General features: G+C 29.8%; 32 protein-coding genes and 2 pseudogenes. 7 read left to right on the top strand and 27 right to left on the bottom strand.

The window, feature by feature from the left end:
• Positions 1–499: 499 nt before the first annotated feature.
• Both CLRAG_RS03660 and pckA read right to left on the bottom strand, forming a co-directional pair.
• Positions 500–1,333 (bottom strand): undecaprenyl-diphosphate phosphatase, encoded by an 834-nt coding sequence (locus CLRAG_RS03660; RefSeq protein WP_065077133.1) that lies wholly within the window; start codon positions 1,331–1,333, stop codon positions 500–502.
• A gap of 607 nt (positions 1,334–1,940) precedes the next feature.
• Positions 1,941–3,509 (bottom strand): phosphoenolpyruvate carboxykinase (ATP), encoded by a 1,569-nt coding sequence (gene pckA / locus CLRAG_RS03655; RefSeq protein ID WP_065077132.1) that lies wholly within the window; start codon positions 3,507–3,509, stop codon positions 1,941–1,943.
• 723 nt (positions 3,510–4,232) lie between these two features.
• Here pckA and CLRAG_RS03650 point away from each other — a divergent pair.
• Both CLRAG_RS03650 and CLRAG_RS03645 read left to right on the top strand, forming a co-directional pair.
• Positions 4,233–5,591 (top strand): Mur ligase family protein, encoded by a 1,359-nt coding sequence (locus CLRAG_RS03650; RefSeq protein WP_154104932.1) that lies wholly within the window; start codon positions 4,233–4,235, stop codon positions 5,589–5,591.
• Positions 5,592–5,621: 30 nt separating this feature from the next.
• Positions 5,622–6,356 (top strand): type 1 glutamine amidotransferase, encoded by a 735-nt coding sequence (locus tag CLRAG_RS03645; RefSeq protein ID WP_065077131.1) that lies wholly within the window; start codon positions 5,622–5,624, stop codon positions 6,354–6,356.
• 579 nt (positions 6,357–6,935) lie between these two features.
• On the opposite strand, the gene CLRAG_RS03640 is transcribed toward CLRAG_RS03645, so the two are convergent.
• From CLRAG_RS03640 to CLRAG_RS03615, 7 genes and pseudogenes are all read right to left on the bottom strand, one after another.
• Positions 6,936–7,742: a polysaccharide deacetylase family protein gene (locus tag CLRAG_RS03640; protein WP_065077130.1), complete on the bottom strand. Its 807-nt coding sequence runs from the start codon at positions 7,740–7,742 to the stop codon at positions 6,936–6,938.
• Positions 7,743–7,802: 60 nt separating this feature from the next.
• Entirely contained in the window at positions 7,803–10,400 is a 2,598-nt protein-coding gene (gene clpB / locus CLRAG_RS03635; RefSeq protein WP_065077129.1) for an ATP-dependent chaperone ClpB, read from the bottom strand.
• 300 nt (positions 10,401–10,700) lie between these two features.
• Positions 10,701–11,963, bottom strand: coding sequence for a helix-turn-helix domain-containing protein (locus tag CLRAG_RS03630; protein WP_065077128.1), 1,263 nt, complete (start codon positions 11,961–11,963; stop codon positions 10,701–10,703).
• Between the two features lie 18 nt (positions 11,964–11,981).
• Positions 11,982–13,286, bottom strand: coding sequence for a helix-turn-helix transcriptional regulator (locus CLRAG_RS03625; protein WP_065077127.1), 1,305 nt, complete (start codon positions 13,284–13,286; stop codon positions 11,982–11,984).
• 370 nt (positions 13,287–13,656) lie between these two features.
• Complete coding sequence (locus CLRAG_RS20415; RefSeq protein WP_154104931.1) at positions 13,657–13,821, bottom strand: YtxH domain-containing protein; 165 nt, start codon at positions 13,819–13,821, stop codon at positions 13,657–13,659.
• Between the two features lie 102 nt (positions 13,822–13,923).
• Positions 13,924–14,673 (bottom strand): annotated as a pseudogene (locus CLRAG_RS03620) (ribonuclease H family protein); the annotation flags it as partial.
• Positions 14,674–14,699: 26 nt separating this feature from the next.
• Positions 14,700–15,656, bottom strand: a complete 957-nt coding sequence (locus tag CLRAG_RS03615; RefSeq protein ID WP_065077125.1) for a YkvA family protein — start codon at positions 15,654–15,656, stop codon at positions 14,700–14,702.
• A 409-nt stretch (positions 15,657–16,065) separates the two neighbouring features.
• On the opposite strand from CLRAG_RS03615, the gene CLRAG_RS03610 reads away from it, so the two are divergent.
• On the top strand, positions 16,066–17,811 hold the full coding sequence (locus CLRAG_RS03610) for an ATP-dependent metallopeptidase FtsH/Yme1/Tma family protein (protein WP_065077124.1): 1,746 nt from the start codon (positions 16,066–16,068) through the stop codon (positions 17,809–17,811).
• A 304-nt stretch (positions 17,812–18,115) separates the two neighbouring features.
• On the opposite strand, the gene CLRAG_RS03605 is transcribed toward CLRAG_RS03610, so the two are convergent.
• Positions 18,116–19,129: a rhomboid family intramembrane serine protease gene (locus CLRAG_RS03605; protein ID WP_065077123.1), complete on the bottom strand. Its 1,014-nt coding sequence runs from the start codon at positions 19,127–19,129 to the stop codon at positions 18,116–18,118.
• Between the two features lie 379 nt (positions 19,130–19,508).
• Positions 19,509–20,566: pseudogene (locus CLRAG_RS03600) on the bottom strand (HD-GYP domain-containing protein).
• 222 nt (positions 20,567–20,788) lie between these two features.
• On the opposite strand from CLRAG_RS03600, the gene CLRAG_RS03595 reads away from it, so the two are divergent.
• Entirely contained in the window at positions 20,789–21,112 is a 324-nt protein-coding gene (locus CLRAG_RS03595) for a hypothetical protein (protein WP_065077122.1), read from the top strand.
• Positions 21,113–21,118: 6 nt separating this feature from the next.
• On the opposite strand, the gene CLRAG_RS03590 is transcribed toward CLRAG_RS03595, so the two are convergent.
• From CLRAG_RS03590 to CLRAG_RS03560, 7 genes are all read right to left on the bottom strand, one after another.
• Positions 21,119–21,550: a Fur family transcriptional regulator gene (locus CLRAG_RS03590; protein ID WP_065077121.1), complete on the bottom strand. Its 432-nt coding sequence runs from the start codon at positions 21,548–21,550 to the stop codon at positions 21,119–21,121.
• Between the two features lie 17 nt (positions 21,551–21,567).
• Positions 21,568–22,122 carry a manganese efflux pump MntP gene (locus tag CLRAG_RS03585; RefSeq protein ID WP_065077120.1) on the bottom strand — a complete coding sequence of 185 codons (555 nt, stop codon included), beginning with the start codon at positions 22,120–22,122 and terminating at the stop codon, positions 21,568–21,570.
• Positions 22,123–22,212: 90 nt separating this feature from the next.
• Complete coding sequence (locus CLRAG_RS03580; protein ID WP_065077119.1) at positions 22,213–22,941, bottom strand: M48 family metallopeptidase; 729 nt, start codon at positions 22,939–22,941, stop codon at positions 22,213–22,215.
• 13 nt (positions 22,942–22,954) lie between these two features.
• Positions 22,955–24,559: a S41 family peptidase gene (locus CLRAG_RS03575; protein ID WP_065077118.1), complete on the bottom strand. Its 1,605-nt coding sequence runs from the start codon at positions 24,557–24,559 to the stop codon at positions 22,955–22,957.
• A gap of 235 nt (positions 24,560–24,794) precedes the next feature.
• Complete coding sequence (locus CLRAG_RS03570; protein ID WP_065077117.1) at positions 24,795–26,879, bottom strand: leucine-rich repeat domain-containing protein; 2,085 nt, start codon at positions 26,877–26,879, stop codon at positions 24,795–24,797.
• Positions 26,880–26,967: 88 nt separating this feature from the next.
• A complete protein-coding gene (locus CLRAG_RS03565; protein WP_065077116.1) occupies positions 26,968–29,037 on the bottom strand; it encodes a leucine-rich repeat domain-containing protein in 2,070 nt (689 codons plus the stop codon).
• 51 nt (positions 29,038–29,088) lie between these two features.
• Positions 29,089–31,770 (bottom strand): YhgE/Pip domain-containing protein, encoded by a 2,682-nt coding sequence (locus tag CLRAG_RS03560; protein WP_065077115.1) that lies wholly within the window; start codon positions 31,768–31,770, stop codon positions 29,089–29,091.
• Between the two features lie 323 nt (positions 31,771–32,093).
• Between CLRAG_RS03560 and CLRAG_RS21215 the strand changes: the two genes are divergently transcribed.
• Complete coding sequence (locus CLRAG_RS21215; protein WP_275507568.1) at positions 32,094–32,216, top strand: hypothetical protein; 123 nt, start codon at positions 32,094–32,096, stop codon at positions 32,214–32,216.
• 78 nt (positions 32,217–32,294) lie between these two features.
• Here the strand turns inward: CLRAG_RS21215 and CLRAG_RS03555 are convergent, their stop codons facing one another.
• The 6 genes from CLRAG_RS03555 to lepB all read right to left on the bottom strand — a co-directional run bounded on the left by CLRAG_RS03555 (position 32,295) and on the right by lepB (position 39,595).
• The gene (locus tag CLRAG_RS03555) at positions 32,295–33,998 is read right to left on the bottom strand and encodes a methyl-accepting chemotaxis protein (protein WP_065077114.1); all 1,704 of its coding nucleotides are present in this window, start codon (positions 33,996–33,998) and stop codon (positions 32,295–32,297) included.
• Between the two features lie 276 nt (positions 33,999–34,274).
• A complete protein-coding gene (locus CLRAG_RS03550) occupies positions 34,275–36,290 on the bottom strand; it encodes a penicillin-binding transpeptidase domain-containing protein (protein ID WP_065077113.1) in 2,016 nt (671 codons plus the stop codon).
• Between the two features lie 12 nt (positions 36,291–36,302).
• Positions 36,303–36,527: a YdbC family protein gene (locus tag CLRAG_RS03545; protein WP_063555361.1), complete on the bottom strand. Its 225-nt coding sequence runs from the start codon at positions 36,525–36,527 to the stop codon at positions 36,303–36,305.
• A 143-nt stretch (positions 36,528–36,670) separates the two neighbouring features.
• Positions 36,671–37,927, bottom strand: coding sequence for a glutamate-5-semialdehyde dehydrogenase (locus CLRAG_RS03540; RefSeq protein WP_065077112.1), 1,257 nt, complete (start codon positions 37,925–37,927; stop codon positions 36,671–36,673).
• A 16-nt stretch (positions 37,928–37,943) separates the two neighbouring features.
• Positions 37,944–38,744 (bottom strand): glutamate 5-kinase, encoded by an 801-nt coding sequence (gene proB, locus CLRAG_RS03535; protein WP_065077111.1) that lies wholly within the window; start codon positions 38,742–38,744, stop codon positions 37,944–37,946.
• A gap of 320 nt (positions 38,745–39,064) precedes the next feature.
• Positions 39,065–39,595: a signal peptidase I gene (gene lepB, locus CLRAG_RS03530; RefSeq protein WP_065077110.1), complete on the bottom strand. Its 531-nt coding sequence runs from the start codon at positions 39,593–39,595 to the stop codon at positions 39,065–39,067.
• A gap of 156 nt (positions 39,596–39,751) precedes the next feature.
• Between lepB and CLRAG_RS03525 the strand changes: the two genes are divergently transcribed.
• The gene (locus tag CLRAG_RS03525) at positions 39,752–41,416 is read left to right on the top strand and encodes a purple acid phosphatase family protein (RefSeq protein ID WP_065077109.1); all 1,665 of its coding nucleotides are present in this window, start codon (positions 39,752–39,754) and stop codon (positions 41,414–41,416) included.
• Between the two features lie 331 nt (positions 41,417–41,747).
• Here the strand turns inward: CLRAG_RS03525 and CLRAG_RS03520 are convergent, their stop codons facing one another.
• Both CLRAG_RS03520 and CLRAG_RS03515 read right to left on the bottom strand, forming a co-directional pair.
• Positions 41,748–42,419, bottom strand: coding sequence for an HlyD family secretion protein (locus CLRAG_RS03520; RefSeq protein ID WP_242872084.1), 672 nt, complete (start codon positions 42,417–42,419; stop codon positions 41,748–41,750).
• A 19-nt stretch (positions 42,420–42,438) separates the two neighbouring features.
• Positions 42,439–43,233 carry an efflux RND transporter periplasmic adaptor subunit gene (locus CLRAG_RS03515; protein WP_065077108.1) on the bottom strand — a complete coding sequence of 265 codons (795 nt, stop codon included), beginning with the start codon at positions 43,231–43,233 and terminating at the stop codon, positions 42,439–42,441.
• Positions 43,234–43,526: 293 nt separating this feature from the next.
• Between CLRAG_RS03515 and CLRAG_RS03510 the strand changes: the two genes are divergently transcribed.
• Positions 43,527–44,069 (top strand): macro domain-containing protein, encoded by a 543-nt coding sequence (locus CLRAG_RS03510; protein ID WP_065077107.1) that lies wholly within the window; start codon positions 43,527–43,529, stop codon positions 44,067–44,069.
• Here CLRAG_RS03510 and CLRAG_RS03505 read toward each other — a convergent pair.
• On the bottom strand, positions 44,058–44,618 hold the full coding sequence (locus CLRAG_RS03505) for a VanZ family protein (RefSeq protein WP_065077139.1): 561 nt from the start codon (positions 44,616–44,618) through the stop codon (positions 44,058–44,060). The genes CLRAG_RS03510 and CLRAG_RS03505 overlap by 12 nt on opposite strands.
• Positions 44,619–44,654: the final 36 nt, after the last annotated feature.

The following is a 44,654-nucleotide window of genomic DNA, read 5'->3' as shown; positions in this document are numbered from 1 at the left end:
TGATTTTAGAAAATTGCTATTAGCTTCGCAATACTGCGTCAAAGTTTTCATTGCGGTGCTCATTTACTTAAGTAAACTCCGCTCCTCATTCAAACTTTTCCTTGTCTTGCTCGCTACTACCAATTTTTAATATATTACATTTCAGCTTGTTAGCAAAATATAATACATTATTCTTACGAAATTACTTTTTTAGCTGCTCTCGCAGCTCAAAAGAATTGCTGGTTTATTCTAAATAAGTTGTACTTATATCTTCCTCTGTTTAATTTTCAAGGATCATTTTGCCGCCTCATCTCGACGACTTTTTTAGTTTATCACGTATTTCTAACTCTGTCAACACTATTTTAAAAAATATATTCTAAACTACAATTAACAATGGACAATCAATGAAGATTTTTTCGATAACATAGAAAAATCTTCATTGATTGTCCATTATAGATCATAAATAGTAACTCATTTATATGTATATATTGAGTCAAGCCTTACATCTTCATAGATAGTATTAAATATTTATAACTTTAGTAAAATATAATATAAGTATTATTACTCCTACAAATATTCTATACACAGCAAAAACTCTCATTGGTTTTCTCTTTAAAAAATTCATAAACTTCTCTACTACAACTAATGCTACTATAAATGAAACTATAAATCCAACTGCCAGAGCAATAACTTGAGAAATGTCCATAGCTACCTTTACTTTTATAAGTGACCATCCTGATGCTGCTATCATCGTAGGTATAGCAAGAAAAAAAGAAAACTCTGCTGCAGCTACATTTGTAAGTCCACTTATCCATCCACCCATTATTGTAGACGCAGATCTAGACATCCCCGGCCAAAGTGAAAGGCATTGAAAACACCCTATCTTAATTGCTTGTATAAGATTTACATCTTCAATTCTATTTGTACTATTTCCTCTCCTGTATTTGTTTTCCATGTATATCATAAGAAATCCACCAAATACTAATGCACAGGCAACAGTAATTGGGTTAAACAGCTTGCTTTTAATAATATCATTGAAACGTAATCCTACAATAGCAGCAGGTATAAATGCAACCAAAATAGTAAACCAAAGTTTAAATCCCCATTTGCCAGGTTTAAGATTTTTAAGCGAATTAAAAATTTTATCCCAATAAAGCACTACTATAGCAAGTATGGCACCTAGCTGAATTACTACTTCAAACATATCTATATAAGCACCATTATACGTTGGTGCTTTGAAGTTTATCAGATTTCCTACTATTATCATATGACCTGTTGAAGATATTGGCAGGAACTCTGTTATTCCCTCGACTACTCCAATAGCAGCAGCTTTAATAATAAATAATAATTCCATTAACTTCACTCCCTATTAAATTTATAAACAAGTATTATTATACTATTACCGTAAGCTTTTTCACAGCATATATATTATTAATAATTTGTTACATAAGTAAAATTATCTTTTATTTCATATATAAACAGACTTCTAAGCATCAGATGGAGTTTTGACTCCATCTGATGCTTAGAAATCGTTATCCAGGGACACAGCTGCTCGCAACGTACACTTGGAGAAGTGGGAGTATTAGAGCAGGTAGTCATCGGATAAATAAAGGATTTAGTGATGAAAATAAAATCACCTCATCACCAAATCCTATTTTTTGTACTATTAAATAAATATTTCTATATAAATTTCACTTAGATTATCTATAACTCAACTTTAGCAATTTTAAAAAATTGCTAAACAAAGCTTTTGAAAATAGCAAAGTTGAAATAACAAAGAACAGATAAAGATGATTTCCATCGTACCTCAAGAAATCTATAATTTTAATATTTTCTGACGTTAGGAAGAAAATTATCCTTATTTGATATTTGAACTTTATTCTTTAAAAAATTACGGTCGTAATTTTTTTATATTAAGTCAAAATTTTATATGTGCGAAAGTTTATTCTACAATAAATAATTTAAACTTCAGGTCCAGCTTTTGCTATATCTTCGGAAACATCTTTAAACTTCTCAAAGTTTTTACTAAACTTCATTGCCAGCTTTCTCGCTGTCTCATCATACGCTTCTTTATCTTGCCATGTATTTCTAGGGTTTAATATTTCATCAGGTACACCTGGACATCTTGTAGGCATCATTACTTTAAACACAGGATGTTCCACAAAATCAACATCTTTGAATTTTCCTTTCAAAGCTTCTCTAATCATAGTTCTTGTATAGGAAAGTTTTATTCTATCTCCATTTCCATATCCTCCAGATAGCCATCCAGTATTCACTAAATATACCTGGGTGTTATACTTGTCTATTCTTTCGCCTAACAGCTTTGCATAGACAGCAGGATTCATTAACATAAAAGGTTCACCAAAGCAAGAGGAAAAAGTAGCTTGAGGTTCAATTATTCCTCTTTCAGTTCCAGCTATCTTGCTGGTATATCCAGACATAAAGTGATACATTGCTGCTTCTTTAGAAAGTCTTGATATAGGTGGCATTACACCAAAAGCATCTGCAGTTAAAAATATTATAGTCTCTGGATTTCCTCCTACACCGCTTTCTTCTATATTATCTATATAATTTATAGGATATGCTGCCCTTGTATTTTCAGTATACCTACCATCATTATAATCAGGTACCCTATTCTCATCTGCCACTACATTTTCAACTACAGTTCCAAATTTTATGGCATTGTATATCTGGCTTTCCTTTTCCTTATCAAGCCTTATAGTTTTAGCATAACATCCACCCTCAAAATTAAATACACCTTCATTAGACCATCCATGTTCGTCATCACCAATTAATCTTCTTTCACCATCTGCTGATAAAGTGGTTTTTCCTGTTCCTGACAACCCAAAAAATAAGCAAGTTTTATTGTCTTGTCCTATATTAGCAGAACAGTGCATAGGCATGACCCCTTTTTGTGGAAGCAAAAAGTTCATTACTGAAAATACTGATTTTTTTATTTCTCCCGAGTAACTGGTTCCCCCTATTAATATAATTTTTTTATCAAAATTTACTAAAATAAAGGCATCTGAATTTAAACCGTCCTCTTTCCCCTTAGCTTTAAATCCAGGTACCGATATAATATTAAATTCAGGAGTAAAACACTTTAAATCCTCCTCCGTTGGCCTTCTAAACAATTGATTTGCAAACAACGCCTGGGATGCTCTTTCGCATATTACTCTTATAGGAAGGGTATATTTTTTTAAAGCTCCAACAAATCCATCAAACACAAAAATGTCTTTATCACTTATATAATTTAAAATCTTATCATACATTTTATTAAAAATATCTTCTTCTATAGAAAGATTTACATTTCCCCAGTTTATTTTGTTCCTAATGCTTTCTTGATTAACTATAAATCTATCTTTAGGAGATCTTCCTGTATACTTTCCAGTATTAATCATAAGAGCTCCCTTATTTGATAAAAATCCTTCTCCCCTTTTAATTGAAAATTCCGTTAATTCCGATGGTGATAAATTTTTATACATATTTCTATATTTATTAATATTCAAATATGATAAGTCAATGTTCATGATGTTTCCCCCTAAATTAGTTTATATTTATATATTACACCATTTATAGAAAAATGCAATAAAAAAATTATTTTAAATTTAATTATAAAGTATTTTATATATTATACCTGTAATAATACATTATATACTTTGTGTATTTTTATATGTACTATATTAATTCTATGTATTTTTCAATATAAGCTATACTTTTTATTTATAAGTTAGGTTCATAATGAATTTTTACTTGTTTAAACTTGCAAAACTACTTGGTAAACTGTTTCCATATTATAACTTATTTAACTATGCCTTTATATTATAATTTTAACAGTATTCTTAGTGTCTTTAGCACTAGAATACATTATACTTTAGGGTAAGAACTTATCCAGGTGCGTAGCAGTACTTATCCCCCACTTTGAAGAAAAGCAGATATTCCAAATCTTTGATTCGGTGATAGTCGCTTTCGCTGTGTGCGATGGGGGTGTTAGCAATGGTAGCAATCGGATAAACCATACATTGCTTTGAATGTTTATTCCCACATTCTATTATTCAGTCTAAGAAATGCAGTAAATTTACAACTTTTTAATGTAAAAATTATAATATTGTATTATAATATTAAGAGTTATTTACTTGCTCGTGTATTTGTTGTGTACTATAATAGACTTTAATCTTAAATTTAGAGCCTATAGACTTATGACAAACAATATGTAAAGTAAATAAACAAACGCTTTACTTAAGTTGAAGGTGGTGTTAAAAATTAACATAAAATCTTTTTTTAGTATTATTATTTCCAAGATCGTAATAAAATTATCAAAATTTTTATTTAAAGGAGGAAGTAATTTTCCTGGAAAAGTTGCTTTAAAATTAGATAAGAATATTCTTAAAACCATATGTAAGGATTATAAAATTATACTTATAACAGGTACAAATGGTAAAACTACAACTACAAGTATGGTCTACAACATGCTAAAGGATGGGAAAAAACGTGTAATTACGAACAATACAGGTGCAAATATGCTGACAGGTATAGTTTCATGTTTTATAGAAAATTATTCGTTTAAAAAATGTAGTGAGACAAACTATGCAGTTATAGAGTGTGATGAAGCAAATGTTCCTTTATTTACAGATTATATAACTCCAGAAATTATAACTGTAACAAACTTATTTAGAGATCAACTTGACAGATATGGAGAAGTTTACACTACATTAAACAAAATCCTAAAAGGTATCAAAAAAGTACCTCTTTCAAATTTAATACTCAATGGAGATGAATCTCTTCTTGGAGATCTAAATTTACCAAATAGAACTATTTATTATGGATTTAACTGTTCTCCAACAAATAGAAAAAAAGTAGATACTAATGCAGACGCTAAGTTCTGTAAGAAATGCAAAAATCCATACAAATATAATTTTCTTACATATAATCATTTGGGCGATTACTACTGTGAAAAATGTGGATATAAAAGACCTGAATTGGATTATACTTTAGATGAAATAAAAGATCAAACTCCAGATGGATCATTAGTAGTAATTAATGAGAAGGAATATTATATAAATCAACCAGGTACATATAATATGTATAATGCCCTATGTGCTTATTCTATAGCAATGGTTTGTGGAATATCTACTTCCTGTATATATGATTCTCTAAAAAAGCAGAAGAGTAGTTTTGGAAGACAGGAAGTCATAAATATAGAAGGTAAAGAAGTTAAAATCATCTTAGTAAAAAATCCTGCTGGTTATGATCAAGCTATAAATACTTTAAGCCTTGACAATAGGACCTTTAACCTAGCTGTACTTCTAAATGACAATTATGCAGATGGAAGGGATGTATCCTGGATATGGGACGTAAATTTTGAAAAGCTTTCTTCACTGGATATAGATAAAATAATGATTTCAGGTATAAGGCTTTATGACATGGCTGTAAGATTGAAGGTAGCAGGATTACCTCAAGATAACTTTATAATTTGTAAGCACTATGAAAATCTAATTGATGAAGTAAAAAGTTGTAAATCAAATACAGTATATGTATTAGCCACTTATACTGCCATGATAACTTTCAGGAAATTTCTCAATTTCAAGGGATATATCAAAAAGCTGTGGTAAAATATTGGAGTAATAGGGAGTGTATCTAAAATGGAATTAAACATATGTCACTTATATCCTGATTTATTAAATGTATACGGAGATTTAGGAAATATACTCATATTAAAATATAGAGCACAGCAGCGGGGTATAGATATAAATGTATTTAATATATCTCTTGGAGATCCCTTTGACAGCTCTAAATATGACATAACTCTTTTTGGTGGTGGTCAGGACTATGAACAGTCCATAGTATCGGAGGACCTTGTCAAAAATAAAAGAGAAGGCATCGTAAGTTACATTGAAGAGGGTAAAGTATTTTTATCAATTTGTGGAGGCTATCAGCTTCTTGGAAAATACTATTCTACACCCGATGGCCAAAAGTTGCCAGGTCTTGATGTACTTAATATATATACAGAAGGCGGCAGCAATAGGTTTATAGGAAATACAGTTATATATAATGAAAAATTTAAAGAAACTTATGTAGGCTTTGAAAATCATTCCGGAAGAACTTATATAGGAGATTTAGAACCTCTTGGAAAAGTAATTGTAGGTTATGGTAATAACGGAGAAGATGGATACGAAGGCTGCATATACAAAAATTGTTTTTGCACCTATTTTCACGGTTCTCTCCTTTCTAAAAATCCTGAATTAGCAGATAGATTTATATCTACAGCTATTTCTAAAAAATATGGTGATACAAAACTTGACCCTTTAGATGATACCTTAGAATTAAATGCTAAAAAATTTATAATGGAAAGAGAAACCAAAACTAAATCTAATTAATTTACATCTTCATGTAGAGTTTCTAAACGGAAAATCAACTTATACTCCGGATATTTTTTACAACCTTCAGTTCATTAAATATTTTGATAAGTCTAAGTAGAAAATTTGTAAAAACTTAAGGACTTTTGAAAACTCGTACCTCAAACAATTCAAAAGTCCTTAGTTTTTTAACAAATTTCCTACTAAGACTTATATGCAAAATATTTAAAAGAACTTCATTATTGTAAAAATATGCCTGCGTATAAGTTGATTTTTTAGTTAGAAAACCTATATATATTGTAAAATTTAATTGCACCCTTAACTATTTATATGAATGATTCTAATTGAAATTTTAACTTATACATAAAATATACTAACAAAACGGAAATCACACTTAAAAACTTTTTTTATAAGTCTTAGTGAGGTATTTTAGAAAATCTTAGAAGCTTATATATGTCTGAGGTACGAGTTTATATAAGCTTCTTTAGATTTTCAAAATGCCGAACTTTAGACTCATAAAAAGTTTTTAGTGTGATGATTTTTGTTAGTATATGGCTGGTATAAGTAAACTTTCTACTTAGAAACTCTCTATAATTTTAGTCATCTATTAATAATTCCTTTATCTGTCATTCTAAACTCTTCCTCTAAAGTTATGCCATCAAAAGTTCTAAAAACAAAACCTTCTTTTTTTAAATAACTTATAATGTCCGGCAGTGCTTCTACTGTAGAAGTTTTATAGTAAGAATCATGCATCAAAACTACTGCAATTTTTTTATTCTTGCATCCATCTATTACATTTTGCTTTATAATATCTTTGGACACAAAACGTTTATCTGCATCTCCTGAGACCACGTTCCAATCTACATATTTCATTCCGTTTCCCTTTAAAGTCTTCTTTATAATATTTAAATTGCTTACACTTGCTGCTAAGTTATCTGACCCACCTGGAAGCCTCACAAATACTATAGAATCTTTTCCCGTTATATTCTTTATTATATTTTTACAAACTTGAAAATCCTCTAAGTATGCATCTAAACTGCTGTACATCTCTTTATAATTATGCGAATATGTATGTACTCCTATACTCATGCCGCTGTCACTTAGCTGCTTTAATATAGAAGGATTTTCTTTCGCCTTTTCACCTACTATAAAAAAAGTGGCTTTTACTCCATTTTGTTGTAATATGTTTACTATCTTTGTAGTGTTGTTTATAGAAGGGCCATCATCAAAAGTTAAGAATACTTCTTTAGAATACGTCGGTGCATTATCTTTAGCTAAAACAATATTTTTTCTCTCTCCCGTAAAATTATATTTTACACAATCCCATTTATATATTAAACTTATACAAGCAATTACAAATAAATAGATAAAAATACCATATATGATTGAATAGACAGGTTTTTTCATAAAAAACACCCTCTTTTTTAATCTTCTATCATATATGGTAACCTTTATTTCAATAAATAATTATAGTTTTTCTATTCTAAATTTATCATCTTCATAATCTACTCTTACCCTGCAGCCTGTATATATATCTCCATTAATTATCTTCTTTGCAATAGAGGTTTCCAGAACGTTTTCTATATATCTTTTTAAAGGCCTTGCTCCATAAACAGGATCATAACCTTCTTCTGCCATAACTTCTTTTGCTTTTGGGGTTATTTGTAGAGATATATTTTTCTCCTTAAGCCTATTTTCTATATCCTTTAGGAATATATCTATTATGAATTTAATTTCTTCCGTATTTAGGGGCTTAAACATTATTATATCATCTAGTCTATTTAAAAATTCAGGCTTAAATTTAAATTTCATATCATTCATTACTTTGTCTCTTACATCTTTATCTATTCCATTACTACTTTTGTTCTGTAATAAATAGCTGCTTCCTATATTAGAAGTCATAATTATAATAGAATTTTTAAAGTCAACTACCTTACCTTGATTGTCAGTAAGCCTTCCGTCATCTAATATTTGAAGGAATATATTAAACACATCTTCATGGGCCTTTTCTATTTCATCAAATAATATTACACTATATGGTTTTCTTCTTACTGCCTCCGTAAGCTGACCTCCTTCATCATATCCTACATATCCTGGAGGAGCTCCTATAAGTCTCGAAACAGAATACTTTTCCATATACTCTGACATATCTATTCTTATTATGTTTTCTTCACTATCAAACAATGTCCTTGCTAAAGTTTTTGCAAGTTCAGTTTTGCCTACACCTGTAGGTCCTAAAAATATAAAAGAACCTATTGGTCTTTTAGGATCTTTCATACCCGCTCTTGCTCTAAGTACAGCATTTGAAACTGCCGTAACTGCTTCTTTCTGGCCTATAACTCTCTTTGCAAGTTCATCCTCTAATTTTACTAATTTCTGTCTTTCTCCTTCTACCAATTTTGAAACAGGTATTCCAGTCCATTTAGATACTATCTGAGAAATTTCCTGTTCTGTAACTTCTTCCTTTAACATTGCAGCTTCATTGTTTTCTTTAATAGACTGCTCTTTTTCATCTATAGTGCTTTCAAGTTTGGGAATAACACCATATTTTAATTCTGCAATTTTATTTAAATCATATTCTCTCTCTGCTTTTTCAATTTGTCCTCTTGCTTCATCCAGCTGTTTCTTTAAGTTTCTAACCTCAGTTATATTTGCCTTTTCCTTTTCATACTTAGCAGTCATCTCATTGTCACTATCTTTAAGATTGCTAAGCTCCTTTTCTACTGCTTTAAGTCTTTCCATTGAAGCAGTGTCTTTTTCTTTGGAAAGGGCTTCTTTTTCAATCTTAAGTTGAAATATTTTTCTCTTAACATTATCCATTTCAGTTGGCATGCTGTCAATTTCAGTTCTTATCATAGCACAGGCCTCATCAATTAAATCTATAGCCTTATCTGGAAGATATCTATCTGTTATATATCTATCTGAAAGCTTTGCAGCAGCTACAATAGCAGAATCATGAATTCTTATGCCGTGATATATTTCAAATTTCTCCTTAAGTCCTCTAAGTATAGAAATAGAATCCTGAACAGTAGGTTCATCTATAACCACAGGTTGAAATCTTCGCTCTAAAGCCTTATCTTTTTCTATATATTTTCTATATTCATCAAAAGTAGTAGCACCTATACAGTGCAGTTCACCTCTTGCTAGCATTGGTTTTATTAAATTTCCAGCATCCATAGAACCTTCAGTTTTACCAGCTCCAACTATGGTGTGAATTTCATCTATAAAAAGCACTATTTTGCCTTCACTTTTCTGTACTTCTTTTAATACTGCCTTTAATCTTTCTTCAAATTCTCCTCTAAATTTGGCGCCAGCAATCAATGCGCCCATGTCTAGGGAAAATATTATCTTATTTTTCAAACCTTCTGGTATATCTCCTCTTACAATTCTCTCTGCCAAGCCTTCAATTATAGCAGTTTTTCCTACCCCTGGGTCACCTATTAGTACAGGATTATTTTTAGTTCTTCTCGAAAGTATTCTAACAACTCTTCTTATTTCTTCATCTCTGCCTATTACAGGATCAAGTTTATGTTTTTTTGCCTCTTCCACAAGATTTCTGCCATACTTGGCAAGCGCCTCATAAGTTCCCTCTGGGTCCTGAGTTTCAACCCTTTGATTTCCTCTTACTTGAGACAAGGCTTCTAAGAATGCATCCTTTGTAATATAAAATTTCTTAAGTATACCGTCTACGTCAGAAGAGTGAACTTCCATGATACCAAGCATTACATGCTCTACACTTATATATGAATCTTTGAATTTTTGAGCTATTTTTTCTGCCTGCAAAAAAACATCTTCAAATCTTCTAGTTGCATAGACGGAGGAACTTTGTGCTCCTTCTCCTAGCACTTTAGGCATCCTGTCTAAAACATCTTTAGTTTCCTTTACCAGAGATTTTAAATTTACAGACATCTTTCCAAATATATTTGGAATAAGTCCATCTTGCTCAAACACTAAAGCTGAAAACATATGAATCACATCTACCTGTTGATGATTATATCTCACTGCTGTAAGTTGTGCCTCATTCATTGCATTTTGAACTTTTATTGTAAGTTTGTCTATGTTCATAATAAAAATACGTCACGCAAAACTTAAAACAAGTTTTAACGCAGCTCCTCCTTTCTAAACCTCTTTAGATTAATTTAATTTATATGATGACTACCCATTCTAATACTCCCACTTGGGGAAGTGTGAGTATTAGAGCGGCTATGTCCCTGGATAATGAGTTTCCCTAAAGGATAACGTCTTCTAAGTGCTGAAGCACTAAGAAGACTGTTAATAAGCATCAGGTAGTTAAAACTCCACCTGATGCTTAGAACTCTGTTTATTAAACAAGAAAATATAATTTCTTCAGTTTTCTAAGTAAAACTATAAAAAATTATACTTTTGTTTTAAATCAATGGCAATATTAAAATATTTAAGGGCCTCTTGAACCTTTTTCATATCATAATACATACATCCTATTTCCATATATCTTTCATACATACAGGTATTTGTTTGAAATTTTGATAGAGCATCCAGCGAAAGATTCATGTACATTTCTCCTTCAGCTAGCTGACCTTTTTTTATAAATATCAACGCTTTATAATAGTATGCTCTTTCTATAAGAACTATATCATTTAACTTTATAGAACAATCTAAAGCTATATCACATATACTTTCAGCTCTATCCCAAATTTGATTTTTTATCAAAATACCTACAATTTTGATTACAAAATTAGCAAATTCCTCTGCATGTTCTTTAGGATACATATTCAGTGCTTCATTTATATAAAATACTGCCTTTTCACTCATATTTGAAGTAAACATAGCTGCAGCATATTCAACCATAGATGTGGATTTATCTTTTAAATTATCTTTATAAAATTCATTTGCCTTTTTTTCATATACTTTAAATTTTTCAGTATCATTTTTTAAAGAAAGTATTGCTAAAATATGATATACTTTTGCCTTTTTTATGTCTTCATCTATCATGTTTATCAATTTTGTAATCACACTAGACAATTCATAAGCCTTTTCATAATCACTAAGAGCAATAAAGCATATTATTTTATTATATGTAACTTTTGCTAGTAGTTCATTACTACCAGTTTCTGCTGCAATGCCTAGCACATTATCATAATAGTTTATAGCCTGTAAAAATTCTTTTGTTTTAAAAAAATATTTGCCAACATCCATATAATACAAGGCTGCTTTTCCTTTAGAAAAATTTCTTTGTAAATATTCATAGTACTTTACAATTATATTATGCAATTTTTCTAATTCATTTTTTTCCAGATAATAGTTAAATAAAAGATGTATTATCCTAAAACATATATTATCATAGTCATACCGTTCAGCAAATTTAAAATTATATACTAAATTTTTTTCATAATTTTTTTTATCTTGTTTTTTCTCAATATCATCTATATTTTTTATTATTTGATTTTTTATATCTAATTTCAGATACTCAAAACTAACTTCAAGTTTGTCTGATAAAAATTCTAAAATCCAATCTTCTGGTTTTATTTTATCATTTTCAATGCAGCTCATTTTAGAAATTGATATCTTACTATTACACAGTTCCTTCAAAGTATATCCCTTATATATGCGTGCTCTTTTAACTTTTTCTCCAGTAGAAAGTATCTCCATAATTATCACCTATTTTATTTAATACTCTTTTAATATTCCAATCTTTTTAAAAATTTCAACACCTTCACTTAAATACTTAGCTGCTTCTTTATCCATCTTACTATCTTCATAGAATTTTCCAAGTTTTATTGATATATCCGCAGCTTCCTTAGTATAATTCATTTTTGTCGCAAAGTTCAATGCATCAATTAATGTATTTTCCGCTTCCTTTTTATTACATTCAATCATGTTTATTCTAAATTTCATCATGTAATAATATACTAATGATTTATTATTTTTTTCGTCTATCTTGTCCCTTATTTCTTCTAGAACTTTTCTTGAATTTATAATATCCTTTAATTTTATATAATTTTCACATATATTTATAAGCGTGTCCACAATCTTGCCATCTTCACACTTCATTCTCAGTTCTTTTGCCTTATTTAAATGTATAAATGATTCTTCAATATTATTAAACTCTCCAAAAAGTTTACCTAGATTATTTTCAATTTTTGCAGTATTTATTACATCTTCTAATTCCCTGTATACATTTAAGGTCTTTTTAGAATACTTTATTGCATTATTTATATCTCCCTTTTTATTATACTCTTCTGCAAGTAAAAATAAGCTTTTAGCATATTCTTCCTTATTATCTATCTGCCTAAACTTCTCATTTGCTAGGTAAGAATAGTTTATCGCTTCTTCCATATTTTCTAATTTAAAATTTATACAGGCTGTATAATAATATATTTGTCCAAGCAAAAAATCATTTCCTATATTATTTTCCTTATATACATTCTCTGCCTGCTGCAAATAACTGCTGGAAGCATGATATGATTTCATGCTTATTGTAATCTTCCCTAAACTTATAAAAGTTTTTATAATTTCTTCATATTTATTATTTTTTATAAAAACAACATTAGCAGACAATAAAAGCTGTTGAGCAATAGGATATTCTTTTCTCGCCGTATAGATTGTCCCCTTTAAATATAAATTTTTTGCTTTTTCATATTGTAAGGAATACTTTTCTGAGTAGTATATAGCCTCTTCAATATACTTTTCCGATTGATTCAAACTCCCGCTTATTATATAAGATTCAGCTATATTTTCAAAATAAGTACATATTTTTTGTGCTTGAGTTTCTTCTGACTCCATTAGATACTCAATGGAAGTATTCAACTCCCCTGCTAAGTATTCCAACAAATCCATACTAGGATTTGACTTCCCTGATTCCACCAAACTTATTTGTCCAGGTGTAATTCTATCCCCTGCCAAATCCTTTAAAGTCATATTGAGTTCTTTTCTTCTTCTCTTTATTTTTTCTCCTAAAGAAAGTATTTCCATCATTCACTCTTCCTTTATTAATCACAATTTTTGTTTCATGCCTATCTGTTCCAATATGCTACATTTTTTTTAATATATAAAAAATAAAAGCCATACTTTGGGATAACAATATCTAGATATTACATATAGTTGAAATTATATGTAATGTTAAGATTTTTGTTTAGGATAATTTTTAAACCATATTAAAATATTATTCTATATTAGTATCATTATAACATATTTTTAATTATAAAATAAAAACTTTAAAAAATAAAAGTATATTACCATAAACCTAAACAATATAGTCTAAATTAATAAAAAAACAATGTAAAATGCACATCTTTATTATTAAAAGTGTACATTTTACATTGTACTTATTTAAGCTCCTATGCTATCTCATCCAATTCATAACTCCACCGTACATATTTCCTGCAGTATTTCTTAAGTATTTAGAAGTTTTTCTTATCATTCTCTTTTTAGATCTATCTAATTCTGGTACTACCATCATTCCTACTGCTGCACCAATTACTGCACCTGCTACAAACTTTCCACGCATTTTGCTACACTCCTCTCTTTAAAAAATGATTTTTATGTTCTATAGATAGATTATGCAAATTTATTTTTTTTAAACAACTTAATTTTTACATTTTCATATATCAATAACTATTATATTTTTTTCACCTTTAGGTGCAATTTTTAATATCTCATTCTTTACTTCATCATTAGCTGTCTTTATCTCATTACTCATTAACCATTTTTGAACACTTTTTTTTGATTCTATTTGCAACTTTTCTTTGCACTTTTCATCTGCCAATTCATTAAACAAATCCCCAGTATGACTATCTACTTTAACAAATATAACTTCAATGTTTTTCATAAGCTCGTTCATTTCTTCGTAATATTTTATAGATGAGGCTTCTTTTCTCTCCCATAACCCAAGGGCATGTTTGCAGGTTCCTTCATAGTCGTGAAACAAAACAACTTTTTTTTCTCCCTTAGACAGGGCATATTGTACTCCTCTAACTGCTGCTTTCAATTCCCCAGATATTTGCCTAATATTTTTACCTTCTTCACAAGAATGTGCATCGCTTTCTATATAATAAACTACATTACCTTTAACTGCCACCAATGCATAAGAATACATTTCCGTTGAAATGTTATAACTTCCATCCACATATACATGCAAACAATCTTTAGGATAGCTGCCTCCAGACTTTTTTAGAAGCTTATCCTCTCCTTTTAAATATTCCAAAGCTGAATTTGTATCTTTAAAGCTCTTATACGTAGCACCTTTAACACCTTTTACACATTTTAGACATTCTCCCCAGGTGTTTACTATAATATTTTCAACTTTTTCATTTTTTTCAAAATCATATCCTTCTTTTATAGCATATACCTTCTTAACCATATCAATTCACGTGTTATATAAATCCCTTATGTAACACTTCTCCCCTCTTTTTCTTTTCTTTCAGATGATTTGAATACATTGCTTAGCTGATTTAAAACCTTAGAAACATTTGCACTTCCAATTATTTTTGTGATATATTTTACTGCTTCTCTTGTAACCAGAATTATATTTTCCTCACCCTGCCAATTTTCAATTATAATTTCTTCTGGTATTTCATCTATTATACTATTAAGTGCAAAAAACGCCAGAGCGACATCATCTATTTTTCCAACAAAAGGTATAAAATCAGGTATTATATCTATAGGACTTGCAAGGTAAGCTATTACGCCTGACAGCATAATCTTAACCTTTATTTTAACCCTTTTGTCCTTAAATAATCTTATAAATAGCATTATAATATCCGGTACAAGCATCCCATACTCTACAATTTTTTCATATTTTTGCGGCACCTTACTTACAACTTTTTTTCTAAACTTATGATACTTATCTAAAATAAGTATACTTCTTTTCTTTTTCTCTATGTTTGGAAATTTCTTTTTTTCCTCATATCTTATATCTTCTGCTTCTACCTCTAGCGCCCTAGGAAGTATTTCTACTTTTTTTAATTTGAGATTAAAGTAAGGTATAAGCTTTACTGCCAGATTTAAATCCACTCTTACTATATCCCTGTCCACCTCTACCCCATAAGGAGAAAAGTCATCTAATAACTTTTTAAGAACAATATTTTTTATATTCTTGAATACTTTAAACTTATACACATGTACATCAAATATTTTTAAATTTATTATGTTGTTATTTATATTTCCTAATCCCATCTTAACTTGAAAATTTACAGATATTTTGCTCTTATATGTCCCCTCTATTGTTATTATTTCATTTATACTTATCTTTTCTATATTAAGTCCTTCTATATTCACATACTCATGAACTATACCAAGTATGTCTTGTTCTGTCAAAATGGCTTTTCCAAAGGACACTTTCATATATAAATCTCCTCCCTAAATTTACAAACTTCTTATTATAAAGTATACAGTAAATTAAATTTTCTGCAATAAACAATTCTAGAATTCCTATACTAGTTCCATAAATTACTTTAGCAAAATTTATGATTTTAATTAGACTATTTTATAAAAATATTATAATATCATTATATGATTTTATAAAGTTTCGTTTGTTTTTACAAGATTTGACTATAGAGCTTATAATTTTAAGTTAATTCATCCGATGACTACCCGCTCTAATACTCCCTCTTTTCCAAGTGGGAATAAAGAGCGGCTACGTCCCTGGATAACGATTTCTAAGCATCAGTTGGAGTTAAAGCTCCATCTGATACTAAGAACTCTGTTTATATAAATCACTATAGAGAATCTATCTCAAGAAAGGAGAACTTAAATGAAAAAGATAAAAAATAAGTTTATAATAATTCCTATTTTAACCTCTATTTTATCTCTTGGCATGTTACTATTTATGAATTACACTAACAGTTCTACACCCTATAGGTCATATGTTTCGTTTCAAAAAGATGTATCAGAGAAAATAGTTCTAGCAGTGTACATGACAGATTCTCCTAAAATAAGAGTAAAATTAAAAAACGGAAGCGTGTATGATACTGATAACCCTAGAACCCCTAATGCTAAAGAAGTGCTTTTAAAAGATGGAATAAGTGTATCTGAGCAATCTACTGTAAGCAATAGGCAAGCTTACCCTACTGCTATACTTATAATTTCAATTATAGTAACTGCTTTTATGGCACTTAAGTTTTCTAGCAAATCTTCAAAAAAAGTAATATCTCTCGATTCTTTAGATACTTCTGCTGTAGAAGATTCTAATTGTAATTTTAAAAGTGTAGCAGGAAATGAGGAAGCTAAAGAGAGTGTCCAGGATGTAGTTGATTTCTTAAAGAACCCTAAAAAATATGCATCTTATGGTGCAAGAATGCCAAAAGGGATTTTGTTATTCGGTGAGCCAGGAACCGGAAAAACTCTCCTTGCAAGAGCCATTGCAGGTGAAGCAGAAGTCCCATTTTATGCTGTTTCAGGTTCTGATTTTGTACAAGTATATGTAGGTGTAGGTGCCAGCCGTATAAGGCAGTTATTTAAAAAGGCTAAAAGCAATAAATCTGGAAAAGCGGTTATATTTATAGATGAGATAGACGCTATAGGTAAAAAAAGAGATGGCTCAGGGAGTACCGGAGGCTCTGATGAAAGAGATCAAACTTTAAATGCTCTGCTTACAGAAATGTCTGGATTTAATGAAAAAGAGGGAATTGTAATAATAGCTGCCACCAATAGGTTAGATATGCTAGATCCTGCTCTTTTAAGGCCTGGAAGATTTGACAGACATATAGAAGTAACTCTCCCTGACGTTTCTTCAAGAGAAAAAATTATATCCCTCCACTTAAAAAATAAACCTGTAGACAATATAGATATACACGAGTGGGCTCAAAAAACTTCTTACTTTTCAGGTGCAAAAATTGAAAGCTTAATAAATGAGGCTGCAATACTTGCCTGTAAAGAAGATAGTACTTATATAGAAAACAAGCACATTGATAAAGCTTTTTCCATAGTACTAACAGGGTATGAAAAAAAAGATAGGGATTATATAAAAGATATAGATAGGAGAATAACTGCTTACCATGAAGTAGGCCATGCTCTAGTATCCTCAAAAGTACTTCCAAATGAAAAGATTTCTAAAATAACAATCATTCCAAGTACTAAGGGAGCTGGAGGTTATACATTAAGCATACCCGAGGACAAGCTCTATCAAAATAAAGATTACTTGCGTAAAAGAATAATGGTGCTTTTAGGCGGAAGAGCAGCTGAAGAAGTTATCTTTGGAGCAGATTACGTAACCACAGGTGCCTATAATGATCTTCAGCATAGCACAAACATAGCCTTTAAAATGGTAACTCAGTATGGAATGGGAAGCACTTTAGGTCTTTTAAATATGAGGGAGCTATCAGATTTAAATATAAATCAAAATGAGATTATCAAAGAGTGTAAGTGTCTTACAGATTCAATATATAATGATGTAAAAAATATTCTTATTGAAAATAGACACTGCCTTAAAGCCACAGTTCAGTTGCTTATGGAAAAAGAAACCTTATTTTCAAATGACTTAAAAGATTTATTTATTTAGCAATTACTCACCTTTCGCACATACAAAATTTTCAATTAATAATTAAAATTTACGAAGCAACGCTTCACAAGTTAAGAATTAATAACGAAGAATTAATAGTAAAGGATGATTTTTAGCTGTCGCAAAAAATCTTTAAATTTATATAAATCAGCGATGTTTCACTTTAGTGAAACAAGTGGTGAAAAGCTTAATCAAAGATTTTTTGTAGTGTAACGGAAAAAAATCCACATTAACTATTAATTCTTCATTCTTAACTATTAATTAAAAATATTGCTTTGCAATTTGCTTAAACTGTAAAAGCTATTTATTGGGCGATGTTTTTTACATTGCCCAATAAATATGTTATGACTATTCCTCCTACAAGTCCTCCTAAGTGTCCAAAGTTATCTACGTTTGCTATAGAAAATCCTATTATTAGATTTACCACAATTATAGATAATACATTCATTAAAAATTCCTTACCAATTTTATGTTTCATTTTTATAGCAAATACCAATGCCGCACCTAAAAGTCCAAATATTGCTCCTGAAGCTCCTACTGAAATAGAGGACGAAAACATAAAACTAAATACTGAAGAAACTAAACCTGATATAAGGTACAGCACTATGTATTTAACTTTACCATACACTTTCTCAACAAAAGAACCCATTATATAAAGTGAATACATATTTACTCCTAAATGAACTATTCCGGCATGTAAAAACATACAAGTAAAAAGCCTATAATATTGTCCTGAAGCTATAAGTGAGTTAACTTTAGCTCCCATAAATACAAGTACATTTACATCACTATCAAATACATTCCCAGAAAGGTATGCTGTTACTGCATATACCGCAACATTTAAAGCTATTATAATCCACGTTACAATTAAGTCTTTCATTTTATATATATTTTTTGACTGTTTATTTGCTAAAGTACTTTGTTTTGCATAAATCATACAATTATATATTTCTTTAGCTAACTCCTTCAAATCAGGAGTATACAAAGTTATTTGATTTAAATAAGGATTTAAAAAAATTAATCCACATTGTGGATTATTATTTTTATCCACTGTGGCATGTTCTCCCCTATCTAACACTATTTGTACAAGCCTTACACTTTTATTGTCAAACAGATTTTTTAAACGTAACTTTATATCTTCAACATTTATATTTCTATAACTTTCCATCTTAGAAAAGAAAACTACTTGCATAATAGAATTTTGCTCTCTGCATAACGCCCATCTACTGCATATTCCATTTATACCTTCTAGTTCTATAATATTAAAATTATAGTTCTTGCATAACTTGTCTATTAAATTATCAATATATGAACTCATATTTTTCTCCTCAAAAAAACGAATACACCGATAAGTATAGCTCAACTTTCGCAGTTTAAGAACTTTGCGAAGCAAAGCTTCGCAAGTTAAGAATTAATAATGAAAAATTAATAGTAAAGGATGATTTTTAGCTATCGCAAAAAATCTTTAAATTTATACAAATCAACAATGTTTCGTTTTAGCGAAACGAGGGGTGAAAAGCTTAATCAAAGATTTTTGGTAGTGTAACGGAAAAAATCCACATTAACTATTAATTCTTCATTCTTAACTATTAATTAAAAATATTGTTTCTCAATATTTTTATATTATGTTAATTTCTTATGTACAAAAGTTAAGTTATTAATATTTTCCACATTTATAATACGCTGTATATGTTATATTATACTATTTCTTCTACGATTACACTTAGATTTTTAAGTAGATCGACTTCATAACCTGATATGTTATCTCCAGTTTCAGGATCTTGTAATACCCTTATCACCGGCCTATCAGGAAATCCTCTGTTTTGCCTTACAACATACCCCTTGACTCCATTTGATAACTTAACGCAGCATCCAAGTGGATAAACAGCAAATGTATTTTTGAAATGGGCTACTATTTCCTGGTCAAAACTAGTTCCACTGCCTGAAAGTACGAGTTCATAAGCATCATTAGGGCGAAATTTTTTTCTATAACACCTATCATTACTAACAGCATCATATACATCACATATGCAAACCATTTTTGCAAAATTTGTTATCTGTTTATCCTTAAGTCCATAAGGATATCCTCTGCCATCAACTCTCTCATGATGCTGTTCAACTATTTTAATTATAGGACTGTATGTACCAAAAACTTTTTTTAAGATTTTTGAACCATGTAGGGGATGTTTTTTTATTTCAGCAAATTCTTCATCTGTTAACTTACCTTTTTTGTTCAATATCTCTATAGGCACTTTTGTCTTTCCTACATCATGTAAGATAGCTCCCACACCAAGTTCCTTTATATTAAATCCACTGTATCCTGCTGAAATTCCTAAAAAAGAAGCCATAACACAAGTATCTATTGAGTGAACAAAAGTATAGTTGTCATACGTTTGTATGTCATAAAGACTTTTATTTACATCTCCAACATCAACTATATAATTAATCATTTCTTCTACTGTTTTTAAAGATTGTCTTAATCCTTTTTCATTGTAATTATTTAAATTTACCATTACTTTTGACATACTTTTCATAGTAGACTGTTTAAGCTGTGCCAATTTTTCATCTTCGACATATACATCTTCTAATCTTTCATCTTCGACATATACATAAAATACACCTAATTTTTTAATTTATCTATATAGTTACTATTCAACTTTACTCCTGCTCGTAATAAAACTTGTCCTTCACAGGTTAATATGCTCTTTCCAAGTACATCTTCTTCCATAACCCTATCTATAAATTCTAGCCTCATAATTTCACCCCAATAAAGTTTTACATTGTAATATTTCTTAATAAAATAATACCATACAACCATAAAAATTTAAATAATTTAAAATTAAAAATGACCTAACTTCCACATAAATCCTAACTCTAGAAAATATTTTTCTATATAAATAAAAATAAGTATTTACTTATTTTGTAAATTTGTATATTATAATATTAAAACATTATTTCCATTATGTGGAGGAAAATTATGAAAAAATTTATGATTATATTTATAAGTATTTTACTTGCTGTTACAATAGTAGAAAAAGTATATGTATCATATAAGTGTAGAGATATTAACTACGCAGTTAAAAATTATTTTACTACCGGCATTTTTAATAAATATAAGCTGTGCAACATGGGGGATATAAATATGTATTTTTCCAATGGAACAGTTGCATTTATTAAAGTTTCTGGTATGTCTACTAAAATGCCCTACGAAAAACTAAAATATACTGTATTTATACAAAAAAACACCAGAGGAGTGTGGAAAATAAAAAAAGTATATCCCACACAGATAACTTTAAAATAAAACTCTTTAGTTTTTACTACTTTTTCTCTTTCTACAATCTGCACATATTCCATTTAATTTAAAATCCAGTTCTTCGTCCTCAAATACAAAACCCGTTTTGCTTTTTATAATTTCCTCTATTTGCTGCATAGGACAGTCTATTTCTACTTCTTTATGACATATTTTACACTCCAATATATGCTTATGTTTTTTTTTCATTATAGCATAACTATATTTATTTTCACCCAAATCAAATTTTCTAACAATTTTCTTATTTTCAAACAATTCTAAGGATCTATAAATAGTGGATAAATCTACATTTATGTTTCTTTCTCTACACTTTTCAAATAAATTATCAACAGTTATAGCATTTTCACTCTTAGATAATATATCTAAAATATTCAATCTTGCTTTTGTAACTTTTATTCTACGTTTTCTCAAGTACTTTTCTACATCCATAAATTCACCCCAAATTTTCACTTAAAAAACATCATCTTAATACCAAATATAATAAGTATTACTCCCCCTATATAATCTGCATATTTACTTACAATATGTATTTTCTGGAGGTACTTCGAAATAAAAAAAGCAAACAAACACATAATAAAGGTAATTAAGCCTATAAACACAGTGCTAATAAATAGATCCACCCTATTTGCTATATTATTTAAAGTTGTAAATCCTATTACTAGTGCATCAATACTTACTGAAACTCCAAGCACTAGAATCATTCCTGGTTTAATGAGTATGCATTCCCCTTTACTGGCAAAACCCTCTTTAACCATAAGGATGCCTACTATAGATACTAATGCTCCTCCAATTACCTGGGGAACAGATGCAATATATGTATTAAATAGAAACCCTGCATAGGCACCGCATATAGCAAAAAGAAACTGAAAAAATCCACATGAAAAAGAAAGTTGAAACTTATTTCTTTTCTCCACTGAACCATTCAATCCCACACACAGTGAGACACCAAAGGCATCTAAAGAAAGTGCCACTGCAATCAAAAGTAAAAAATAAAATTTCATATTATTTTCCTTTCGCAATTAAAATTACTTATAATAACTTACTTAATTTTACTTTATTATTTTTCTAATGTCTACAAGTTTGCTTACTGCTCATATGTATTTTTGAGGAAAGTTAAGCATATATCCATTACATTTAAGCCATTTTCCTCTGTTTTTATATTGTGGAATTATAGATTCCACTAATCTCCAGTAGTCTCTAGAATGATCCATATGTACAAGGTGGCAAAGTTCATGCACAACTACATAATCTATAATTTCTATAGGTGCCATTAAAATTTTATAATTTAAATTAATATTTCCATTAGAGGAACAGCTGCCCCATCTAGTCTTCTGACACCTAATTGTTATTTTTTTTGGATAAACATTTAGGCTCTTGTGATAAATATCCACCCGTTCTCTAAAAATCACCCTAGCCCTTTGTTTATAAAATTCGCATATGCTCTTTTTAATATTTTCTTCATTTTTTAATAATACAGCTTTGCCATAAACTATAATTTTATCTCCTGCAATTTCTACATAACATTTTTTTATATCTGCCTGATTCATTTCTATTTTTAAAAAATTGCCCATCCATAAAAGTTTTTTCCCATCTAACAAACCCATGGACTTCATATTGTAAATTCTATTTTTTGTAATTTTTATATTTTCTTGTATCCATTCTATTTTATTCTTAACTATCTCCTCTATGGATAGATAACTAACATTAAGAGGCGATATTACATATACTTCACCTTTTTCATTAATTTTAATAGTTATGTTTTTTATATTCTTCTTTATTACCTTATATTCAAATGAAGAAAGTCTATGAGTTGTTTCCATTTTTCACCTTTCATTAATTTTTAACAGTAACTGGCTTTATAGTGTCTTTAACCTTTATATAGTAGGTCTTTCCTTTTTCTAATTTTTCCTGTGGCACAATAACTACTTTGTTGTCTTCTACGCTGCCTATTTTAAAAGCAACCCTTTTACCAGTAGTACCATTTATAATTTCCATATTTATTTTATCCTTTATATCAGAGCTTATTTTTTTGTTAAAAATCACAGTAAATGCTTTGTCCTGTGACACCTGCTGCATTGTATCTAAAACCTTATCTTCTGGATAAAAAAACTTATATATATTGCTAAAGTATTCTTCCGGAACCTTTTCCCATCCATCTTTAGTGCCTATACAAATTTGTGATCTATCTATATTATTCACTATATACTTAAAAGCAGACCAATATTCCTCATTTTTAGCAATACTTAAATCTATATAAAATTTTTCATTATTTATTGTAACTTTTAGAAGTCCTTGCTGGTCTGTTCCATCTTTACACTGTCCTGACAATAATTGCGCTACTGCCAAAGAATTCTCATTACCTGTATCAAAATCAGGTTTTATTCCTACTTTTTGTATTGTATTACCTGCAGGTGAATAAAATTTTTCTACAGTTAACTTCAATGCTCCTCCATCTGAAAGGTCAAACATCTGCTGTGCCACACCTTTTCCATAAGTAGTATTTCCTATAAAAAAAGCTTTTTTATAGTCCTTCACTGCTGCAGACAGTATTTCAGAAGCACTGGCAGTATATTTATCTGCCAAAAATATAGTAGGCTTGTCTATCATACTTTGTTGTTCTCCTGCCAGGTAGCCTATTTTTTCACCGCTTTTATTTTGAACTATAAGTGCTAAATTTTTTCCTATGAAATTTCCTGCTACATTTAGGGCAGAATCCATATATCCTCCACCATTATCTCTCAGGTCTATTATGTACCTTGCAGGCTTATTTGCTTGAAGCTCTTTTAACTTTTCATTAAACTTTTGTGATGTGTCTTCTCCAAAAGATGCTATGTGAATATATGCAGTATTACTATCCAACATTTTTCCATCTACTATTGGGATACTTACCTCTCCCCTTTTTACAGAAAAGCTTAATACCCTGTCCTGCCTTTGAATTACAAGATTAACATTTGTATTTTCGTCTCCTTTAATATATGAAGAAGCTTGATCAAGTGTTATATTGGCAAGTGAATGGGAATTGGCCGAAATTATAATATCCCCTTCCTTAAGTCCCACACTTTCTGCTGGAGAATTTGCAACTACAGAATCTATTTTTATCCCTGAAGGAACCTGAGACATATATATGCCTATTCCATAGATTTTATTATTTATGGAATTTAAAAAATTTGTTTCTTCTTCTTTAGAAAAATACTCAGTATATGGATCATTAAGTTTTTTCAGTGCTTCATCTATACTAGATGCATTTAATACCCCGTCTGGTATATTGCCTACATAATAAGTTTTAATATCGTTTTTCACTTCATTTAGTACTTGTGACGAGTCCGCTGCCGCTGCCGTAAATGAAAAGCCAAGTAAAAAAAATACAGTCCAAAATACCACAAATAAATTTTTTGCATATAATCTCATATCTAATTTTCTCATTGAGTTACTTTTCATATAGTAATCCTCCCAAAATTATTATAGGTTGTAATTGAAGCTTGAACTTATTCGCAGAGATATTTTTACAATAATGAAGCACATTTAAATATTTTTTACTTACACTTATCAAAATATTTAACGGACTGAAGGTTGTAAAAATATTCGGAGAATAATTCAACTTTCAAGCTAGAAACTCTATAATTAATGAAATAATTATATCATTATTGAACATTTACTTCCATTGAAATTTATCTTATTTACTTACTGTCACTCGGGAGGATAGGGCATTAATTTGGCCTTCAGGAACCTTGTCATTAGTTATTATAAGATCTTTTAATTTATCTAAAGAGTTAACTGCACTTATATCAGATATATAATTATCACTAGCATCAATACTCTCTAAATTATAAAGAGATGATACAGGAGACAAATCCGAAACTAAATTATTTCCAAAAGATAAAGTTTTCAGATCCTTCATTCCTCTAACTTCACTTATGGTACCTATACTGTTTTTATCGATATATAACCTCATAAGATATTTCATATTTTCAAGACAATTTATATTACTTATGTTGTTACCATATAAGTATAAGTTTTTCATATAAATTAGATTAGAAAGAGGACTTATATCACTTATATAATTTGACTTTAAGCTCAAAGTCTCTAAACTTTTCAAATTTGATAAAACACCTATATTTTTTATACTATCATTATCTAATCTTAGTTCCTTAAGTTCAGTTAAATTTTCAAGTCCACTAATAGTTGTAAGATTATTACTGTCACAAACAGTAATCCACTTTAACTTTGTAAGATTATTTAGGGATTCAAAAGTACTTATACTAGTTTTATTTGCAGATAATCTTTCCAAATCCTTAAGTTTTGAAATTGGACTGAGATCACTTACTTTATCTTCATTTATATTCAAATCTGTGAGATTTAAAAGATAACTCAGTGGAGATAAATCTGAAACTTTAGTTTTATCCACATCCAGCGACTCTAAATCTGAAAAATTTTCTATTCCTGAAAGTGAAGATACATTTGTGTTTCCTAAATTTAAGGTTTTCAAGTTAACCAAATTTTTAATACAAGAAATATTTGAAATACTCGTATCTGTAGCTTCTATACAAGTAAGATTAGTTAAATCTTTAATTGGATCTAAAGCACTCACATCAGTATCTGTAATATATAGATTTTGTAAACTTTCTAAATCCTTTAAAGGGGTTAAATCAGATATTCTATTTTTACCTATATTCAATACTTTAAGATCTGTTAAATTTTCTATTCCTGAAAGATCTGTAATACCTTTATCCCAAAGATTTAATTCTACTACATTGTCAAGTTCTCCCTTTTTAATATCTCCTTCAGTTTTTTCAATTTTATTTCTAATTTCTCTTTCTAAACTAGCATCTTTAAAGGTTACTACTACATTTGGATCTTCTACTAACTCATTTAAATTGTCCATACTATAAATTTCTTTGTTTCTGTATTTTACCCACTGCAATTTTTTAAATTTTTTTAGCTCCTTTAAGTCACTTATTTTATCCTTGTCCAAATTAAGTTTTTTTAAATTTGGAAGATCCTTCAGGGGGCTTATTTCTGTAAACGGATTCTCATCAAGGTAAAGTACATTTACATTTTTTAAATCTTCTAAATCTTCTATATCATCAATACTATTTTTACTTAAAATAAGGGTACTAACATTAGTTAAATCCTTAACTTTTTCTCCATCTTCTATAACATTGTTCTCTAGATTTACTGTTTTTAGTTTCTTTAAATCTTTAAGATAGCTAGGATTATTTATCTGATTCTTTGATAAATCAATTTCCTTTAAATTTTTCAATTTTGAAAGAGGCTCTATAGTCTTAATTTTGTTATCTCTTAAAACAATTCTCTCTAATTTATATAACTTTTCAAGAGGAGTTAAATCTGATATTTTATTTTTATATAGATTTAATTTTTCAAGATACTTAAGGTATTTAATAGAAGATATATCTTCTATTTCATTATTGCTCAAATCTAAAGTTTTAAGATTTTCCAAATACTCGATTCCCGAAATATCCTTTATTCCTTTGCCTTCTATATCAAGTTTAGTTAAAGCATATACATTATTTTTAGTGATATTTCCTTCAGGTTTATTTATTGCTTCCCGTACAGCCTTATTTAAATTTTCATCTTTAAATTGTATATTATTCGTGTTTTGTATGTTAGTTCCAAATACCTTATTAAATATAGCATTTGTATCCTCTATTCTTGTGGGACCTGCTAAAGCTGAAGTACTATATACACAAGCTATTATTCCTGCAGCACATATTGAAATTTTAATCTTATCTCTATCCACAAAATTACCTCCTTCTTAAAAACATAGGACTTAGGCATTTTCAAAGAAATAACTAGTCAGTATGCTATGATATTTTCTTTCAAATGCCTTAATCCGTTACATCTATGTCTTTAGATATTGAATTTATTATATACTTAGGTACATCAGTATTTGTAAGAGTCAAATTCTTAAGTGACCTCATGCTATTTATAGGACTTATATCATAAATGCTGTTATCTCCTACATCCAAAGTCTCAAGCTTTGTAAGGTTCCCAAGCTTTGATATACTTGTTATATCGTTCTTGCTCAAGTACAAGGTCTTTAGATTTTTCATGCTTGAAAGTGGAGCTATATCACTTATTTTATTACTATCCAGATACAATCTTACCATATTGTCCATTTCTGAAAGAGGTACTATGTCACTTATTTTGTTATTTGAAAGGTATAAACTTTGAATGCTCTTTGCATTTTTAAGTGATGTTATATCACTTATTTCATTTTTTATAAGACTTACAAGTTGTAAATCGTTTAATTTCTCTAATGCGCTTATATCCTTTATTTTGTTTGAGTCGCCGCGTATTTCTTTTAATTTAACTGTAGAATTTATACCCTCTAAACTTGTGAGTTTATTTTCATCTGCTAATAGCCTAGTAAGTTTTGTATTGCTCTTTAAAGGAATCAAAGAAGTTACTTTATTTTTATTTATGGACAGTGTTTCAAGTTCAGGCATAAAAGCAGTACAATTTATACTGGATATATTATTTTCATCTAATGAAAGGGAAGTTAAATTTACCAAACTCTCTAAGCTATCTATATCTGTAATATGATTTTTACTCAAATCCAAACTTTCCAAATTTTTAAGATCTTTAAGGCTTTCTATATCCGTTATATCGTTATCACTTAAATTCAAGGTTTCAAGTTTTGTCAAATTTTCAATAGGACTTATATCTGAAATTTTTGCTCCACATACCTGCAGCTTCTTTAGGCTAGTTAAATCTTCCAAATCGTCTAGTTTTTCAATTTTACTTCCGTTTAGGTACAACTGTTCCAAGTTGTCCAGATATTTTATATTGCTTAAGTCTACTATGTCATCTTTACTCAAATTTAAAGATTTCAGCCTTGCTAAATTTTCTATGCCAGAAAGGTCCTTTATCCCTTTATCAAACAAATCCAAATCGCTTATAAACTCCACATCATATTTATAAAGACTTCCAGAAGGCTTATCTATTTTATCCCTAATTGCTTTTTCCAAATTAGTATCTTTAAATGTAACTTCTACATTGGCATCATCCACTATATTATTTAATTTATCAAAATCAGTTATTTCCTGTCCGTCATATTTAAGCCATACTAAATCTTCAAATTTGCTGTTATTAAAATCTTTTATATTGTCAATCTTATCTTTATCTAAAGATATTCTTTTAAGATTTTTAAGTTCTAAAAGTGGTTTACCATCATTAAATGGATTTTGATCTAAATATAGCTTAGTTAAGTTTGTCAAATTATTTAAAGGGGTTACATCCTTTATATTATTTTTAGAAAGGTACAAACTTTGCAAATTACAAAGATGCTTTAAATATACTACATCTGATATTTTATTATCATCTAGCATAAGAGTCTTTAATCCATTTAAACTCCACAGTGCTCCTAAATTTTCAATTTTATTGCTACTTAAAGTAAGTTCTCTCAAGGAGTCCCTTCCTGCTAGTGGATCTATATTTTTAATTTCATTATTTGATGCATTTAATTTTTCAAGATGTTTTAAATGTGCAAGAGGTGTTAAGTTTTCTATTTTATTTTCATATAGATATAAAGTATTAAGTTGTTTTAAATTAGCTATAGGAGTCAAATCTTCTATTTTATTAAAGCTTAAATCTAAACTTTCTAGATTATTTAACCTCTCAAGTCCGCTTAAACTTCTTATGTCCTTATTTCTTATACTAAGTTTAGTTATACCTGAAAGGTCACTTATAGTTATAGGCTCATTTACTTTATTAAGTTTCTCCCTTATAGCTTTATCCAAATTTTTATCTGGAAAAACTATACCACTGTCTATACCCTCATAATATAAACTTGAATCACCATTATAGTCCCGTGCATATACTTTAGATACTAAGGGGGGACAACATGAACATACAAAAGTAATTGCAAGTATTAAACATATCTTTCTCCTATTCATAATTTTATACCGGAATATATTCCGATATATTCACCTCTTTTCAATAAAATTTTACTTTTTAGTTGAAAGCTTATTCTTGTTTAAATTTTCCTTCATGGCCTTCTCTTCAATTTCTCTAAGATCCAAAATTAAATTAAACTTTATAGAATACTTTTTGAATACTAAAGAGCAAATTAAAGATGCTGCTAAAAATATAGCTAACACTATCACATCATTTTGGAGGACACTATAGTCTATTCCCCAATCTATCTCTCTCATGGCAGATATAGAATATGTGAAAGGTAAAAACGGACCTATAGTTTCAAAAAATTTAGGTAGTAATTCTCCAGGGAATGTACCATTTGAGGAAGTAAGTTGTAATATTAAGGCTATTATTGCCATAAGCCTTCCTGCATCCCCAAATAAAAATACGAAATTTTGTATTATAGCTATAAATACAAAAGACAGAAATATATTAAAGGCAAAATATATTGTAACATTAGAAGGCTTAAGTCCAAGTGCCATAACTGCAGCACTTAAAAGTACAGCTTGAATCGTTCCTACAGCACAATAAGAAAGATATTTGCCTATAATCCTTGCAGGAAGCTTAATTTTTAAATTTGGATTTACATTCTCACTAATTAAAAAGAACATCAAAAGCGCACCAACCCAGATTCCCAGACTTATAAAGTATGGTGCCAGTCCTTGCCCATATCCACCTACATCATATAAAGGCTTATCTTTTACATTTAGTGGACTTGACATAAAATTTCCCATGTCCTTGCTGCTTGGAACCATTTTATCTGAAAGTTTTTCAGCGCCATCTGCCAATTTGTCATGCAGCTCTGCCACACCTTCATACAATTTATTTACACCATCTTGTAAATCAGGTATTTTATCTTTAAGAGTTTTTATACCATCTCTAAGAGTACCTGAACCATCATGTAATTTAAAAAGTCCATCTGACAAATCTGTAGATCCATCATAAAGTTTCTGAACACCTGACTCAACATCTGGTACCTTGTTATTGAGCTCTCCCAATTTATCCGTTAAAGTTTTAGAACCATCCTGTATTTTAAATAATCCATCAGATAAATCTACAGAGCCATCATAAAGGGTATTAACTCCGTTACTAAGTTCTGGAACAGAGTCTTTAAGCCTGCCAATTCCATCTGTTAAATTTTGAGAACCATTATATAGTGTATCTGTACCATCTTTCAAATCTTCAGTCTTATCATATAGTTCACCTAATCCATCATTTAATTTTTTTGCACCCGCATCTAGCTTATCGATTCCATCTATAAGTTGTTTTGCACTTTCTAATGCTGATTTTATATTGTCTACAGTACTTTCTAAAAACTTCACCTGAGTATCAAGCTCACTGCAAATAGCATATGTATTGCTGCTTTTATCTAATTTACCCATTAAGCTTTCTATACTAGTAGAAACACTTTGAAGGTATGAATTTGTATTATTTAGGGTACCCATTGTCTTAGAATAATCTAATTCTCCACCATCCGCCAAGTCCTTCAATTGTCCCTGCAGCAATTGCAAATTGTAGATTATAATTTGAGATATTGGCTTTAAACTACTATTATCTGGTATTTGTTTATCTATAGTACTTGCAATATATGTTAATCTCTGAACTTCAGGGTAAACATTTTGTACAATATATTGCCTATTTTTTTCTATTTGACTTTTAGCTGTACTTTCTGCATCTCCAACTCCAGATTTAACTTGATCAAGTCCATCTTTTAACTGCTTTGACCCATCTTTAAGTTTTCCCACACCATCCACTAAATCAGGCATATTGTCGTCCATTTCGTGAAGTCCATCTTGTAGTGATGTAGATCCATCATAAAGTTTGTCAATTCCATCCGATAAATCAGGAATTTTATCATTTAATGAATTAATTCCATTTCTAAGTGACTTACTTCCATCTACAGCATCTCCCATTTTATCAGTTATAGTAGCAGAACCTTTTAAGAGCTTGTTCACCCCATCTATAAGATCAGGCATTTTCCCATTTAAAGTTCCAAGTCCATCCCTCAGCTCATTACTTCCGTCTGCAGCATCATTTATTTTATTGGTTAAAGTGGAAGCTCCATTATATAGTTTGTCCATACCATTTCCCATAGATGGAACAGCATCTTTCATATCCGTAACTCCATCTTTAATCTGGGAAGTTCCATTAGATGCACTTTCCATTCCATCTCTCAATTCATACATACTGTCATAAACTTTTATTCCAATATTATATATCATACTTTTATTTATACTATCTTTTACTGCAATAGCTGCCTTATCAGATATAAGGCCTACTACATAATTTTTTTTCTTATTAGTTATAAATATTAAATTAGGTTTTTGTAAAATTCCTTTATCAGCTTGTACCATATGTTCTGTAAAGTCTTTTGGTATAATAAACATTGCATAATACTTACCCTGTTCCAAATACCCTTTGGAGTTCTTAAGATCTTTAGAAAATTTCCATTTAAGATCTTTATTATCTTTTAAATTATTTACAATATCATTTCCATAATTTACTTCTTCATTGTCAATTTTACCACCTTCATCTATATTTACAACAACCACTGGAATATTCTCTGTTTTTGAATATGGATCCCAAAAAGCTGCAAGATACATACCTCCATATATAAGAGGTATACATATTATAGCAAATAATCCAAGCAGCATAAGTTTACTACTAAGTATATTACGAATATCACCCCATACTACTTTAAAAAAGTTCATGCTATCTCCTCTCTTGAAACTTTATAAATAAAACTAATGTTGTAAATGTAATAAAATGTATAAAGTTTGCAATTTATAAATATGCCTAATTTAATATGACTGACTGGTCAGTTATATTAAACACCTTTTTTATATTTCTGTCAATAAGTTACGGCAAACTTAATATTGAGATTTAATTACATACAATTCTACATTATTTTGTAATATATTATCTTACAATAATTCATAATATTGAAATATCAATTTATTTATTATATAATTAAATCATATAATAAATGATATTAAATTTATTATTATAATCACATAATAAAAGGAGCTATACCATGAAAGAACAACTTTCTCCAATAGAAGTGCATAAAAAGCATATAAAAACTGCTACTACAATTTTTTTTATAGCATTAATATTAGCAGTATCTATAATAACCTATATCATATCATCCACTTAAAATAAAAATGGCAGAACCTTAAAGTTCCGCCATTTTTATTTTGCACGTATACGATAACTATTTAATTTTTTTGATACATTAATTATTTATTCTAAATTTAGTTATATTGCCCTTAAGATTTTCTGTCATACTTTCAAGGTTTTCTGCAACTTCGTATACTTTATTTGCAGACTTGCTCATTTCAGCACTGGAAGCAGCTATTTCCTCAGTAGATGCAGCCATCTCTTCTGCAGTAGCTGAAGTTTCTTCTACACTACTCACTATTTTATCTTTGCTTTTTTCTAGATTATCTACAGATTTATTTACTTTTTGAATTTTAGGCATTATATTATTAACCGCATAAGTTATATTAGTAAAAGCTTCTACAGATTCATTTATAGAACTAGTTTGATTTACAATTTCATTGTCCATCTCTGAAGTTTCCTTTACTATATCCACTATTTTATTAGAAAGCAATTTAATTAAACTATCTATACTTGTAGAAGACTCCTTAGTCTGTGCAGCTAATTTTCTTACTTCCTCTGCTACAACTGCAAAACCTTTTCCAGCTTCTCCAGCCCTAGCTGCTTCTATAGCTGCATTTAAAGCTAGCAAGTTAGTTTGATCTGAAACACTGTTTATAATATTAGTTATGTCATTTATTTTCAGCACATTACTGCTAAATTCCGTTATATTGTCCTTAAACATTCTAAAAGAATCATTTACCTTTGTAATAGACTTTTCTATATTAGGCAGTTTTTCACTATTTTCTTTTGCCATATTGTCTATTTCATTAGAGCTTCTGTCTATTTCATTTATATCCTCAACTATCTTAGACAATTCATTGCTAAAGGAATCTATAACCTCATTTACAGCAACTAATTCTTGTGCCTGATTTGTATTTGCTCCAGCCACCTGGTTTATAGTCTGGGATACATCACTTGAAGATCCAGATAATTCTTTAGAAATCAAAACTAAGCTATTTGATTCATCAACTATAGTTTTAAAATCATTTCTAATAGTATACAACAAATTATTCACAGATTTTCTCATACTTTCTATACCTTTGGCTAAAACTCCTCCTTCATCTTTATAATTCAAGTATTCTCTAGGAACTTCTTTAGTAAAATCTCCTTTTGATAAAGTGTTCATATATCCTGCAGAATAAAGTAATACTTTAGTTATCTTAGATACAAAAATATTTGCTGCTATAACAGACAATATAGCTATTAGTATCACAATAATTCCTATGCTTTTAAAAACTTCAAATATTTGATTATTTATTACACTTTTACTAATGCCTATAAAAAACATTCCCAGTACATTTCCTTCATTATCCTTGATGGGTTTATATATTACCTCATAAGGCACATTCAATATTTTTGTTTCTCCCCTAAAGTCTTCTCCAGATTTCAACACTTTATTTGAAACCTCAGATAAAACTTTTGTATTTACAGCTCTATTTCCTTTGTTCATTACCGTCGTAGAAATCCTTGTATCTTTTAAAAATATAGTAACTTCTTCACCTGTCTCCGCTTTTATAGAATCTACAAATTTAGTGTCTCCACTTATAAGTTTACTTCCCTTGTATAATTTTCCGTCTTTCTCTTTCCATGCTCCACCGTATTTTTCATCTAATAACTTTAAAGCCATACCAGAATTTGACTTCAATTGATTGGAATAGCTTTCATCTGTTATATTAATCAAATTATGATGTACTAATATAAGAACTGACGCACTCAAAATCAAAATGATACATACTATTAAAAGATTTATTTTACCCCTAACTTTTAGATTTTTCATTTACACTCCCCCTGATAATATAAATATAATTTTATGAAAACGTTTATTTAATTTATTTAAAAAAAGTCAGAGCACTGCTTCCGACTTTTTGTCCTGTTTTTAATTTCTTTCATCTTAAATAAATTAAAAATTTATTCATTTCCTTTATATACTATTATATCAAAAATTTAAATTATATTCCACATTGCAATTAAACTTATCAGCGAATCCTATTTAGTAGCTTTCACAAAGTTCATGCAAGTGTTATAGTAGGTAACCATCAAACAAGATATAACCCTATCTTACTTGTTCAAAAATACTTTTTACTATAGGAACCACATAATGGCTTCCTCCCTTTTCTTTAGCATTTTCCACCATAGCTATTACTAAAAGTTTTGGATTATCCACGTTAACTACAGCAAACCATCCAACTTCTGTTCCACTAGTGTCCTCCTGTGAAGCCTTTATCTCTGCAGTACCTGTCTTTCCTGCCAAAGTCATTCCAGGTATACATGCTTCATGACCCGTCCCTTTAGGGTTTGAAACTACCTGTTCCATGTCATTTAAAATAATATTTGCATCTTCTTTAGGATATACAGCTTTTTTCCATATCTGTGCCTTGGCATTATCTTTATATATAAGGTATGGTTTTATAATATTTCCTTCATTCACAAAAGAATCATACATTGCCATTAAGTGAACTGGGTTTAATAAGATTTCTCCTTGGCCATATCCGCTGTCTGCCAGCTGCACCTCTGTTTTTATATATCCTTTTGAGGCTAATTGTGATTTAGAGAGGCCATACTCAAAAGGCATTTTCTCGCCTAACCCCCAATTTTTAAGTTCTGTTTCCATAGTATCTTTTCCAATATCCAATGCAGCTTTTGCAAAATATATATTATCCGAATAAACAAGAGCATTCAAAAGATTGCTCGGCTCACCATAATCCTCAACTCGTGTAACATAATACTTTCCCCAACTGCTGTCTTTTTGCCATTTAAGTCCAGAAATATTTTTAGACACTTGTGAATTTAATTTACCACTCTTTAAACCTATTGCTGCTGTAATAGGCTTGAAAATAGATCCAGGAACTACATTGCTCTGAAATCTATTGTATAAAGGTCTTCTTTTATCTTCGTTTAAAGCCTTCCAAGTATCACTTGACATACCCATTACAAAATCATTAGGATCAAAAGAGGGCGTACTTACAAGGGATAGAACCTCCCCCGTTTTAGGATTTATACTAACACCCATGCCAGCATCTTGCTGCAATTTATTATATAGTAAACTTTGGATCTTAGAATCTATAGTAAGTTTTATGTCTTTTCCATTATGTACTTTTCTCTTTATAAGAGTCTTTTTTTTCTTATTGTTTTTATCTACAATATAAATTTCATATCCATTTTGAGATCTTAAAGTACTTTCATATATTTGTTCTAATCCTGATTTGCCTATTACATCATCAGGTCCATAATCTTTATTTATTTTTAAATCTTCTGCAGTAACTTTATGTACATATCCTGTTAAATGTGCAGCTGCATTTTTCAGTGGATACACTCTCTCCTTTATATATTGTACTTTTACTCCAGAAATTCTTTGAAGTACAGCTAGACTACTGTCATCTTCCTGTATTACCTTTATAGGTACAAACATATCCTTTTTTACATAAGATGCAGAGAGCTTCTTATTTATATCTTCTTTTGAAATGTTTAAGAGAGTAGCTATATTCTCCTTAGATTTTTCATCATTTTGTTCTAAAGCTTCAGGTACAATCCCAATTTGTGCTGCCTGCCCATCCTCCGCTATAGGATTGCCATTTCTATCATAAATTGTACCCCTTTTTCCCTGTACAGTATTTATTCTTATTTTATCTCCTTCTTTTAAATCTGGAAATATATTAGAAGGACTCCACTCTACTTTCCAATCTGTTTTGTCATTGTCCTTCTCCTTTTTTAAACTTATACTGTTTGAAAAATCTAATTTGCCTGCTGCAGTATCCATACTTATCTTTATTGGCACTTTTGCAATTCCATCTTCATATTTTATGTCACTGCAGCTGTCAATCTTTACATTTATATTCTTTGCTTCTATTCCACTATAAATATTGTTGTAACGACTCACAAAATCTTTTTTAGCAATCGTAGATTTACTCTCTTTATCCATTTTACTGTACATTAAATCATAATTGCCTTTTGTCCATGCATCTATGTAACTATTTAAACTACTTTTTACCATATTATTTTTGCTGCTGCATGCAGTGACTGTAAATATAGATAAGACTATGAAAATACACCATAAAAATTTACATTTCATAAAATCATACCTCTAAGACAAATCCATATTATTTAATATGTTTTTTAACTCCCTCAGTTCCTCTACAGTTAGGGTAACTCCTTTTCCCATTTTATCATGTTCTTGTGACCAATCTCTTATATCGTATTTAGCCGTTCTATCATTCCAGCTGACTAAATTTAATTCTTTCTTCCATCCTTTAGGGGATTCTGATAATACTCCTTTATTCTCTTTTATTTCATATTTTATACCTGCCATTTTATACACCTCTCAAAATTAAAAAAATTATTTTCTATATTATACCATAATTATGGAATACTCTCCATTTAAGAATTTACATGAAAAATTAAACTTCTGAGTACAAAATTCTCAGAAGTTTAGTTTTAATTTAATTAAAATCCCTATTTTCGTATCTGTCCTTCTCCATAGACTACATACTTTGAAGTAGTAAGTTCATTTAATCCCATAGGCCCTCTTGCATGAAGCTTCTGGGTACTTATACCTATTTCAGCACCAAATCCAAACTGCTCACCATCAGTAAATCTAGTAGAGGCATTTACATAAACTGCCGCAGCATCAACTTCATTTAAAAATCTTTGAGATGCATTGTAATCATTCGTTATTATAGATTCAGAATGTTTTGTTCCATATTTATAAATATGATCCATTGCTTCATCCAGCGAATTCACTACTTTTACTGCCAATATTAAATCTAGAAATTCTGTATCATAATCTTCTTCCGTTGCCAATTTTGCATAGGGAATCAATTTTTTCGTTTCACTGCATCCTCTTATTTCAACTCCCAACCTTTTTAAAGTTTCTCCCAAATGAGGCAAGAACTTTTCAGCAGCGTTTTTGTGTACAAGCAATGTCTCCATAGCATTGCAAACTGCTGGTCTTTGAGTTTTTGCATTTACCACTATATTTTCTGCCATATTTAAATCTGCACTTTCATCCACATAAACATGACAGTTTCCTATACCGGTTTGAATTACAGGTACTGTTGAATTCTTTACTACAGAATTGATAAGTCCCCTGCCCCCTCTTGGTATGAGCACATCTACATATTCGTTAAGTTTCATCAAAGTTTCCACTGCTTCTCTTTCAGTTATATCTATAAATTCAATAGCCCCTTCTGGAAGTCCGGCACTAACAGCAGCTTTATTTATTGTATTGTATATAGCTACATTAGAGTTTATTGCTTCTTTTCCTCCTCTTAAAATGACTGAATTTCCACTTTTAAGACAAAGTGCAGCAGCATCCACAGTTACATTTGGCCTAGCTTCATATATTATTCCTATTGTTCCAAGAGGTACTCTCACTTTTCCAATACGTAGTCCATTCGGCCTTTTCCACATTTTAGACACTTCACCAATAGGATCTGGAAGTGAGGCAACTTTAATAAGTCCACCTGCCATAGAATCTATCCTTTTTTGGTTTAATTCAAGCCTGTCGATAAAAGCTTTACCTTTACCTGATTTTTTAGCATTATCGAGATCTACCTTATTAGCTTGTAAAATAAGTTCTTTGTTGTTTTGAAGTGCCTCTGCCATATCATTTAAAGCTTTATTTTTTAAATCAGGACCCATATTAGATAATGTTCTTGCAGCCCTACTTGCAGTTTTAGCTTTTTCTACAATATAACTATTTATATCCACCTTTGTAAGCCTCCTTTTATTTTTCTGCTTCAAATAAAGTTCCAACTTCTTTATTCGAAACTATATCTTCTATGACAGCATCTTGGGATCCATTTGCTATTATCATAGATATTCCCGATGACACTGCTATTTTTGCAGCCCTAATTTTAGTATACATACCACCTGTTCCAACACTACTGTGAGACCCCTTACTGCAATCTTCAATTTCCTTAGTTATTTTAGGGACACAGCTTATTAGTTTAGCATCTTTATTCGATTGGGGATCAGAACTATAAAGCCCATCAATATCTGAGAGCAAGATGAGGATATCTGCATGAATGGTCTTTGCAATCAAAGCTGAAAGAGTATCGTTATCACCAAATTTTATTTCCTCTACTGCAACTGCATCATTTTCATTAACTATGGGTATTACTCCACGTTTTAAAAGTGCTGTGAAGGTATTTTGGGCATTAGTATAATTGTCCACAATATCCAAATCATTTTTTGTAAGTAAAATCTGAGCAACTATTTTACCATGTTCTGAAAATATCTTTTCATATGTATTCAAAAGTATTCCCTGCCCAATAGCCGCAGCAGCTTGCTTTTCACATATGTCTTTTGGCTTTGTTTTAAGTCCTAATTTCAAAAAGCCAACACCAATAGCCCCAGAGGTTACTAAAACTACACTTTTACCTTGATTTTGCAAATAACAAATTTGCCTTACTATTTCCTCTATTCTATATAAATCCAAAGATCCATCTTCGGTTATAAGAGTAGAAGTACCTACCTTAACTACAACTTTTTTAGCATCTTTTAAATATTTTTCTCTAATGTTCATTTTTTACTCCCCACAAACAATTTAACTTTTATATACTCAACCTTCATAAGTTAAGAATTAATAATGAAAAATTAATAGTAAAGGATGCTTTTTAGCTATCGCAAAAAATCTTTTAATTTATACAAATATGTTTCGCTTTAGCGAAACGAGCTATCAAAAATTTAATCAAAGATTTTTTGCAGTGTAACAGAAAAAAATCCACATTAACTATTAATTCTTCATTCTTAACTATTAATTAAAAATGTTGCTTCGCATTATTCCTAAACTGCAAAAGTTAAGTTATATGTTTACCAATTTGCATTTCAATTTACGCATATTTTTTAAAATGCCTTAATATTATTAAAAGGGTATACTCTCAAAACAACATGCCCTCTTATATCTTTCAAATTTATTGGTCCAAGTATTCTGCTGTCAGTACTATTTCCCCTATTGTCTCCAAGTACAAAAACATATCCTTTAGGGATTACATATTGTGTAATAAGAGAATTGGGTTCAGTAATAGTTCCTTTAGGAAGATAATCTTCTGAAAGAAGTTGTCCATTTAAATATACCTTTCCATCTTTTATTTCAACTTTATCTCCAGCTATTCCTATAACTCTTTTTATGTAATCATCATTATTTTCGTCTTTAGAATAAAAAGTAACAATTTCTCCTCTACTTATATGACCGGTTTCAGTGCTCACTTTTTCCAAGAACACAGAATCCTTATCGTGAAATGTAGGCTGCATAGAAGGTCCTATCACAGTTGTTCTTGCAAAAACATATGTTCTAAATGTCAATGCAAATACAACTGCTAATATAACATAAAATATATACCCGCCTACATTCCTTAAAACTCCCTTATGTTCCATTTATCATACTCTCCTTTAATATTACAAAAATTATAATTAACATTTATTATAGCATAATATAAATTAACATACAGTTAACTTTATATAATATCAATTTAATTTTGAAAATATATAATAAGATTGTCAAATGGAAAATTAAGTTAAGGGGGGAATATTATGAATAAAAAATACTTATCAATGATAATAGCTGCACTTATTGCTGCTACATCAACAATAGCTCCAATATACCCAGTTCATGCGGCTTACGATAGTACAACTATTAATACTAATTTAAATTCTACTGTAAAACCTGATCACATTACTTTAACCTGGACTAAGGGCCCTAAAACTACACAGACAATCACCTGGAGAACTAGTACAAATGTAACTAAAGGATTAGTTCAATATAAAAACTTGACTACTGGAGAAATAAAAACCTTCAATGCTGCTAAACAAAATTTTTCCACATCAAGCACTGATATAAATACTGGATATATGAATCTATTTTCAGCTACTTTAGAAAATCTTACTCCAGGAACTAAGTATAGTTACAAAGTAGGAGATGGCCAAAATTGGAGCACTGAAAATACATTTAAAACAGAGTCAAGCAAAGAGGACGATGTTAAATTCATTGTTTTTGGGGATTCTCAAAGTGGAAATGCTGATGTTCCAAATTATGCTCCCTGGAACAAGACAGTTCAAAACGCTTATTCTAAAAATAAAGATGCAGATTTCATGATAAATGTTGGTGATTTAGTTGAAAAGGGCCAAGATTATAGACACTGGAATAACTGGTTTGATGCTGCTAAAGGCGTTATTGACAATTTACCTGAAATGCCAGTTCAAGGCAATCACGAAACCTACAATGCAGTTGGCTGGGATTCAACTAAACCTAAATATTTTACAAATCAATTTAAAGTTCCTATGAACGGACCTGATGGTTTCAAAGGACAAGTGTATTCTTACGATTATGGAAATGTTCATTTCGTTATGTTAGACAGCCAGGAAGATGAAGAATCTCCAAATAATGATGAATTTTTAAAAAAGCAGGCCACATGGCTTGATTCAGACTTGACTTCAAATAAAAAGCCTTGGACAATAGTTTCATTTCATAAGACTCCATACTACAATAAAGCTTCAAGAGCAAATGTAACTTTAAAAAATATAATATCACCTGTATTAGAAAAACATCATGTAGATGTAGTTATAAATGGACATGATCATGCAATGTCGAGAACTTTTCCTATTAATAATGGAAAATATTATACCGATTATTCTAATGGAACAGTATATTATGTAACTGGTAGAAGTGGAGCTAAATATTATCCAGATTTATCATCTAAAGTTTGGGATGCATTCTTCTTTGATCCACAAGATATGCCTTGCTATGAAGTAGCCGATGTGAAAGGAAATGTACTTGCGATAAATGCTTATAAACAAGATGGTAGCTTAGTAGATTCTTTTGTAATAGATAAAGATCATCCTCAAAACAGCACAAAAGTAGTTCTCCCAACTGCATACAATGTAGATATGAATAATAAAGAACTAGCAGCCATAGGTGCTGATCCAAGATTAGTTGTATATGGAACACCAATTGCATTTGGAAGTAATCAATCTGAAATCATAAAAGGTAAAGCTTATGTAAATCCAAGTTATATAGCCATGTACTTAGGTGGAAAATATGATTCATCATCAATGAAATTGACTATAGATAAGCAAACTTATAGTTTTAATTCCAAAGATCTTTCTCCTAGTAAAAATGTGAGCTTAGATGCTTTAATTAGAGCAGGTTTTAATTGCAGCTATAATACCCAATTTAACATGATTATGATAGATAAATAGTTAAATTACTAACTTTTAGATTTTCTGTGACAGCAGAAAATCATCCTTAATTGTGAATTATGTATTATAGAATTTCTAACTAAAAAATAAACTTATGCGTAGAAATATTTTACAATAAGCAAGTACATTTAAATATTTTGTATATAAGTCTTAGCATAAAATTTATGAAAAAACTTAGGACTTTTGAATTGTCTGAGGAACGAGTTTTCAAAAGTCCTTACGTTTTTGCAAATTTTCTGCTTAGACTTATCAAAATATTTAATCGTACTTGTGGTTGTAAAAATATTCGGAGCATAAGTTTATTTTCGTTTAGAATTCCATAAATTGTTTTCTATTTTACACGGATCTTGACACTTGCATTAGTTCCTAAAACTAATCCCTTAGTCTTATTGAACTGAATTTTAACGGGTACTTTTTGGTTTACTTTTTCAAACTTACCATTTTTATCTTTAGAAGATTGATTTAAACCATTTTGTGATACTAATCCAATGGATTTTACTTTTCCATTAAACTTTTTGCCATTAAATTCATCCAACTTAATGGTAACAGCTTGACCAACTTTTATATTTTGAATTTCTTTTTCATCTATATTTGCAGTTACATAAACATTATCTTCATCTGCTACAGTAGCTATAGTTTGACCAGCTAATTTAAATTCTCCCTGAGTACTCTGCTTTTTAACAACTATACCACTTATAGGAGCTCTCACTAAAGATGAATCTATACTTGAATCCGGGGTATTTGTAACTTCTTGTCTGGCCAATATCTCATCTTTATTAACTTCATCGCCCTCATTTATATCAAACTCTAGTAATTTACCTTGAATTTGAGTATTTACATTAACTGAATCTGCACCCACTACTGCATCATTTGTTGAAATATAATAAGTATTCTCATACCAAAAATAAGATATTATACCGCACAATATTACTGCAATTCCTACTAATATTCCAATAGCTGCTATTTTATATTTCTTAATCATACTAACTATTTTATTAACCATGCTGTATCCCCCCTTTTCACTACTCTAATCCTATTTCCGCAAACATACCTGGTTTCAAAGATGGATTTTTACCATTTATAGTAACCTTTACTAGAACATCTGAACTTTGCGGCTCTACCTTAGAATTTATGACAGTTACTTTTCCTTGAAAATCCTGATCTGGAAGGTCAGGTACCCTAATAATTACATTTTGACCAACGGTAATCTTATTTAAAATGTAAGATGGCGCATATGCATTTACATATAATTTATCAGAATTAACTATTGAGATAAGCGGTTTACCTGGATAAGCCATATCTCCAACATTTACATTTTTAGCACTAACTGTTCCTGAAATAGGTGATGTAATAGTAGCATTATTAAGCGAATTTTGAGCAGCTTTTAATGCAGACTGTGCCTGATTTACCTGACTTTGATAAGTACTTATATTGGATGATGCAGAACTACCTGTTAGGCTTGTACTATTATACGCACTACTTTGTGCACTAGTTAAACTTGAATTTGCAGCATTTAATGCATTCTGTGCTTGATCAACTTGATTCTGAAGATCTTGGGTATCCAATTTTATAACAACTTGTCCATCTGTTACTTTTGTCCCTATGTCTACAGATACTTCTGAAACCCTTGCCGAAATGTTTGAAGTTATTTGAGTATCTTCATTTGTTGTAATCTTTCCTCCCATTATAAACGAACCCTTATCATTCTGTTCATTAGAATTTGTAATTGTCTTTGTAGGAGCTGAATTTTTATTATAACTACAGCCACCTAAAAACACTCCCATAACTACTAAACAAACTAAAATAATTTTTTTCATTTCCATCCTCCTCTTATGTAGGCACTGTAAAATAACTTTTTAACATTTTTATTATAAGCTTAATGTTGTTTAAAATAAAGAACTTTAGTCTAAAACTTCAAAATAAATTAAGTAAGCATTTCCTCCAATATCCAGAAAATCTTCAACTTCATTTATACTAAGGTTTCTAAGCAAAAAATCAACTTATACCAAATCATATAATGATTATTCCAGCTATAAGATATATAATTATATAAACAAAACTATACAATTTCATAGTACTACTTAAAAAATTTCTGAAAGGGGATTAGTATATGATTAAAATAGGTAATAGCGCAATTGAAATCAAAAAAGGAGATCTAACAAAAGAACACAGTGATGCCATTGTAAATCCTGCAAACAGCAGATTACAACATGGAGGCGGCGCAGCTCTAGCCATAGTCTCTGCTGGTGGATTTGAAATACAAAATGATAGTAATAAACTTATATCAATAATTGGAAGTGTTCCCGTTGGAAAGGCAGTCATAACATATGGACATAAGCTACCTGCCAAATTTGTTATACACACTGTAGGTCCCATAATGGGTGAGGGCAATGAAAATGATAAGCTTAAAAAAGCTGTAACAAGTGTGCTCAATCTGGCAGAGTGCTATAATTTACATTCTATATCCATGCCAGCCATAAGTTCTGGTATATTCGGCTTTCCAAAAGATAAGTGTGCAGAAATACTTCTTGAAACCACTATAAAGTTTTTAAAAAATAAAGATACGAGTTTAAATAAAGTTGTAATGTGCAATTTCGACGAAAAAACCTATAACATTTTCCTTGAAAAATCAAAAAAATATCTACTTAAATAAAATTAGGCTTCCTTTTTGTCTTAATTTTATTTTATGAACCAAATAATAACTCAAGTAGAAAATAAAAATTCCAATTAAGCTTCCCAAAAAATCTATGAGTACGTCACTTACAAGGGAACTTCTGCCAGGCACAAACATTTGATGAAATTCATCTGTAACAGCATAAAAAAGACATACAAACATTATGTATATTAAAGCTTTTGCACCTTTTACATTAAATTCAAATAACACTCCACTAACTAAAATAGCAAGTATAAAGTATTCGAATGCATGGGCATTTTTCCTTATAATTAAATTCAGCTTTTCTTCTCTATTTTCTGTAGGATTCATATATACACTTTTAACTTGATCTTTTTGAGTTTTAATTTGAACATTGCTATTTACATTTTTACTTACAATTTTGTTTTCCTTGATTTGTCTGTACTCTTTTCTTAAATTGTCCAATATATTATAACTTCTTTCGTTAGATATATTGCCATTATTTGATGAGTTATAAAATATAAATCCCATCCAAAGAATACATAAAATAATCAAAATTATCTTTTTAATACTTGTCACCTTCTTTGTCTTAATGCAATTATTATA

Origin of the sequence: Clostridium ragsdalei P11, assembly GCF_001675165.1 — a bacterium.
Lineage (GTDB): Bacteria > Bacillota > Clostridia > Clostridiales > Clostridiaceae > Clostridium_B > Clostridium_B ragsdalei.
This window is presented reverse-complemented; position numbering and strand designations above follow the sequence as displayed.

Bases quoted from the DNA above. Each gene is read 5' to 3' on its own strand.
- CLRAG_RS03660 (WP_065077133.1), bottom strand. From the start codon at position 1,333: ATGGAATTATTATTTATTATTAAAGCTGCTGCTATTGGAGTAGTCGAG.
- pckA (WP_065077132.1), bottom strand. From the start codon at position 3,509: ATGAACATTGACTTATCATATTTGAATATTAATAAATATAGAAATATG.
- CLRAG_RS03645 (WP_065077131.1), top strand. From the start codon at position 5,622: ATGGAATTAAACATATGTCACTTATATCCTGATTTATTAAATGTATAC.
- CLRAG_RS03640 (WP_065077130.1), bottom strand. From the start codon at position 7,742: ATGAAAAAACCTGTCTATTCAATCATATATGGTATTTTTATCTATTTA.
- clpB (WP_065077129.1), bottom strand. From the start codon at position 10,400: ATGAACATAGACAAACTTACAATAAAAGTTCAAAATGCAATGAATGAG.
- CLRAG_RS03630 (WP_065077128.1), bottom strand. From the start codon at position 11,963: ATGGAGATACTTTCTACTGGAGAAAAAGTTAAAAGAGCACGCATATAT.
- CLRAG_RS03625 (WP_065077127.1), bottom strand. From the start codon at position 13,286: ATGGAAATACTTTCTTTAGGAGAAAAAATAAAGAGAAGAAGAAAAGAA.
- CLRAG_RS20415 (WP_154104931.1), bottom strand. From the start codon at position 13,821: ATGCGTGGAAAGTTTGTAGCAGGTGCAGTAATTGGTGCAGCAGTAGGA.
- CLRAG_RS03615 (WP_065077125.1), bottom strand. From the start codon at position 15,656: ATGAAAGTGTCCTTTGGAAAAGCCATTTTGACAGAACAAGACATACTT.
- CLRAG_RS03610 (WP_065077124.1), top strand. From the start codon at position 16,066: ATGAAAAAGATAAAAAATAAGTTTATAATAATTCCTATTTTAACCTCT.
- CLRAG_RS03605 (WP_065077123.1), bottom strand. From the start codon at position 19,129: ATGAGTTCATATATTGATAATTTAATAGACAAGTTATGCAAGAACTAT.
- CLRAG_RS03595 (WP_065077122.1), top strand. From the start codon at position 20,789: ATGAAAAAATTTATGATTATATTTATAAGTATTTTACTTGCTGTTACA.
- CLRAG_RS03590 (WP_065077121.1), bottom strand. From the start codon at position 21,550: ATGGATGTAGAAAAGTACTTGAGAAAACGTAGAATAAAAGTTACAAAA.
- CLRAG_RS03585 (WP_065077120.1), bottom strand. From the start codon at position 22,122: ATGAAATTTTATTTTTTACTTTTGATTGCAGTGGCACTTTCTTTAGAT.
- CLRAG_RS03580 (WP_065077119.1), bottom strand. From the start codon at position 22,941: ATGGAAACAACTCATAGACTTTCTTCATTTGAATATAAGGTAATAAAG.
- CLRAG_RS03575 (WP_065077118.1), bottom strand. From the start codon at position 24,559: ATGAAAAGTAACTCAATGAGAAAATTAGATATGAGATTATATGCAAAA.
- CLRAG_RS03565 (WP_065077116.1), bottom strand. From the start codon at position 29,037: ATGAATAGGAGAAAGATATGTTTAATACTTGCAATTACTTTTGTATGT.
- CLRAG_RS03560 (WP_065077115.1), bottom strand. From the start codon at position 31,770: ATGAACTTTTTTAAAGTAGTATGGGGTGATATTCGTAATATACTTAGT.
- CLRAG_RS21215 (WP_275507568.1), top strand. From the start codon at position 32,094: ATGAAAGAACAACTTTCTCCAATAGAAGTGCATAAAAAGCATATAAAA.
- CLRAG_RS03555 (WP_065077114.1), bottom strand. From the start codon at position 33,998: ATGAAAAATCTAAAAGTTAGGGGTAAAATAAATCTTTTAATAGTATGT.
- CLRAG_RS03550 (WP_065077113.1), bottom strand. From the start codon at position 36,290: ATGAAATGTAAATTTTTATGGTGTATTTTCATAGTCTTATCTATATTT.
- CLRAG_RS03545 (WP_063555361.1), bottom strand. From the start codon at position 36,527: ATGGCAGGTATAAAATATGAAATAAAAGAGAATAAAGGAGTATTATCA.
- proB (WP_065077111.1), bottom strand. From the start codon at position 38,744: ATGAACATTAGAGAAAAATATTTAAAAGATGCTAAAAAAGTTGTAGTT.
- lepB (WP_065077110.1), bottom strand. From the start codon at position 39,595: ATGGAACATAAGGGAGTTTTAAGGAATGTAGGCGGGTATATATTTTAT.
- CLRAG_RS03525 (WP_065077109.1), top strand. From the start codon at position 39,752: ATGAATAAAAAATACTTATCAATGATAATAGCTGCACTTATTGCTGCT.
- CLRAG_RS03520 (WP_242872084.1), bottom strand. From the start codon at position 42,419: ATGGTTAATAAAATAGTTAGTATGATTAAGAAATATAAAATAGCAGCT.
- CLRAG_RS03515 (WP_065077108.1), bottom strand. From the start codon at position 43,233: ATGAAAAAAATTATTTTAGTTTGTTTAGTAGTTATGGGAGTGTTTTTA.
- CLRAG_RS03510 (WP_065077107.1), top strand. From the start codon at position 43,527: ATGATTAAAATAGGTAATAGCGCAATTGAAATCAAAAAAGGAGATCTA.